The organism is Exilibacterium tricleocarpae, assembly GCF_007004655.1.
Lineage (GTDB): Bacteria > Pseudomonadota > Gammaproteobacteria > Pseudomonadales > Cellvibrionaceae > Exilibacterium > Exilibacterium tricleocarpae.
Map to the genome: position 1 here is coordinate 230,687 of NZ_ML660093.1, position 57,671 is coordinate 288,357.

Below are 57,671 nucleotides of genomic sequence, written 5' to 3' on the forward strand. Positions count from 1 at the left end.
CGGCCTGTAGCCGCCGCAGTAGTTGCGGCACTACGACAATACCGCCGTAGTCCACCGAAGCCAGGGTAAACACGCGATCGGTTTTTTGGTGATCGAAGGTCACCGACTGGGTGACGGTTTCACTGACCAGATCGAGAATCCGGCGAATCGGGCGCTCCAGCTCCAGAGCCCTGGGGGTGGGTTTGACACCGCTGCCGGTGCGGATAAAAAGCTCGTCGTTCAGCGTCAGTCGCAGTCGCGCCACGGCCGCGCTCATGGCCGGCTGGCTCATACCGATCTTGTCCGCAGCGGCGGACATCTTGCGCTCGGTCATAATCGCATCAAAGATGGTCAGCAGGTTGAGGTCGACACTGCGTAAGTTCATTGGAGTATCTTTTTGACTTCTATGTGGTTGATTTACATGTTTTTTTTAAGGTTTGGTCGCCTGATGGCAGCGTTTGGTTTACCAGAGTAGCGCAAAAACGCCGGTTGGGGCGAATAAATCCTCCGTTTTGATCGCGCTGTTATTCCTTGCAATCCCGTTGTCACCTCTTACCATGTCGGGCACTCGCAATCAGGAATAAGGTAAACCATTGAACGCTGTACCCCCGGAATCCACTGTATCCTCCAAACCTGCTCTGCCTCTGGGCGAGTTTGTCGCATTGATGGCCTTGTTGACGTCGCTGGTGGCTCTGTCGATAGATGCGATGTTACCGGCGTTACCCGAGATCGGTCGCGATTTACTGGCCGGCGATGTCAATAACAATCAACTGGTGGTGTCGGTCTTGTTCTTCGGTCTCGCGTTGGGGTTGTTTCTCTACGGCCCGCTGTCGGACAGTATCGGCCGTAAACCGGCGGTTTTTATCGGCATGGGCATCTTTATTGCCGGCTGCCTGCTGGCGATTTTCGCCACCGACTTTCGCACCATGCTGCTCGGCCGGCTGTTGCAGGGCATCGGGCTGGGGGCGCCGCGGGTAGTGGCGATTGCGCTGATCCGCGATCTTTACGAGGGCGCCGCCATGGCGCGGGTGATGTCCTTTATCACGACCCTTTTTATCGCTGTGCCGATGGTTGCGCCGGCCCTGGGGCAGGGTATTTTACTGGTGTCCGACTGGCGCATGATTTTTTGGGTGATTCTGTTGTTAGGTGTGGTCAGCTTGTGTTGGTTTGCCATTCGCCAACCGGAAACCCTGCCGCCGTCACGCCGCGCGCCGTTTTCGCCCCGGTGCCTGGGCGCTGCCGCGCGGGAGGTGTTTGCCAACCGGATTGCGCTGGGTTACACCCTGGCTGCCGGCGCTATTTTCAGCGCTTTCCTGGCTTATCTGAGTACCGTACAGCAGATTTTTCAACAGCAATACGCCCTGGCCAACTGGTTTCCCTTGATTTTTGCCGGCCTGGCGTTTGCGGTCGGCAGCGCCTCTTACCTCAACGGCCGGCTGGTGATGCGGCTCGGCATGCAGTGGATAGTGCGGCGGTCGCTGTTGTTGCTGGCCGGCGTGTCGCTGCTGTTTCTCGCCCCTGCCCATTACTTTGCCGGGCATCCGCCGCTGTGGCTGCTGCTGGCTTACCTGGCGGTCGCGCTATTTTGTGCGGGGTTGTTGTTCGGCAATATCAATGCACTGGCGATGGAACCGCTCGGGCATATCGCCGGTATGGGAGCGGCGGTGGTCGGTTCGCTGTCTACCCTGATGTCATTACCTGTGGGTATTGCTATCGCGCGTGTCTATGCCGGTAGTGTTATGCCGATAGTGGCCGGTTTCGCCGTCGGGGCCATTGTGACGCTGTTACTTGTGAACTGGGCGGAGCGCGGGCGGCCGACGCCGTAAGTGTTTGCCGCCAGTTGGTTGGGGGGGGCGCCTGTTAAGAGAGGGTCAAGTCTTGACTAATAGTTAATGAAAATGGAAAGGAGAGGGACGCCTGCAACTTAGCAACTGAATAAAACTGTAAGCCCGATGACATACGACTAAGTTGCTAAGTTGCTAAGTTGCAGGCGTCCCTCAAAGCATGAATGTCAAGGTGCATCCGCCTGCGACTCCGGTTTAGCCTTGTCAAAAGCCGGCAACCCATTACAAGCCGCGCAAATGGCTTCAATTTTCGGATAGGCCGTCATATCAGTATCAAAACGCCGGGCGTTGTAAACCTGGGGAACCAGATAGACATCGGCCAGTGTCACCTGTTCGCCGAAGCAATAGGGCGCGGCGCGCACCTGGCTTTCCAGTGCGGTAAAACCGGTTTCGATCCAGTGCCGGTACCAGGTGTTTTTCTGCTGCTCGTCCACCTGCAACTCACCGGTGAGATACTTCAACACCCGCAGATTGTTGAGCGGGTGAATATCACAGGCGATGATACTGGCCCAACTGCGCACAGTGGCCGCTGCGTAACTGTCAGCAGGCAACAGCGGCGGCTGCGGATACTGCGCTTCGAGATACTCCAAAATAGCGGTGGACTGGCTGATATAATCACCGCGCTCTGTTTTCAGCGCCGGTACAAATCCCTGGGGCTGGATGGCTTTGTAGCTGTCGCTGTGATGCTCCCCCGCCAGCAGGTCGACGGGAACAAGACGGTGGGCAATCCCTTTCAGGTTGAGAGCGATACGCACCCGGTAGGCCGCGGAGGATCGGTAATAGGTATAGAGTTCCATGGTTTATCTCCGTTTGATCTTACACGCGTGCCGGCAGCACAGTAGCCACTACTTCACCGAAGCCGATACGCGCGGCGCCGTCGCGCTGGCAGTAGCCGCGCATAACAATGCTATCGCCGTCTTCGAGGAAGGTGCGCTGCTCGCCATTGGGCAGTGTTATTGGCCGCTTGCCACCGCCGGTCAGTTCCAGAATGGAGCCGGCCTCCTCCGGTTGCGGACCGGATTGGGTGCCCGAACCCAGCAGGTCACCGGGATTCATGGCACAACCGGTAACGCTGTGGTGGGTGAGCATCTGGGCGGCGGTCCAGTAGGAGTGGCGGAAGCTGGAGCTGGACAGCCGCGCCGGTGCCTCTCCGGCGGCGCGCATCTGCGCGGTTTCAATCAGGCATTCCAGTTGTATATCGATATTGCCATGTGCCGTGTTGAAGTCGGATGTCAGGTAAGGCAGGGGCTGCGGGTCCTCGGCCGGACGCTCAAAGGCGCTTCGATAGGGAGCCAGTGCCTCCAGGGTGATGATCCAGGGTGAAATCGTGGAGGCAAAGTTCTTGGCCAGGAAGGGACCCAGTGGCTGGTATTCCCAGGCCTGGATATCGCGAGCGGACCAGTCGTTCAACAGACACAGGCCGAACACGTGAGCCTCCGCCGCGTCTATGTCGATGCGCTCTCCAAGCGCTGTGCCCCGGCCGACAAAGATACCCATCTCCAGTTCATAGTCCAGGCGTTTACAGGGACCGAAGCTCGGCTCGTTGGCATCGGGGGCTTTGGTCTGGCCCACCGGGCGCGGAAAGGTCTGCCCGGAAACACCGATAGTCGAGGCGCGTCCGTGATAGCCGATCGGCACCCATTTGTAGTTGGGCAGCAGGGGACTGTCCGGCCGGAACAACGAGCCGATCGCCGTTGCGTGATGAATGGAAGTATAAAAGTCGGTGTAGTCGCCGATGCGGCAGGGCAGGTCGTATTCCACCGCCGCCTGTGGCACCAGGCAATTCGCCAGACTCGACTGCGCGGCGGCGCCGCTGCGCAGGGCCCGCGACAGCGCCAGGCGCAGGGCGGCGTTGGTATCGGGACCCAGCGCCATCAACGCGTTAAGCGAACTTTGCGCTGCGGCTTTAGCCGCCGCCAGCGCTTCGCCTTCGAAGACACCGGCGCCAGCAGCGGCGGCCATATCCAACACCTGGTCGCCGATGGCAACGCCACCGCGCATGACTTCGTCGCTACCGCTGCGACGGAATACGGCGAAGGGCAGATTCTGGATCGGGAAATCGCTGTTGTTATTGGCAGAGGTCACCCAACTGGTGAGTCGTGGGGCGTGGGTTTCGTTGAGCTGTGTCATGATGTAGAACCTGCGTTTGGAGTCTGGGGTTGGAGCCTTAATGCATTTACTGAGTAGAATTTTTACACTTTGTAGATTCTCACGTTATCCTCACTGGTCTTGATCAAAAGTAGCGGCCCGTGTCGGGTGGCACTCTCCTGACTCGCGGTGCCCGTCACAGCACCCCTGTTGTCGGAAGTTTTTCAAAGTGCCACCAGAGGCAGATCTGCTGCCCTGATATCTTTAATCAAAATCGTGTGATAACCCATGCTATTGCGATCTACTGAACAGCGTTTGCTAACGCTGCCCGTTAAAAAATTTTTTCAGTGTACCCCAGCAGTCCAGATAGTCTTTCTGCCTGGCCGGCGTTTCCAGCGCGAACCGGGTGGGTGCGATCACATAGCGGGATTCGAACATAAACGCCAGGGTGTTGGTATAACGCTGCGGCGCCAGTGTCGCATTGCTGGCTTTTTCGAACACCCCGGCCTCTGGGCCGTGGGGTGTCATGCAGTTGTGCAGGCTCATACCACCGGGCTCGAAACCTTTTTCCTTGGCATCGTAAACTCCTCTGATCAGGCCCATAAACTCGCTCATGATATTGCGATGGTACCAGGGCGGACGAAATGTATCCTCGGCCACCATCCAGCGCGGCGGAAAGATAACAAAGTCGACATTGGCGACGCCGGCAGTATCGCTCGGCGCCGTCAGCACGGTAAAGATCGACGGGTCCGGGTGGTCGTAGCTGACGGTGTTGATCACATTGAACCGCGCCAGGTCGTACTTGTAAGGCGCCGCGTTGCCCACCCAGGCCACCACGTCGAGCGGCGAGTGATCGAGCGGCGCCTGATGCAGGCCGCCGCAGAATTTTGCCACCAGCGTATACTCGCCTTCAACGTCCTCGAAGCGGGCCACCGGGTACTGGAAGTCGCGGTCGTTGGCATAGCCGTTGGCCCCCACCGGCCCCCGTTCCGGCAATTGCAGGGGCGCGCCGTAGTTTTCGCAGAGATAGCCGCGCACCGGGCCACCGGGCAGTTCGATTTTGAATTTGATACCGCGGGGGATCACCATAATCTCGCCGGGTTTGACATGCAGAACACCCAGTTCGGTATAGGCGAGCAATTCACCCGCCTGCGGCACAAACAACAGTTCGCCGTCGGCGCAATAAAAAAACCGCTGCCCCATGCCGCGGTTGGCGGTGTATACATGGATGCCGATACCGGTCTGCGTGCGGGCGTCGCCGTTGGCGGCCACGGTGGTGAGCCCCTGCAAAAAGTCGGTGGGAGTCTCGGGTATCGGCAGGGCATCCCAGCGCATGACGTTGGGCGGGCAGGGCGCCTCGGTGATGGGCGCGGTGCGCAGCAGCCCGGCGTCGAGCGGACGAAAATCCCCCATCGCAATGGAGGGGCGGATACGGTAGGTCCAGGTGCGGCGGTTGGTCGCCCGCGGTGCCGTAAACGCGGTGTTGCTGAACTGTTCGGCATAGAGTTTGTAGGGGCATTGCTGCGGGGCAAACCGGCCCACCGGCAGGGCGCCGGGCAGCGCCTCGGTTTCGTGTTCATTGCCGAAGCCGGTCAGGTAATGAAGTTCGCTGGGATCGATCATAGTCAGTTCCCTGTTGCGCATCTGGCGCAGTGATTATGAGGTCGGGTCGAGGGCGCCGGCAATAGCCAGTGCTTCGCGCAGGGTGTCCAGGTCGCCGATATGGTTGGCCAGCAGCAGCACCAGGCGCGCATTGGCCCGCTCGCTCTGATCGCGGTCGAGGTCGCGGTGCATATCGGTGAGTGCGGCATAGAACGCATCGGCATCGCTAAAATTTGGGGCGGTATTGAGTCGCTGTGGGGTCATGAGGCAGTCTCCAGATCGAAGCCCAACGCTCTTCGCATGGCCCTGGTAACTATCCCTTGCGATAGTTGCCGCCAGCGGCCGGCGATAATCTGATCGGGGCGGAACAGGTAGGTAGTGCCGACCTGGAGGTGGTAGCGTTCAGCCACCAGAGCGTCGCTGTCGATCACGGCGTTGCCGAGGTCGGCCAGCGCAGTAGGCATCCGGGCGTCACTGACCAGTAGCACATCGAGATCATCGACGGCCTGCAACGCCTGCAGGTCACCGCGCAGGGCCATTCCGTCGGTTGCCCCGAGATAAACCATGGCGACAAAGCGATTGCCGAGTTGGTCGAGTAGCCAGTCGGGCTTGCCATTGCGCGTGACAGGTGCATCCAGAGGTGCGGCGCCGGCGCTGAGATCAACGCCGGCGGAACAACCGGCGTCGGCGTTGGACGCACTGGAATGGAAGTTACCGGAATGAGAGGAACTGGAATGAGAGGAACTGGAATCAGAGCTAAAAGCGTCGCAGCCGGTTTCAATACTGTTCAGGGGCGAGTCCGTATAGTGACAGGGCGTCGACAGGCGGCCGCTGTTGACCAGCGCGCGGGCAAATTCGCAATCCTTGGCCAGGCGCAGTGTCTCGTCGCGAAAGATACGGCTGATCCGATTTTTCGGGGTGATAAAGTCAGTGGCGCGGGTGGAGTGGAGAATATTCTCCGCCGCGCCGCGCTGGCGCTCGTCATTGTAAGTCTGCAGCAGCGCCACCGGCGCGCTGCCGCGCAGAATACGCGCCAGTTTCCAGGCCAGGTTCTCCACCGCTTGGATACCGCCGTTGGCGCCGCGGGCGCCGAACGGCGAAACCTGGTGGGCGGCGTCGCCGATAAACACCACGCGCCGGTGGATGAAGTTATCCATTTTGCGACACTGGAAGGTGTAGACACTGGCCCACTCAAGGTCGAATTCCACCGCCTCCCCCAGCATGGCCTGCAGGCGCGGGCGAATATTCGCCTCTTTGATTTCCTCAGCCGGATCGGCATCCCAACCGAGTTGCAGGTCGATACGCCAGACATCGTCGGCCTGGCGGTGCAGCAGCGCCGACTGGTTGCGGTGAAACGGCGGGTCGAACCAGAACCAGCGCTCGGTGGGAAAGCGGGCTTTCATCACCACATCGGCGATCAGGAAGCGGTCCTGAAACACCTGGCCCTTGCTCTCCAGACCGAGGGCGGTGCGGATTTTGCTGTTGGCGCCATCCGCCACCAGCAGGTAGTCGCAGGTCAGGGGGTAGCTGCCCTCGGGTGTGTCGACCTGGATGCGGGTGCCACCGGGATCAGTGTCCACCGCGCTGACTTTGTTTTTCCAGCGCAGGTCGATAGTCTCAAAAGCCGCCACCCGTTCCACCAGGTACTGTTCAAAGTAGTACTGCTGCAGGTTGATAAACGCCGGCAGCTTGTGGCCGGACTCCGGTAGCAGGTTAAAGGCGTAGATCAAATCATCCTGAAAAAACACCTTGCCCGATTGCCAGGTAATACCTTTGTCGACCATACGCTCGGCGCAGCCGTAGCGATCCATGATTTCCAGCGTGCGCTTGGCAAAACAGATGGCGCGGGAGCCGACGCTGACGGTGTCGTTGTCGTCCAGGATTACGCTGGGAACACCCTGCAGGGCCAGATCCAGAGCGGCCGCCAGTCCGCAGGGGCCGGCCCCGACAATGATGACCGGGTGATGGGGTGCGGTGGCCGTATCCTGGTCTGGGCTGCGCCGGTAGTCGTAGACCGGATTGGTGTAAGTCTGTGGCATAGCTGCTGGGTTCACTCAGGGGTGTCGTAGCTGCTGATGATAGTTTCATTTGAGACCAATTTACCGGCTAAATTTAGAGATATCAAGGATAAACTGGATATATAAGCCGTATTTTTTGCTACCCGGCTAGAAAAAGGCGTGAAAAAAGTTTTTAATGCAACTATTTCAATGTTAGATTGTAAGCTTCTGATCACAATGTGCCAGTCGTGCTCCCGGCGCCGGCCCCGCACTGGCCGGCCGGCGCTGAAACCCTGCTGCCCCGATTCAACCAGGTACTGACATCATGGCTAAAAAACCGTTTGCATCCTCCGCCGATCTCGGCGAAAAACAGGAAACGCTGGAAATACTCGGCGACGGTATCTACGCACTGACCGCCGAAGGCGATCCCAACGTGGGCGCGATTGAAGGTGAGGATTTCATCGTGGCTTTTGAAGCCCGCGCCACCCCCCGGGCCGCCAATGACTGGTTGGCGATGCTGCGCGAGCACACCGACAAACCGGTGAAATACCTGGTGCTGTCCCACTATCACGCGGTGCGGGTGCTGGGGGCGTCGGCATTCGAAGCAGAATCGATTATTACCCACGAAAAAACCCGGTTGTTGATCGAGGAGCGGGGCCTGCAGGACTGGGCCAGCGAGTATGGGCGCATGCCGCGACTGTTTCGCGAGCCGGATGGAATCCCCGGCCTGACCCACCCGGATATCGTCTTCAGCGATCGCCTGGAAATCCCGCTCGGCGGCAATCGCGGCGACCTGGTGCTGGCCTACTGCGGGCGCGGCCACACCGCCGGCGATATTATCGCCTGGTTGCCACAGCAGCAGGTGTTGTTTGCCGGCGACCTGGTGGAGGCGGCCGCGGCGCTCTACACCGGCGATGCCTTTCATTTCGACTGGTCCACGACGACGCTGGATCGGGTCAAGGCCTATAATGCGCAGGTGCTGGTCGGCGGTCGCGGCGCTGTGGTGCGCGGCGGTGAGGCGGTCAATGCTGCGATCGAACAGACCCGGGGCTTTCTCAAGGGCATGATTGAAAAGGTCGGCGCAGTGCACAAGCGGGGCGGCACATTAAAAGAAGCATTTGAGGCGACCCACGCGCACCTGGCACCCAAGTTCGGACAGTGGCCGATTTTCGAGCATTGTTTGCCGTTTGATGTGCAGCGACTGTGGGATGAGTTTGACGGTATCGACTGGCCGCGTATCTGGACCGACGAGCGCGATCAGGCGGTGTGGGATCAGTTGCAGGACTGAGAAAGCTGCAGCGCAACCGGGTCTGTTGTAGCAGTAGATAGCGGAAACGGATTGTAGTGCTTTTGCAGATAAAGATTTTCACCTCAAAACGGGTTTTGGTGTCCTTAGCTGGCCCGGATCTGGACCTCAGTGCCACCTAAGTGAAAATGTTTTCCGGTCAAAGCACTGGCAACGGCTATAACAACCGGGCAGCCCCGATAGAGATTGAGCGCTTTTACTATGACAGAAGATCGCCCCAAGTCGCTGTTACTCAATCACTTTATTCCTTATCGCATGGTAAACCTGGCCAAGCGTATCAGTGACTCCTGTGCCGGGATTTACCGGGACGATTTTGATATCACCATACCGGAATGGCGGATTCTGGCGCGCCTGGCCGAGCACGATGCCCAGAACTCGCGCTGTCTCGGCGAGGTGACTTTTATGGATAAGTCGAAGGTGTCGCGGGCGGTCAAGTTGCTCGATAACAAAGGTTATCTGGTCAAGCGCAAGGACAGAGATGATAACCGGGTGACCTATTTATCGCTGTCGACAGCGGGGCGCCGGCTTTACCAGGCAATAGTGCCCAAAGCCCTGGAGTGGGAAAGCCGCCTTATCGGTGCTCTCGATATCAGTGAATACCGGGACTTGATGAGGATTCTGGAGAAACTGGAGCGGCAGTTGGGGGTGATGGACGGTGTGGAGCCGCAATCAGTTCCGGATAGAGATTCCGCTGCGGGTAGTTGAGCATTAGTGGCAGTCGCGTCGTCGCTCGCAATACGGAGCCGATGTCGCCTGCGGGCGGGTGCACAGCAAATGCGGTCTACACGTAGGTTACCGGTGACGGCCGGGTGGGTTAGTGAGTAGCGCCAGGTGGTTTACCGGTTCAGGTATTTTGGATGTGCGGCCTGGTGGTGTGGCGTCTTCTTCAGATTAACCGGCAATACCGATAAAGTCGTAGACGGGCCGCGCTTGGGGGCGCTGCTGCGGGGCCGATGGAGGGGGATTCGGTTGCGCCGCGTCCGAACGGTGCCGCTGCTTGTCGACCGGTTGGCGGCGGTTTGACACTGTCACTGGTCTGGGGTTGTGTGATGTTCCCCGCTGCACCATGGTGTGGCTCCTTACTGTCATCCTGTCACTATGCACCAGAGTGGCCCGACCTCTGGTCTGACCTATAGGCTATAACCTGTCGACTGGCTGATTTCTAAACAAGTATATAGGCGCTCGGCACAGGTGTAATCGAATCTTTAGCGCTATCGATATAACCGGATTTAGCAGTGGATCAATGCCCGTCGCCGGCGGTCACGGGGCTATTGCATGGTAAAAATACAAAAATAGGGTTATAAAACGCTTGGTGTCCGCTGCGGATCGCCTCGAGGAGGGTTGAGGATAAATGTTGCGATGTTAGCCGTGCGGTATCTCAAAGCGGTGGTATTGCTGTTGTTACTGGGCCAGTTGCTCGGTCTGTCGGGGCGTTATGCCCTGGCCCAGTACCTGGAGCTCGATGAGCGCCTGCTCCAGCGTATCGAAGCAGATTACGGCATCGAGGCCCGCGGTCGGGTAGCGGACTGGCAGACGCTGATGGTCGATACCAATGCCCGCCCGCAGTTGGCCGATGAGCAAAAAATGACGAGTGCCAACGATTTTTTCAATCGGGTGGCCTGGGTCAGCGATCTCGAGCACTGGGGGCTGGAGGATTACTGGGCAACACCGGTCGAGACCCTGGCCACCAACGGCGGTGATTGCGAAGATTTTTCCATCGGCAAGTATTTCACCCTCAAAGACACCGGCGTCGATAACGGCAAGCTGCGCATCACTTATGTCAAGGCGCTGAATTACGACCAGGCGCATATGGTGCTCGCCTATTATCCCACCCCCGGCGGCGAGCCGCTGATTCTCGATAACATCAACAAGACCATACTGCCGGCCTCGCAGCGCACGGATCTGCTGCCGATCTACAGCTTCAATGGTGAAAGCCTGTGGCTGGCCCGCTCACGCGGCAACCAGTTGCGCAGCGACAGTATGACCAGCCTGCCGCAATGGCGTGAAGTAAATCGGCGCTTGCTGCGGGAACTCAGCCGCTGAGCGGATTGGCAGTTTGAATTGGGTTATCGAAGCTTAGTAAGGGTGCCGGCATCTAAATGACGCCGATAAAAAAGGCTGCCGAAAGGCAGCCTTTGCGGTCCGGAATTAGCGGTACTAGCGTTTGTCCAACGGCACGAAATCACGCTGGTCGTAGCCGGTGTACAACTGGCGCGGGCGGCCGATCTTGTAGGTTTCGCTGATCATTTCGCTCCAGTGGGCGATCCAGCCGACGGTGCGGCCGGTGGCGAAAATCACGGTGAACATATCGGTGGGAATACCGATCGCTTTCATAATGATACCGGAGTAGAAATCCACGTTGGGGTAGAGCTTCTTCTCGACGAAGTAGGGGTCTTCCAACGCGATCTCCTCCAGGCGCTTGGCGATGGCCAGCAGCGGATCGTTTTCCAGGCCCAACTCGCGCAGCACCTCGTCGCAGGACTCTTTCATAACCTTGGCGCGGGGGTCAAAGTTTTTGTAGACCCGATGCCCGAAGCCCATCAGCCGGAAGGGGTCGCTCTTGTCTTTGGCCTTGGCCACGTACTTGTCGATATTGGAAACATCGCCGATTTCGTCGAGCATTTTCAGCACCGCCTCGTTGGCGCCGCCGTGCGCCGGTCCCCAGAGTGCGGTGATACCCGAGGCGATACAGGCAAACGGGTTGGCGCCGGAGGAGCCGGCCAGGCGCACCGTCGAGGTGGAGGCATTTTGCTCGTGATCGGCGTGCAACAGGAAAATTTTGTCCATCGCCCGCGCCAGCACCGGATTGACCTCCGGATCGTCACAGGGTGTGCCGAACATCATATGCAGGAAATTCTCGGCGTAGCCGAGTTTATTGTTCGGATACATAAACGGCTGGCCGATATGGTGTTTGTAGCACATGGCCGCCAGGGTCGGCATCTTCGCGATCAGGCGGTGAGCGGAGATGCGGCGATGTTCTGGGTTGGTGATATCGATAGAGTCGTGGTAGAACGAAGACAGCGCGCCGACGGCGCCGCACATCATGGCCATGGGGTGGGCGTTGTAGTGAAAGCCGCGGAAAAAGCGCGCCATGGATTCCTGCACCATGGTGTGGTTGGTAATCATATCGACGAAGCTTTTCTTCTCCTCGGCATTGGGCAGCTCGCCGTTGAGCAGCAGGTAGCAGGTTTCCAGATAATCGGAGTGCTCCGCCAACTGGTCGATGGGATAGCCGCGGTGCAGCAGCACGCCGTTGGCGCCATCGATAAAGGTAATCTTGGATTCACACGCGGCGGTGGAGACAAAGCCCGGATCGTAAGTGAAGTAGCCTTTGCTGGTCAGCGCGCGCACGTCGATGACATCGGGTCCGGTTGAGCCGGAGTATACCGGCAGCTCAATCGACTCGGCTAAACCATCGACCTGTAGATGCGCTTTCTTATCAGTCATTTAGGGACTCCTGTGTTCACGGGCAATGTTCGCAAAAAGCAGTTATAAATCATACTGTTATGACAGTGTTTTCGAGCGGGAACCGACCTTTTCCACGGCGGTGCGCAGCCCTGCTACCGGCACCGGGGCGGGGGACAACTATAAGCGTACAGGTGGGATTGTCAAATAGTATCGGCTCGCGCTCCAGGCTAATTATAGTTAAGAAATAGCCACTCGCCGGTGTCTGCGCAACCGCGGTGCAATGGCGTGGAGAATCGTTAAGTGGTGATCCCGGGGGCGTGTGGCACCTGATTAATCCTGCCGTTTGAAGGCCCCGGATTTGCGCCCGCCACCGGCACCCGAACCACCGTCTCTGTGATACCATGGGCATCCGTTAAGTGTCCGTTTTCATTTGTATTTTTACTATCGTGTCACTATAATCTCGCGCGATCTTGCGGGGGGGTAGTTGGCGCATATAGCTGCGACTGCCTATGCTAGACAGATGGCCCGGGCCTGCAACGCAGCAGAGCGGTCCCGCTGTCTCGAACCTGTTCTGCCGATCGGGCACATGCCCGTAGCGGCCGGATAAAAAGGTGTAATTAAACCGTGAACAACAAAAGACCTGTTAATCTGGACATATCCACCATTCATCTCCCCATCACCGCTTTTGTCTCCATTTTGCACCGCATCTCCGGCGTGATTCTGTTTGCCGCCGTGGCACTGCTGCTGTGGTTGCTGGATGCGAGTCTGGCCTCGGCGGAAAGCTTCGCCGCGCTGCAGGCGTTGCTGGGCGAGCCCTGGGCCCAGGCGGTGTTGTGGGCGACGCTGGCGGCACTGGCCTATCACGCTGTGGCGGGCGTGCGTCACCTGATTATGGATATAGGTATCGGCGAGAGCCTCGAGGGCGGACGCACCGGTGCCAAGCTGGTGATCTTCTTCGCGGTGATACTGATAGCCTTGGCGGGGGTATGGGTATGGTAACGGCAGTAACGAGTTTTGGGCGCAGCGGCCTCTACGATTGGCTGATTCAGCGGGTCAGTGCGGTGGTGATGACCGCTTATACGGTATTTCTGGTGGTGTTCATTCTGCGCCAGCCGGAACTGACCTATGCCGACTGGCAGCAGTTGTACAGCCAACTGTGGATGCGGGTGTTCAGCCTGTTGACGCTGGTGTCACTGATAGCGCACGCCTGGATCGGTTTGTGGGCGGTGCTGACGGACTACCTGACGGCGCGCATGATGGGGGCGAAAGCCACGGGGCTGCGCATTGTGGCGCAGATGGTATTGGGCGTGATAGCGGTGACCTACGGTGTGTGGGGCATTGAAATCCTGTGGGGCCTGTAAGGGGAACGAGTCATGGCGACGATGCGAACGATATCATTTGACGGGATAGTGATCGGCGGCGGCGGCGCGGGTATGCGCGCGGCCCTGCAACTGGCCCAATCGGGTTACAAGACGGCGGTGATCACCAAGGTGTTCCCGACCCGTTCACATACGGTGTCGGCACAGGGGGGCATCACCTGCGCTATCGCCAGTGCCGACCCCAACGACGACTGGCGCTGGCACATGTACGACACCGTCAAGGGTTCGGACTATATCGGCGACCAGGACGCCATCGAATACATGTGTTCGGTGGGGCCGGAGGCGGTGTTTGAACTGGAACATATGGGACTGCCGTTTTCGCGCACCGATAACGGCCGTATCTACCAGCGGCCGTTTGGCGGCCAGTCGAAAGACTTCGGCCGCGGTGGTCAGGCGGCGCGCACCTGTGCGGCTGCGGACCGCACCGGCCACGCGCTGCTGCACGCGCTCTACCAGGGCAACCTGAAAAACGATACCGTGTTTTTGAATGAATGGTTTGCGGTGGATTTGGTCAAGAACCAGGACGGCGCGGTGGTCGGTGTGATCGCCATCAACCTGGAAGACGGCGAGACCGTCTTCGTAAAATCCAAGGCGACGGTATTTGCCACCGGCGGTGCCGGTCGTATTTACGCCTCCACCACCAACGCCCATATCAACACCGGCGACGGCATCGGCATGTCGCTGCGGGCGGGCTTCCCGGTACAGGACATAGAAATGTGGCAGTTCCATCCCACCGGCATCGCCGGCGCCGGGGTGTTGGTGACCGAGGGTTGCCGGGGTGAGGGCGGCTACCTTATCAACAAAGACGGTGAGCGCTTTATGGAGCGCTATGCACCCAATGCCAAAGACCTGGCGGGGCGCGATGTGGTGGCCCGCTCGATGGTGCTGGAAATTCTGGAGGGGCGCGGCTGCGGTCCGGAAGCCGATCACGTCTACCTGAAGCTGGATCATCTGGGCGAAGAAACACTGAATGCGAAACTGCCGGGCATCCTCGAGTTGTCGCGCACCTTTGCCCACGCCGACCCGGTGAAAGAGCCGATTCCGGTGGTGCCCACCTGCCACTATATGATGGGAGGTATCGCCACCAATGTAGACGGCCAGGCACTGACCCTGGACGGCCACGGCAACGACCAGGTAATCGACGGCTTCTACGCCTGCGGCGAGGTGGCCTGTGTATCCGTCCACGGCGCCAACCGCCTGGGCGGCAACTCGCTGCTCGACCTGGTGGTATTCGGGCGTGCCTCGGGGCTGTTTATCGAAAAGGCGCTGCGCGAGGGCATCGAACACCGCGACGCCACCGAGTCCGATATCGAAGCGGCGCTGGCGCGCCTGCAGCGGGTCAACGACGCCAGCGGCGGCGAGTCGGCCTCAGCGCTGCGCAAAGAGTTGCAGACGATCATGCAAAACCATTTCGGTGTTTTCCGCAAGGGCGAGTTTATGAAGACGGGCATCGAAAAGCTGGCCGAGCTGCGACCGCGGGTGGAGAATGTCACCCTGGCCGACAAGACCAACGCCTTTAATACCGCGCGTATCGAGGCGCTGGAATTGCAAAACCTGTTTGAGGTAGCCGAGGCCACGGCGGTGGCCGCCGAGGCGCGCACGGAGTCGCGCGGCGCGCACGCGCGGGAAGATTTTCAGGAGCGCGACGACGACAACTGGCTGTGTCATTCGATGTACTTCCCGGAGGACAAACGGGTGGGTAAGCGCGGTGTCAATTTTGCACCGAAGACCATGGACGCGTTTGAGCCCAAAATCAGAACTTATTAAGAGATCAGAACTTATTAAGCGGGAGGCGTATAGCCATGTTGAAAGTTGAAGTGTACCGCTACAACCCGGAGACGGACCAGGCGCCCCACATGCAGAGCTACGAGGTCGACACCGGTGGCAAAGACCTGATGGTGTTGGATGTGCTCGAGCTGCTGAAGGAGCAGGACCCGAGTCTCACCTACCGGCGTTCCTGCCGCGAGGGCGTGTGCGGTTCGGACGGTATGAACATCAACGGCAAGAACGGACTGGCCTGTATCAAGCCGCTGTCGGAGTGCACGCGCAACAATACGCTGATTTTGCGGCCGCTGCCGGGGTTGCCGGTAATCCGTGATCTGGTGATCGATATGGGCCAGTTCTACGACCAGTACAAGAAGGTAACGCCGTATCTGCAAAACGATACCCCGGCCCCGGCGATCGAGCGCCTGCAGTCGCCCGAGGAACGCGCCAGGCTGGACGGTTTGTACGAGTGTATCCTTTGTGCCTGTTGTTCGACGAGTTGTCCGTCGTTCTGGTGGAACCCGGACAAATTTATCGGCCCGGCGGGCCTGTTGCAGGCCTATCGCTTTTTGGCTGACAGCCGCGATACGGCGACCGAAGAGCGATTGGCAAAGCTGGACGATCCGTTCAGTGTGTTCCGCTGCCACGGTATTCAGAATTGTGTATCGGTATGCCCGAAAGGGTTGAATCCGACCCGGGCGATCGGCCATATCCGCACGATGTTGCTGCAAAGTGCGACCTAAAAAGCTTACAGCTCAATGCCGTGAAAGCTCGCTGCTCGCGGCTGCCGGCGCTGTAGATTGCCGGTCGTAAGCTGCCTCACCCTGTATTGGGCGGGTTAGCGTCGCGTTGTTACCAGTTTCGTGCGGTGAGCGATCACCTGTAAGCTAACCAAGAGGTTGACATGCAAGACAGCATTATGGAGCTACTGTGGAGCACCTCCCATATATCGGGCGGCAACGCTTCCTATGTCGAAGAACTCTACGACAGATACCTCCACGATCCGAACGGTGTGCCCGAGGAGTGGCGCAACTACTTTGACAAACTGCCCCGTGTCGAGGGTGTGCTGACACAGGATACGCCCCACTCGATCGTGCGCGAGCACTTCGAGTTGCTCGGTAAGAACCGCGCCCGGCCGCTGGCGGCGCCGGGCTCCGGCGGTGCGCATATCGAACACGAGCGCAAGCAGGTCAAGGTCGTGCAACTGATCAGTTCCTACCGTTTTCGCGGTCACCAGAAAGCGCAACTCGATCCGTTGGGATTGATGCAACGCCAGCGGGTGCCGGACCTGGAGTTGGGTTTTCACGGCCTGACCCCGGCCGATCTCGATACCGTGTTTCAAACCGGCAACCTGTTTATCGGCACCGATGAGGCGCCGCTGCGCGATATTATCGATGCGCTGGAGCAGACGTATTGCGGCTCCTTCGGGCCGGAAATCATGCATATCACCACCTTTGCCGAGAAACAGTGGTTGCAGCAGCGGATCGAGAGCGTGCGCTCCAACCCCGTTTATAGCGACGAGGTGCGCAAAGGGGTGCTGGAGCGGGTGACCGCCGCCGAGGGTATGGAGCGCCATCTCGACAGCAAATACCCCGGCACCAAACGCTTTGGCCTGGAGGGGGCAGAGAGCCTGATTCCCCTGCTCGACGGCGCCATCAAGCGCGCCGGCCAGTACGGCGCCAAGGAAATTGTGCTGGGTATGGCTCACCGCGGCCGCCTCAATGCACTGGTCAATATTTTTGGCAAGAACCCGGCCGAGCTGTTCGACGAATTCCAGGGCAAGCGCCTGATCGACACCTCGGGCGATGTGAAGTACCACCAGGGTTTCTCCTCCAATGTGATGACGCCCGGCGGGGAGGTGCATCTGTCGATGGCATTCAACCCGTCTCACCTGGAGATTGTATCGCCGGTGGTGGAGGGCTCGGTACGGGCCCGCCAGGACCGCCGCGATGACCCGCTCGGCAAGCTGGTGGTGCCGATCGTGGTGCACGGCGATGCCGCCTTTGCCGGCCAGGGGGTGGTGATGGAGACCTTTCAGATGTCCCGCACCCGCGCTTACGGCACCGGCGGCACCTTGCATGTTGTTCTCAATAACCAGGTGGGCTTTACCACCAGTCGCCGCGATGATGCCCGCTCCACCGAGTACTGCACCGACGTGGCGAAGATGATCGAAGCACCGATTTTCCACGTTAACGGCGACGACCCGGAAGCGGTGGCGTTTGTCACCAAACTGGCTATCGACTACCGCTACGAATTCAAAAAGGACGTGGTGATCGACCTGGTATGTTACCGCCGCCGCGGCCACAACGAGACCGACGAGCCCTCGGCGACACAGCCGCTGATGTACCGGGCCATTCGCAAGCACAAGACCACCCGCACGCTGCATGCCGAGAAGCTGGTGGCCGCCGGGGTGCTGAGCCAGGCGGAAGCCGACCAGATGGCCAGCGACTACCGGGCGGCGCTGGATCGCGGCGACCATGTGGCCCACGGCCTGGTCAGCGAGCCCGACAGTTCCCTGTTTGTGGACTGGTCGCCCTATATTGGCCACGATTGGCAGGCGCCGTCCGATACCAGCTACAAGTTGAAAGCGCTGCAGAAACTGGCCCACCAGATGTGTGAAGTGCCCGACGGTATCCAGGTGCAGCGCCAAGTGGCCAAAATCTATGACGACCGCCGCAAGATGGCCGGCGGTGCACTGCCGATCAACTGGGGCATGGCGGAGATGCTGGCCTATGCCACCCTGTTGAAAGAAGGTGTGCGTATTCGCCTGACGGGCCAGGATGTGGGGCGCGGCACCTTTTCCCACCGCCACGCAGTGGTTCACAACCAAAAGGACGGTACCTGCTACCAGCCGCTGCGCAATCTCTTCGAGGGCCAGCCGGAGTTCGATATCTACGACTCGCTGCTGTCGGAGGAGGCCGTGCTCGCCTTTGAATACGGCTACGCGACCACGACCCCCAACGCCCTGATTATCTGGGAGGCCCAGTTCGGCGACTTCGCCAACGGCGCCCAGGTGGTGATCGATCAGTTTATTACCAGCGGCGAGCACAAGTGGGGCCGTCTCTGCGGCCTGACCATGCTGCTGCCTCACGGCTACGAAGGGCAGGGACCCGAGCACTCCTCGGCGCGCCTGGAACGCTTTATGCAACTATGCGCCGAGCACAATATCCAGGTGTGTATTCCCACCACCCCGGCCCAGGTGTTCCATATGCTGCGCCGCCAGGCGATCCGGCCCACGCGCCGGCCGCTGGTGGTGATGAGTCCGAAGTGGATTCTGCGCCACAAGCTGGCCACCTCGACCCTGGAGGAACTGGCCGACGGACGTTTTTTCAATGTGATTGGCGATACCTCGGTGGCTGCCGATAACGTGGAGAGAGTGGTGTTGTGCAGCGGCAAGGTCTACTACCATTTATTGGAGGCCCGCATCGAGCGACAGCAGACCAACGTGGCCCTGGTGCGGCTGGAACAACTCTACCCCTTTCCCGAGCAGGAGCTGAAGGATGCCCTGGCGCCGTTTAAAAATGCCGGCGATATCGTCTGGTGCCAGGAGGAACCCATGAACCAGGGAGCCTGGTACAGCAGCCAGCACCACATGCGCCGGGTGCTGGACGAGATAGGGCCGGAGCTGCCGCTCGGCTTTGTCGGGCGCGAAGCCTCGGCGGCGCCGGCGGCGGGGTATATGTCGGTGCATCTGGAGGAACAGGAACGATTTATCGACGCGGCACTGACGCCCGGACGCGTGTCGCCGTGAACAGTGACATAACCATTGCAAACCCGGGCCGGCGGCCCGATTTTATAGCCCAAAGACGCTATGGCTAAGGACAAAAACGAATGACTATCGAAATTAAAGCCCCGACTTTTCCTGAATCTGTACAAGACGGAACCGTCGCCACCTGGCACAAACAGCCCGGTGAGGCGGTAGCTCGCGACGAGCTGATTGTCGATATCGAAACAGATAAGGTTGTTCTGGAAGTCAGTGCACCGGCCGACGGCGCGCTGGCGCAGATTGTCAAAGGGGAAGGCGATACCATTCTCAGCAATGAGGTCATTGCCATTTTTCAGGAAGGGGCAGGCCAGGAGGGGGCAGGCGCCGTCCCTGCCGCTGAGGCCGCCGCACCGCAAGCGGCCCCGGAGCCGGCCAGCGCCCCGGAGGATGCCCTGGTCAGCCCCGCCGCCCGCAAGCTGGCGGATGAGAACAATATCGATCTGGCGACGGTTGCCGGCAGCGGCAAAGACGGGCGCATCACCAAGGAAGATGTGCTCAATCGCATCAAACAACCCGCCGCGCCTGCCCCGGCGGCAGCTCCCGCTGCGGCTCCGGCGGCCGCCCCCAGCCCCGCTCCGGCAGCCGTAGCGCTGGTGGATATGCCTGCCGGTGAGCGGGTGGAAAAGCGGGTGCCGATGACGCGCATGCGCAAGCGTATTGCCGAGCGGTTGATGGAAACCACCCACAGCACCGCCATGTTAACGACATTTAACGAGGTTAATATGGCGCCGGTGATGGCGTTGCGCAGCAAATACAAAGAGATGTTCGAAAAGTCCCACAGCGGTACCCGCCTGGGTTTTATGGGCTTTTTCGTCAAGGCCTCGGTCGAGGCGCTGCGCCGCTTTCCGGCGGTGAATGCCTCCATCGACGGCGACGATGTCGTGTATCACGGCTACCAGGATATCAGTGTGGCAGTGTCCACCGAAAAAGGACTGGTGGTGCCGGTGATGCGCAACTGTGAGAACATGAGTCTGGCAACCGTGGAAAATACCATCCGCGACTTTGGCCTGCGCGCCCGCGAAGGCAAACTCACCATTGAAGAAATGACCGGTGGCACCTTCTCCATCACCAATGGCGGCGTGTTTGGCTCACTGATGTCGACGCCGATCCTGAACCCGCCCCAGACCGCGATCCTGGGCATGCACAAAATCCAGGAGCGCCCGATGGCGGTGAACGGTGAAGTCAAAGTGCTGCCGATGATGTACCTGGCCCTGTCCTACGACCACCGTCTGGTCGACGGTAAGGACGCGGTGCAGTTCCTGGTCGCGATCAAGGATATGATCGAAGACCCGGCCCGTATTTTGTTAGAGCTTTAGAGTAGGTAGAAAGCTTTAGAGTAGGTAGAAAGCTTTAGAGTTTGTAGAAAGCTTTAGAGTTTGTAGAAAGCTTTACGATCTGTAGAGAGCTGTAAACCTGTACAGAGCTGTGCAATCGCAGCGCCGCGAACAGGCGAGTTTCGGCTCTGGCGTACCGTTTTTTAAAAATCTTGGGAATTTTAGTATGTCTGATAAATATGATGTTATCGTCATTGGTTCCGGCCCCGCCGGTTACGTGGCCGCGATTCGGGCCGCACAACTGGGGCTGAAGACCGCCTGTATCGAGAAATACAAGAACAAGGAAGGCAAGAACGCCAACGGCGGCACTTGTTTGAATGTCGGGTGTATTCCGTCCAAAGCCCTGCTCGACAGCTCGCAGAAATACCACGAGGCCAGAGATACCCTGGGCAAGCACGGTATCAGTACCGGCGACCTCGGCCTCGATGTGGGGGCGATGATCAAGCGCAAAGACGCTATCGTCAAGCAGATGTCCGGCGGCATTACCGGTCTTTTCCAATCCAACAAAGTCACCTCGCTTTACGGCAGCGGCAAACTGCTGGCCGGCCGCCAGGTGGAATTTACCGATCACGAGGGCAAGATCGAGGTGCTCGATGCCGATAACGTCATTCTGGCGTCGGGCTCGGTACCGGTGGATATCCCGGTCGCCCCGGTGGACAACGACATTATTGTGGATTCCACCGGCGCTCTCGAATTTGATGCGGTCCCCGAGCGCCTGGGGGTGATCGGCGCCGGCGTTATCGGTCTGGAACTCGGCAGCGTCTGGGCGCGCCTGGGCTCGAAGGTGGTGATGCTGGAAGCGCTGGAGACATTCCTGGCGATTATGGATCAGCAGATTGCCAAGGAAACCCAAAAGATCATGACCAAGCAGGGGCTGGATATTCGCCTGGGCTGCCGGGTCACCGGCTCCGAGGTCAAGGGTAAAGAAGTGGTGGTTACCTACAAAGACGGCGATGGCAACGAGCAGTCCGAGACCTTTGACAAGCTGATTGTCTGTGTCGGCCGGCGCCCCTACACCGAGGGCCTGCTGGCCGGCGACAGCGGCGTCAATCTCGATGAGCGCGGGTGTATTTATGTCAACGACCTGTGCTCCACCAGCGCGCCGGGCGTGTGGGCGATCGGCGATGTGGTGCGCGGTCCGATGTTGGCTCACAAGGGCTCGGAAGAGGGCGTCATGGTGGCCGAGCGCATCGCCGGCCAGAAGCCGCTGATCAACTACGATATTATTCCCAACGTGATTTACACCCATCCGGAGGTGGCGTCGGTGGGGAAGACCGAAGAGCAGCTCAAGGCGGACGGTGAAAAATATAACGTGGGCACCTTTCCGTTTCTGGCGATCGGCCGGGCGGTTGCCGCCGACGAGGCCGATGGCATGGTGAAGATGATCGCCGATGCCGAGAGCGACCGGGTGCTGGGTTGCCATATCGTCGGCCCGAGTGCGGCGGATTTGGTGCAGCAGGTAGCGATTGCCATGGAGTTTGGTTCCAGTGCGGAAGATATCGGTATGACTGTATTTGGCCATCCGACCTTTTCCGAAGCGGTGAAGGAAGCTGCGTTGGCAGTGAATGGTCACGCCATTCATATGCCGAACCGCAAGCGCAGAAAGTAAGGGAGAGTAGTTCAAGGCGTAGCGCGCCTGCCGGTGGTGACCGGCGCTTAACGAAAAGCGTGTTACAAAATGCAATGCGGCAGTTAACTAGTGCTTCGACAAATAGAGGTTTTCACCAAAAACGGGTTTCGGTGTCCTTAGCTGACACGGTCTCGATCCGGGCATAGCCCTTCGGGACACGCCGTACATACATCCCTGTAGGCTCTACGCCAGCATCCCTGCTGGCGAAGGTCCCGAAGGGCTATGCCCGGACCGAGACCTCAGTGCCACCGAAGTGAAAATGTTTTCTGGTCAAAGTGCTAGCTGTCGGTCGTAAGTTAACGGAAAATTATCATGAACTTGCATGAGTACCAGGCAAAGCAATTGTTTGCCGATTACGGTCTGCCGGTATCGAAAGGTGTGGCGGCGGAAACACCTGCGGAGGCGGTCAGTGCCGCCGACATTATCGGCGGCGATAAGTGGGTGGTCAAAGCCCAGGTCCACGCCGGTGGTCGCGGCAAGGCCGGCGGCGTCAAGCTGGTCAGCTCGAAAGCCGAGATCGAAGCCTTCTCGAAACAGTGGCTCGGCAACAACCTGGTCACCTACCAGACCGATGCCGACGGCCAGCCGGTCAGCCGTATTCTCGTGGAGTCGTGTACCGACATAGCGCAGGAGTTATACCTGGGTGCGGTGGTGGATCGTTCAACCCGCCGTATCGTGTTTATGGCGTCGACCGAGGGCGGTGTTGAAATCGAGAAGGTTGCCGAGGAGACGCCGGAGAAAATACTGAAGGCGACCATCGATCCTTTGGTCGGCGCACAGCCCTACCAGGCCCGCGACCTGGCGTTTCAGCTCGGCTTGCAGGGCAAGCAGGTCAAACAGTTTACCCAGATTTTTATCGGCCTGGCGAAAATGTTTACCGAACTGGATTTCGCGCTGTTGGAGATCAATCCGCTGGTGATCACCGAGCAGGGCGACCTGCACTGTCTGGACGGCAAGATCAATATCGACAGCAACGCGCTCTACCGCCAGCCGAAAGTCAAAGAGATGCACGATCCCTCCCAGGAAGACGAGCGCGAAGCCAATGCCGCTCGCTGGGAACTCAATTATGTAGCGCTCGACGGCAATATCGGTTGCATGGTCAACGGCGCCGGCCTGGCCATGGGCACCATGGATATTGTCAAACTGCACGGCGGCCAGCCTGCCAACTTCCTCGATGTAGGGGGCGGTGCGACCAAGGAGCGGGTGATCGAGGCGTTCAAGATCATTTTGTCCGATGAAAATGTCGAAGCGGTATTGATCAATATTTTCGGCGGTATAGTGCGTTGTGATTTGATTGCCGAGGGTGTTATCGGCGCGGTGGAAGAGGTCGGCGTCAAGGTGCCGGTGGTCGTGCGACTGGAGGGCAACAACGCCGATCTGGGTGCGAAAGTTTTGGCCGACAGCGGCTTGAATATTATTGCTGCCACCAGCTTGACTGACGCTGCGCAGCAGGTCGTCAAGGCAGCGGGAGGCAAGTAAATGAGCGTATTAATCGACAAGAACACCAAAGTGCTGTGCCAGGGCTTTACCGGTTCCCAGGGGACTTTCCACTCTGAACAGGCCATTGAATACGGCACCAAGATGGTTGGCGGTGTAACGCCGGGCAAAGGCGGGCAGGAGCATCTGGGCCTGCCGGTTTTCAACACCATGCGCGAAGCCGTCGCGCAGACCGGGGCCGATGCGTCAGTGATCTATGTGCCGGCGCCTTTTTGTAAAGACTCCATTTTGGAGGCGGCCCACAGCGGTGTAAAACTGGTGGTTTGTATTACTGAGGGCATCCCGACGCTGGATATGCTCGATGCCAAGGTCAAGTGCGACGAGTTGGGCGTGCGTTTGGTAGGCCCCAATTGCCCGGGTGTGATTACGCCGGGCGAGTGCAAGATCGGCATTATGCCCGGTCATATCCACCAGCCCGGTAAAGTGGGTATTGTCTCGCGCTCCGGCACCCTGACCTACGAAGCGGTCAAGCAGACCACGGACTTCGGCTTCGGCCAGTCGACCTGTGTCGGTATCGGCGGCGACCCGATTCCGGGATCGAACTTTATCGATATTCTGGGCCTGTTCCAGGACGACGCGCAGACCGAGGCCATAGTGATGATCGGCGAGATCGGCGGCACCGCTGAAGAAGAGGCGGCAGCTTATATCAAGGACAACGTCAGCAAGCCTGTTGTGTCTTATATCGCGGGTGTTACGGCCCCGCCGGGTAAGCGTATGGGCCACGCCGGTGCGATTATCTCGGGCGGCAAGGGCACGGCCGATGAAAAATTTGCCGCGCTGGAAGACGCCGGGGTGAAAACCGTGCGCAGTCTGGCGGATATCGGCAATGGGCTGAAGGAAGTTACCGGCTGGTAGTCGCCAGCCGCTTTTCTGGTTAAAGCAGCCAGCTTGTAGGTCGGACTGTTCTTTAGCACCTTTAGCGGTGGCAGGGTGTGGGGACAGGTTTTACCTGTCCCCTTCGAGGGGGACCACTCCCTTGTGCCAATAGCACCGCTTGCAGGATACTGTGGGGTAGTTCTAACGCAGGGGAGTGGCACCATTCTAGGGGGACGCAACTAAAGTTACGTCCCCGCACCGTGCCACCGGAGATGGTGCCTTTAGAAAGGGGAGTGGCACCATCCTAAGGGGACGCAACTAAAGTTACGTCCCCGCACCGTGCCACCGGAGATGGTGCCTTTAGAAAGGGGAGTGGCACCATCCTAAGGGGACGCAACTAAAGTTACGTCCCCGCACCGTGCCACTGGGAGTGGTGCCACAAAAAAGGGGAATGGTACTATAAGCCCCAAAAATCACCTCAACTGCTGAATATACTCAGGAATCCGCGCCGAATCATTAAACACTCCCCAGGACTGCGCGCCGGCATTCATAATGCGCTTTTCCCATTCATCTAATCGATTGCGATAAATCGCCGGGTTGGCACTGTCGGCGTTGAGCTTAATAACGTTCATTGCCGCAATATGCACATTGTCGAACTCGTCTTTGGCGAACTGCCGCGTTACATTCGGCTGCAGCTCTTCTTTCATATCGCTAAATACGAATATGACCCGATTGCCGGACTTGGTTGAATTCAGGTGGTCGGTGCAAAGCATCATAGCGCCGCTGATATCGGTATAACGGGAGCGGGTTTTGGCCTCGGCAAATTCGTCGAGCTTTGCGCCCATCGCCACCTTTTGCTGATTGGCTTTCGACGGCGTGTAATCGAGCCGCAAATTGGCAATCAAATCGCCCTCATTGTAACTGTTGCTGTCGATACGGATAAAAAACAAACTGTCGCCGGGCAACATTTTGGAGACAATGCGAGCTTTGGTGATTTTGACAATTTCCGCTTTTTGATCGGCATACGTACCCGATACATCGGCCAGGGCACAGACCGCTGTCTCATAGGCGGCATTGTCGCTGCAGCCGTGCAGTAATGCAGCCACGAACACCGCAAGTATCGGCTTTGCTGCGCTGAAACGCCGGCTTCGAAGTGAGCGGATAGCGTTCATGTGATTGCCTTTCTGGTGACCAGATTAGACAACTGCAAGGGTACGATAATGTAAGCATCGTACAGATGCATAAAGATCTTGATAATGTAACCGAGGACAAAAGAGAGCATGCGGCAGATGTGACCGAACAGCGTCACGACTAAGGCCATAAGCTTGCTGGCGGCGTGCTGGCTGGTTTCAATAAAGTTTTCCAACGCCATCATGGTCATCGCCAGTATCAACGGCAGGGCAAAACCGAGGCCGGCCTGCCCGTATTTGGCCCACACGGAACCGGCGGCGCCGGTAACGGCGATCTCGGCGCCCGCCATTTGCTGCTCGATTACCGCATCCTTCTCCGCCATGATCTCCCGCAGGAAGCCGAGCGATGCCTCCACGCCGGCCAGCAGCAGCAAAAATAGTAAGGAAAGATAGGTAATCCAGCGTCGGCGGCTGCTCGGCAGCATGCCGATTTGGGGAATGATATGGGTAAAGCGGACCGACTCCCAGAAAAAGATGCCGGTAACGAATTCAAGCAGAATGATAATCAATGCGGAAAAACTGGAAACCGGCATACCCAGAACCCGGCTGCCGGCCGGCACCATTTCCGACATGGGCAGAGCAATCAGGTTAAAGTTGACGAAAGCGCCGGCCACAGCGGCAGCCATGACGATGGAAGTGGCGATAAACATGCGGTTGGCTCTTGACGACAGCATGTCGATCGACTCTTCATTGCCCTTGTTGATCTTTTGGAAGTCCGTCATATATTTGTCCATACGCTCGGACGTTTCCAGGACGCCACCGATTTTACCGCCGATATCTTTCAGCAGTTTGTCGACAAGCTTCCAGGTCGTAGCCATCCCGGAGAGAATTTTGTGTCGCTGGGCAGTGGTGTTGCGCAATTCCGCCAGCGCGCGTTTCTCGCCGTCGACGGCCGATTTGTGAATTTCCGTCAGCATCTTCTCGATCACCCGGTCGCCCGAGGTGCCGGGCAACTGGGCGATACTGGCCACCGCATCGTTCCAGCCCGGCGCCTCCGGCACGGCCTGGCCGCATTCGCTATAGTCGGCTTCCAACTTGCTGATGTGGTCATCAAGACGGCGCTGCAGACCCGGGTATTCCGCCAGGTTTTTACTGAAGCTGATATCGACCCGTTGAAATTCATCAAGCAGTTTATGCTTGTGTGCCGTGACACCCGACTCGAGCAATACCTTGCGATCTCGTTCCTTTATTTTATTGGCCAGTCCGTAGGCCCAGTTGGCAACCTCCTGCAAACCGCCGGAGCTGCCGTCGGTGAGACTCTCCAGCGCCTTGTGAATCGGGGTGCGGGCCAAAAACAGAAACAACATGCTGCCGACGATCAGGGCGGTCATCGATAGCGCGGGCATGTTGGGCCAGATGTAGAGAGTTTCCATTACCATACTCCAGTGTTTGTTATTTTAGGCGTGGGACTGGCGGGGCTTGTTTGTGCGGCCCGCTTGTTCGAGCGGCACTACAGACTACAAATCAGAAACAGTTCGACAGTGGCCTTTTTGAGAAGACCAAAATCGGTAAGTGCAGAGCTCGAGATACTGGTTGCCGGTCAGGTAAAAATGGAGAGCCCCTGGTTTGCCCCGCTATAAATTCATTGGTTCCTTAACATTGAAATCTTATGGGTTAACCGCCAGGACTCAAATCTACTGTTTTATAAGTGACATTACTGTGACGGGTCGCAGATTCTGGGCATGGTTCGGTGCCGCGGTAGAGGCACTGCGATGATGTTTTTTTAGTAGCGCAAGGATAGTGCTGTTAAAAATATACACCGCCAAAAATGGCGGCGTATTTTAGTCTGCAACATAAGGTGCCAGTTTACGCTGGCGAGTTCACAGAGTTTTCGAGAAGTAATGCCCGCTTTAGATAACAGTAACGCTCTTTGCCAGGTTTCTCGGTTGGTCTGGATTCAAACCGCGTTGCACCGACAGATAGTAGGCGAGAAGCTGGCAGGGAATAATGCTGGCGATGATCCCGGCTGTCTCAGCCAACGGTGGTATTACCAGGGTGTGATCGAAGAAGCTTTCGGGCTGGTGAGCAATACCGATGGTAAAACCGCCGCGGGCTTTGACCTCCGCGACAACGCCGCTCAGGTAGTCGCGGTTGCCGGCATCCATAAAAAAAATCACCGGGGTGCCCGGTTCGATCAACGCGATAACGCCGTGTTTTAGTTCCCCGGCGACAAAACTTTCAGCGTGAATATAGCTGGCTTCCTTGATATTGAGGGCGCCGATTTTTGCCGGCGCGGTGTACTTGCTTTCCCCGAGCAGAAAAATATGTTCGCCGGAAATTTTTTCGGCCAGTGCGGCTATGGTGCCGAGGGTGCCCGCGCTTAGGTAGGCGTGCAGGCTTTGTGCAAGTTGACCAATGGCAAGTTTTGCCGCCGGCGTCCTGCCGGCCAGCGCCTCACTCAACAGGTAGCCGAAACTCAGTTGTGCCGTACCGCTTTTAGTGGACAGCACGCAGGCTTCCGGACCGCAGTGGCTGTTGAAGGCAAAGTCCGATACCTGGGTGAGGGTGGCGCCGGGCATGTTGACTACGCTGGCGATATTGACTCCCAGGTTTTTGGCCTGCTGAATAAAGCGCAGTGTATCGGCCGTCTCCCCGCTTTGGCTGATCGCCAGCAAGACTTCGCCGGGTTGCATCAGCGGCAGGTAGCAGGTGTAGTCGTAAGCCGGTATGGCCTGGGCGCGAATCCCTGTGGCCCGGCGAATCATATGGGCGATATGTTCGGCGACGAAATAAGCCGCGCCGGCGCCGGTGAGGTAAAGCGCCTTGGTGTGATGGATTTTGTCCACCAGCGTCGACAGTTGGCTGTCGCACAGTTGGGCCGCCTGTTCTATCGTATGCCATTGCTCGAGGATTTCTTTAAGCATAAAGTGCTCGCAGCCTTTGCGGTCCAGGGTGATCTGTGGAAACCGGTGGTGATGCCATTGCAGCGGCTGCGGTTTCCGTGTGTCGACACACTGTGCGGTGATACTGTTCCGGCGGCAGACCACCACCTGGCGGTCGTGAACGACAGCGCTCTCGGTCGTGTGCTCGGCAAACGACAGGGCATCGGAGGCCAGAAAAAATGCCGTGTCCACACCGGGCACTGATGCCTCGCAGTGGTTGTCGGCGCCGCTTTCGGTAGCCGTTGCAGCGGCGATTTTTCGGCCCGCAACCAGCGGTGAACCCTGGCGAATGGCGATGATTTGCCGGTGTCGATTGTCGAGCAGGACCAGGGTGTTACGCCCCTGCAGTTGTAAAAATGTCATCCGCAACGCCTGCACGACAGCCTCTGCGTCGGGGTCTTCATTCAACAGGGCCAGTTGATTTTCCAATAAGCGCAGTGCCACCTCCGTATCCGTCTCTGAAGAGAAATCGGTACCGGATGCCAAAAGTTGTTGTTTCAAGGCCAGAAAGTTTTCCACGATACCGTTGTGCACCAGCGCCAACTGGCCGTCGGCGGAGAGATGTGGGTGGCAGTTGGCGATAGTGACCGCACCGTGGGTGGCCCAGCGGGTATGGCCGACGGCGATACCATCGTCGCCTTTGGGTCGCGGTGCAGTTGCAGTCTGCAAGGGTTGCAGTGTTTTGTGGTACTCGACCGCGGTGTCGCCGCCGATGCCCAGGCCCCAGGAGTCATAGCCCCGGTACTCAAGGCGTCGCAGGCCTGCGATTACCGTTGCGGCGGCGCCGGCACCGCTGTAACAAAAGATTCCGCACATTTGTCATTCCTTGGTTGACGTTTATACTAGGGAGCGGACCATAGCTGATGGGGTTGGGAGGTGGCAATATTGTTTGTCATCAAAAAATTGACAAATGTCTGAACAAATGTCGGAACAAGAAACACTGCGTCAAATCGGCCTGCACGACCGCGAAATCGATATTTACCTGGCCCTGTTGCGGTTGGGGCCGGCCTCGATCCGCGATATCGGCGAGAAGGCGGGGGTGAATCGCGGCACCACGCACGAGCTGCTGAAACGGCTGCTCAAACGCGGACTGGTCAGCCTGAGGCCGAAGGGAAAACGGCGGCATTTTTGTGCCGAGAGCCCGGAAAAGCTGCTGGAGCTGGCCCGCGAACAGCAGGCCAGGCTGGCGCGGGCCGCCGACCGGCTCGAATCTGAGGTGATACCGGACCTGCACCTGCTGAAGCCGGACGGCAGCGATACCCAGGTCAAGTACTATGAGGGCGACGAGGGGATCGAGTATGTTCTCCGGGACATTCTCAATACCGCCGCCGGCAGCGCCGAGCGCAGCTACAGCGTGTATTCCTCGAAAGTGATTCGCAAATACCTGTACCGGCCCTTCCCCACGTTTACCCAGCAGCGGGTCAAGCGCCAGATCAGGGTTCGCGCCATCGCCATCGGTGAAGGTGGCGACGAGGCGCCGCTGGCGGAGCGAAAGTGGATTGCAACCGGCGCCGATCCCGATCAGCCCAGCTATGTGGCTATTTATCCACCCAAATGCGCCATGATTTCCCTGCAGGAGGGAGACTATCCGAGTGCGGTGGTGATTGAGTCCCAGGCGATCGCCCGGGCGCTGCAAATCGCTTTCGATATGTTGTGGAAACTTTTATGACCAACCGGTTGACTAACCCATAGGTAGGGTTTTAGGCCGCAAAGCGGTCCTACCTACGGGAGTGCGTTATGATGTGCGCCCCGGACTGGCTAGCGGCTCCACGCAAATTGCTCAAACGGCGCGTCCACCGGCGTGTCGGCAATGTGGTTGGTGTAGTTGCTCATGACCTTTTGGCTGATACCGAGGATAATTTCAAGTACCTGCCTTTTCGTGTAACCTGCGGCGGTGAAAGCGTCGATATCCTCGCGCTCTACACGTCCCCGCTGGCGTACCATTTTCAGGGTGAAGGTGCGCAGGGCTTCGAGTTTTTCCGGCAGTGCGGTGCCGCTGCGCAAGGCTTCTGTTATTGCGGGGTCGACACCGGCCTTATTGGCGATCGCCGTGTGGGCGGGCACACAGTAGTGGCACTCGTGCTCCACATTGATGGACTGCCAGACTACGGTCAATTCAGCGTCGTTGAACGATGAGTCCTGAAACAGACTGTGTGCCTGTTGATAGGCTGCCAACAGGCCGGGTGCTTCGGCCATAACTGCGTGCAGGTTGGGGAGCATACCGAATGCCTTACGCGAATTATCGAGCAGCGGTTTGCTGTCCTGCGGCGCTGAGTCGGCCGTATGTAGGGGAAACTGACTCATATTTGCATTCCTCGTGATTAACAGGGGATGGGGGTGAATGGTGGTTGGTAGTCCACCATTTGAACGATCGTTCAGGATTCTATGTGTATTTGATCGATCGTTCAACTATGATTTACATATAACTTTAGAACGGGAGTGATGGGTTATGGGTAGACAACTGCGCTACGAGCGAGGGGTGACCTTGGATAAAGCCATGCGGGTATTTTGGCGCAACGGATACAGCGGCACGTCCATGCGTGATCTGGAAGCAGTGCTGGATATGCGCCCGGGCAGTATTTATGCAACTTTCGGCAGCAAGGAGGGGCTGTTTCTGGAAGCACTGGATAAATATGCGCAACTCAACGGGGATCAACTGGCCCGCGCCATCGCGACAAAGGGCACGTTTATGGGCGGCTTGAGACAGTTTTTGACCGGGCTGTTGTTGAGACATGAGTCGAGACATGAGTCGAGGGATGAGTTGAGAGATGAGTTGAGGGGGGAACCGGGGGATAAGCTCGGGGATGAGAGCGAACCACCGGGCCGGGCCTGTATGCTGGCGAAAACATTGGCCGATCTTGAGCCCCGCAACGCCAAGCTCAAGGGGCGTGCGGTCGAGTTGATGGGCGTGTTTGAACACACATTCTGCGACCTCCTGACCCAGGCCAGGGCCCGCGGTGAAATCTCTGCCGCGGCGGATATTCCGGCCACGGCGCGATTCATCCAGATTCAGGTCATCGGTATCCGGTCTTTTGCCGAGGCCGAGGCCGATGTGGAAATCCTGCTCGGGCATATCGAAGATGTAATGGCGGCCATCGAACGCAAAGCCAACCCCTGCTAGTGCTTCGACCAATAAAGATTTTCACCCAAAACGGGTTTTGGTGTCCTAGCCGACACGGTCTCGATCCGGGCACAACCCTTCGGGACACGGACTAGGCGTCCCCCCGATGCATACCCGCAAGCGGGCCCGGCCCGAAATCATAGATTTCGGGCGTTGCGCGGGGCGAAGCAGTGCTTCGCTGATTCCCGCTCCACCCCTGTAGGCTCTACGCCAGCATCCCTGCTGGCGAAGGTCCCGAAGGGTTGTGCCCGGATCGAGACCTAAGTGCCATCGAGGTGAAAATGTTTTCTGGTTGAAGCACTAGGTCTCACCATCGGGGGTTGATCGCGACTGCCGCTTTACACCGCGGCGGCCTTAGGGCCGCCGAAGAACGACAACAAACGCGGTAAAAACGCATTCAGCGCCGCGCTCATCAAAGCAAAATCGGCATCAAACTGCGCCGCCGCATCGCCATCGCCGGCATCGGCGCCTTCGCTGACCAGCTTATCGGCAAATTTCAGGCGTTTGATGCTCAGGTCCTCCGCCAGCATGCAGCTCAACTGCTCGTCCCACTCTACGGCGATTTTGACCACCTGCTTGCCCGCTTCCAGGTGTAAGAGTATCTCCTCGCTGGTCAGGTCCTGGCGCTTGCAGCGAATAATACCGCCCTCGTCACCGGGTTCGCGCAGTTCGCACTCATCGCCCAGTTGCAGGTCCGCCGGCACTGCGTTGCCGCGCAGCCAGTCGCTCATCATCAGCGCCGGTGTATCGGCGACCTGGGGTGGTACGACCGGGAGGGATGTAATGGACTGGCGCAGAAAGCTGGTTAGCTCCTCGGCTTTTTTGGGACTGGCGGCGTCGACCAGCAGCCAGCCGGCGGCGGGAGCGATATACGCGTAGGTCCTGGACGACCGGGTAAACGCCCGGGGCAGGCAGTCCTGAATGATCTCCTCCTTGAGATTGTCCCGCTCCTTGCGGTAAACGCGCCGGCCCTCCTCAATTTCGATAGCCCGGGCGCGTTCGCCGACCTTCTCCCGCACCACGGTTGCCGGCAGTACCTTCTCCTCTTTGCGGGCGCAGATCATCAGGCAGCCGTTGCCGGCGTGCACCAGCGGGGTGAAGTCCGGCCCCATGGGCGCCACCCAACCGTACTGGCTCGGATCGAGCTTGCCGCAGGGTTTGAAAGGGTGTTCGTTCAAATGCTGTTCGAGGTCGTCGGCGGTGAGTGTGAATGGGGCGGTAAAACGATACAGCTGGAGATTTTTAAACCACATAGAGTCTTTTTTAAACCGTTTCGGCCAGGGCGTTCGGGCCGCGCATTATGGCCGAAGCCTGGGGTGGGGACAAGGGTGGGAGCAGGGGCTGGAGCAAGGGCGCCGCAGGCTGGTGTCCTGACGGCGCCGGTCAGTCTTTGATGTCGGCGTTCCACCAAAAGTCCCGCCGTGGGTAGGGGGAGGTGAGGGTGCCGAGAAAGGCGATCAACGCTGCCGTTTCCTGCGGCGTGAGTTTTAATGGCAGGATATCGAAGTGCGGCCGATTCGGGTGTTGCTCCCGATCGTAAAAGGGCGGTGTCGGCAGATTGTAGTGTGCCAGTACCGCCGGCAGGTCGCTGAACTGACCGGCCTGCATATAGGGCGCCGTGGCGGCGATATTGCGCAGCGTCGGCGTTTTGAATGCGCCGACCAGCTCCGGCCCTGAACGCTTGAGAAAATTCATTTCCTCGCACTGTGTCGGTTCGGCGTCGCTCCATGCCGACAGGCAGGTGAATTCGTCCTCGACCAGGGCGGCGATGCCGCTAAAACGCCCGAGATCGACCCGGCTTGGGTCCGGTTCCGGTGCGCCGATATTGTGAAACTCAAAGTTGGTAAACAGCGGCCCGTTGTGACAACTGGAACAATTGGCCTTGCCCATAAAAATCCGCAGCCCGCTGACTTCCTCTGCAGTTAGCATGGCTCTGTACGCGCCGCTGTTTTTTCTTTGCAGATGATCGATAAAGTGATCAAACCTCGATGGTGGTATCCGCAACCGGCGCTGGTAGGCCATTAGGGATTTTCCGACATTGGAGAAAACTGTGTTGGTGAGGTGTCGCCTGCCGGCAGGTAGTTTCTGCCAGCGTTTTTTGGCCCTGGCGTTGCCGAGCGGGGTGGCGTTTTTGGGTAGCCTGCGCAGTTGGCGGATATTTTCAAGACGGCCAAAAACAGCTTGGTATTCGGCACCGTGATATTTAATAACCCGGCGCACAAAGCTGGTGCGGCTGGTGTTCATCTCGACAGGGTCCTCGATCGGCGCCAGAGCCTGGGCCCACAGGCTGTCCTTGCGACCGTCCCAGTACTGCCAGGGGCTCCAGGCCGAACCGAGCAGCGTGGGCGTGCTGCGCCTGCCGGTACCGAAAGCGACGCCCCTGGCACGCCCGTCGGTAAAGTATTTGTCCGGTTGGTGGCAGCTGGCGCAGGAAAATCTGCCTCTTCTGCTCAGGCGTTTATCGAAAAATATCTTTTTGCCCAGCTTTGCCGCCGCCAGATCGTCGGCATGGTCGTTGCTCTGCGAGAGCGGTGGCGGCGACAGTGAGGACAGTGAAAAGTGTTTGAGAAAAGCAATATCGCTGTCGGTAAATGCGTAGACATCCGTGGGCGGCTGGTCGGTTTGAGCGAAAGCGGTCGCCGCGGCGAAGAACAATACTGCGCTTAGAAGGGCGGTTCTTGTTGGCAGCGGTAGCGGGCTTTTGAATGCGGGCATTGTCTTTAGATAAGGTCTCGATAAAAGTTCAGCGGTAATTGTTTCTGTAGAGCCGATTTGTATAAGACTACTGTTTCGACCAATAAAGATTTTCACCCAAAACGGGTTCTGGTGTCCTTAGCTGACACGGTCTCGATTCGGGGGGGGCGCCTAGCCTATGGCCCTCCGGGACACACCGTACATACATCCCTGTAGGCTCTACGCCAGCATCCCTGCTGGCGAAGGTCCCGAAGGGCCATAGGCTAGGCGCCCCCTCCGGATCGAGACCTCAGTGCAACCGACGTGAAAATATTTTCTGGTCAAAGCGCTAGATTTTCAAAAAGTCGTCGCAATAAAACCAGTCTCTATAACGTGGGCTTCGGTAAAGTCAGTGCTATAAAACCAGGTTAAATACTACGGAGTCGGTCGAGTTGGCAGCCGCATCGGGTTGCTCTGTCTCTGCATCGCCGCCGGTTGCAATATTGAACTGCATGACCCACCACCCCTTCATTTGAAACTTGAGACCGTCCACCTGGTAGACCCCGGGCGCCAGCTCGCCGACCACCCGCGGCTGGGTCGGCAGCCCGTGGACATGCCCGGGCATATGACCCACTATCTCGATACGCGCGCCTGTGACCGGGTTGCCGGTCAGGTCGCTCAGGAACAAGGCCCAGCGGTGAATCTTATTAAATGGCACCAGGTGTGCCGTGTTCTCGTCGGCTTTGTCCCCGGCTTTGACCTCGATGTGGGCCAGATAGTTTTGCTCGCGCGAGAGCTGAAAGGAGCGGATATCCAGGTTGTCCGGCGCGTTTTGCCCGGCCAGTGCCGGCACCAGCATTGACATGCTGGCGTCTACCTGGCTGCGGTCGATATTGTCCGTCGGCGTCCCCATTTTATTCAGCATATTGGGGTGCACGCTGCGGAACTTGGTATTGTGGGCGATAAACGCCGAGGTCGAGTCGTCCATCGACAACGGTTTTCGATTCAGGATTGTGCCTTCCCACCTGACCAGGGCACCCTGTTCAAAGAGGTCCAGGGCTGTGTAGTAGAGCGCTCTGCTCTGTTGGCGCAGCTCACTGCCCCCGGTCTGGGTCTGTTGCAGTTGGCCGACCAGATTATCGGTGGTTTCGTTGAGTTGCCGGTGCACCGTTTGGTCGGGTGTCTTTCGCGAACGGGCGCGCAGTTGGTTGATGCGCTTGCGGAGTCGATTGGCGTTGATAATATTGCGGTCGGCCTGTTCCCCCAGTTGATTGGACTGCTCCAGGTGCCGGCGCGCTTCGGCAAACAGGCTCGCCGCTGCGGGTGGGGTGGCGGCATTGACGAAACCTGCCAGCAGGCAAGCCGGCGCGGCGAGCGCCGCAAGCGCGAGAAACGCCGACAGCCGATGTATTTTTTGTGTTGCAGCCATAGTACGCAGTCTGGTCGCAGCCGTGGACGGCTGTGTTTAATTCGGGCAGATAGCCAGGTCGTCAATGCCGCACTCGACCAGGTCGCCGGTCCCGGCCCCGTCGGAACACTGTATGCGCAGCACCACATCGGCGCCGGCAGCAACCGGGGCGCTGGTGTTGGCCCAGGCGGCGTTTGAGGTACTGTCGCCGTTGCTGACCAGGGTGTTGAAGGTGACGCCGCCGTCGGTGGAGAGCGCCAGGTCGAAAAAGTCCTGCGCGTCGTCGCCGGCGGTGCGCTGGCCGTGGAAGTAGGCGATATTCAGTGTGGAATCCCGAGCGACGCTGTAGGTGGGTGAAAGGGCAGTGCAGTTGCCGCCGTCCACGTCATCGGCGCCGGCCGATGAATTGGTGGCGGTAAAATACGCCCGGCTGCCGGAATTGGCGCCGCCGACCTGGGTGGTGACGCCACCGTTGGCCTGTTGGGTGGGCGTGTCCGCAACATAGCTGCCCGTGCTGCAGGTCGAGGTGGCGGCGTTACGCCAGCCGGCAGCACCCGATTCGAAACTTTCCGTAACCGTGCAAGTGGGTGCGGGCGTGGTGGCGCACACTGAGACCTGGTCGAGGCCGGCCTCGACAATATCGCCGTTACTGACGCCGTCGGTGGCTCGCACCCGCAATTGCACGACCCCGGGATTGGCGAGCGTGGTGCTGGCGGTCGCCCAGGCGGCGCTACTGGTGACATCGCCGACGGATACCAGGGTATCGACGACCACACCGTTGTTTAACACCTCGATGGTGAAGCCGTCGGCGCCGTCATCGCCGGCGTCGCGCTGGCCGTGAAAGTAGGCTGTGGATATTCGCACGCCCTGTTCACCGCTGGCATCCACCGCCGGCGACAGGGTTTCACAGGTACCGCCATCGACATCGTTGGAACCGAGGCTGGAATTCGGTGCCGTAAACCAGGCGCCGCTACCGGCGGCGGCGCCGGCCACCTGCAGCGTGATGCTGCCGCTCGAGGTCTGTGTCGGTGTGCCGCGCACGAAAGTGCCGGTGCTGCAACTGCTGTTGCCGTCGCTCCAGCCGTCGGCACTGCTCTCGAAGCTGGCCTCGTACAGGCAGTCGCCGGGCGGCGGTCCGTTGATGGCATCCCAGTCGGGCGTCACCACAAACAGGCCGTTACCGATATCGCTGAGGATGATATTGCCGCTTTCGAAATAGACGTAGCTGCTCCAGGCCCCGGAGAACTGGGCGGAATCCGAGCCGGGAATGGTATCGAAAAACGCCACCTCGGTGAGATTGCCATTGGCGATATCATCACTGGCCAGAATACGCAGGCCGGCCCGGTAGTTGGCTTCGAAAATGTAGTTGTCTTTGGTGTAGAGGTTGTGGTCGATAGCGCGGCTGGGGCCGACATAACGTCCGATTTCAACGGGGTTGTCCAGATCGAACAAGTTCCAGATATAAGACGTGGTGTTGATGCCGTTACGCAGTTCGTCCTGCTCGTCGTTCATAATCAACAGTTCGTGATTGTCGTTCAGGAACCAGCCCTGGTGGGTATAGCGCGAACCGCTGTAACCGGTGCGGGAAATCTGCACCGGATTGGACTTGTTGGTGACATCGACGATGGTGATGGTGTCCTCATTGTAGCCGATACAGATTTCCCGGCCGCGATAGGTGGCGTCCGGACCCGCGTAGACGACACACTGGGTATCGTGGGTATAGCCGTCGGAGGAAAAACATCCGGCAAACGACGGCGCCGCCGGATTGGAAATATCGACCATATACAAGCCGCCGCTACAGCGATTGCTGCCGACGATATAGGCGTACCCGGTGTCTTCGTTGATCGCTATATTGTGGGCGGGACCGAAGCCGCCGAGGTGGGCGGTTTCGCTGAGCGTGCCGCCGGGTGTGGTGATCGTGCGCAGGGTATTGAGATCGAAAACCTGTAAGCCGTGGGTGGCATTGCCGCTACCGTCGGCGACGATAAACGCGTGGTCGTTGTAGACTTTTATATCGCGCCAGGGATCACTGCCAAAATCGTGGGCGGGAAGATAGCCCATAAAAACCGGATTGCGGGCATCGGTGACATCGACGAAAGATGTGCCCGCCACGCGGCCGACCAGGGCGAACTCCCTGCCGGTTACCGGGTCGGTCCAGCCCCAGATATCGTTGAGGTTGCCGGAGCCGCCTCCCATATCGGCTTTGGCGAGAAACGACTGGAAGTCAATTTTACTGCACGGGTAACCGTTGGCACTGCCACTGGTGCAGGTTGCCGCCGCGGCCGCGCTGAGGTCACCCTGGGCGAGCCCCTGCAGCATCAGCGACGGCTGTCCCTCGTCGGTGTCGTCAAACTTGAAGAGGTCCGGAAACATGGCGCTGTGGCTAAAAGCCGCCGACGCAAACACAACTGATAAGACTGAAAAACACCCGCAACCTAAGCGCTTCATTGTACTGTCCCTTATTATTAAGTATTGGACTAAAAACTGGAGGTAGACTGCATAACTCTCGCGTCTGCCAACAGCGTTTCTTATATCTACAACGTATCTAATATCTGTAGCGTATCAACGTGCCCTGAAATTCGCTTTTGCCTTTGGGGCTTGGTAGGTCTGGTTTATCCGGGTAGAGCTGGCCGTGGATAAACTATAGTATGTTTTTTTCTGTTGGCAGAATATATCTTTCTATAAGCAAAATATATTTTCTACTGTCAATCCAAAGCCGTTGGTCGATATGGCGTGCAGTTCAGCCAACCAGCATTCCGACAATTTTCCGCAATCCTTCCCGCGATCTTTTTGCAACCAAAGTTCGGCCGGTACTTGGCGACACCGATATTGAGGATAGAGGTTTTGGTGACATTGTATTCAGCGATAAAGGTTTTAGTGACATGTGTAGAAGAGATCGGTCGAGTTTAGTGTGTTGTTTTGGCCGTAGTCAAATATTTGTTTGAAACTTGCGGGCAGATTGAGATGCTTGCCTCAGAATGGCGGGTGCCTGGCGTTTGTTTTGTGCTTGCTAACGGTGTTATGGCGCGGTAGTTTTTTTAGGTTTTGGCTTTGCGCTTGAATCACTGATTTTTTATTTTTTAGATTTGGGTCAACCTATATTTAATATAAGTAAACCTGTGGCTTTCGGGTTAGGGAAATAGCGAATCACGCTAGCGGCTCGCATGAGGTATTTAAAAGTTAATCCGTTCTAGTATGTGGGTTACCGGCCGTGTCGAAAATTTTATATAAATAGACACGGCTATTTGCATGCTAAGTGTTGTTCGCCGAGGTTTCATTCACGATAAATCAGAGGTGGTTATGAACAAGAGTAATTACCGACCAGGTTGCAGCGATAGAAGTAATTTTAGTAAGAAAATTTTTTTCAGAACCATGGGTGTTTCACTACTGGGCTTGGCCATGTCTTTGGCCGCCACCGCACAGGTGAGTTCCGGCAAGCACGACCGCGATATCGATAAACGTTTATTGACGGCACCGCTGATCTCGGCACCGACGCCCGGTAGCGAACAGCAACAGTCGCTGGCAACGATGCGCCGGGATCAACCGGGCATTATGGCGAGGTTTAACGAATACGGCGTCACCAGTTCCCTGACCAACCCTACCGGTCCGGTAGCATCGGCCGTGCCGAGTGCCTCCGGTCCAGAGGCGACGGCGAGAAGTTTTCTCGCCGGCAATCTGCCGCTGCTCGGTTTGGAAACCGCTGATATTGAGGGGATGGCGTTAACCGATGTCGTTAAATCCATCAGTGGCGTTACGCACTATTATTTCGGTCAGACGTTGAAGGGTATTCCTGTCTATAACGGGCAACTGCAGGTGCACGTCACCGAGGCGGGCGCGATCAGCCATGTCAACAATGCCTTTATTCCCAAGTTGGCGGCGGCGGTCGGCGCCATGACGCCGAGAATCGGACCGGACAAAGCCATTGCCGCCGCCGCCCGCGAGTTGAATATCAATCTCTCGCAACAGCCGGAGCTGGTGCGGCAGTTGACCGATGCCCAGGCCACCTCGGTATTGCGGCAGGCACAGTTGGCGCCGCAGCCGATCAAAGCCAAACTGGTGCTGGTGCCCATGTGGCCGGGTCATGTGGCGCTGGCGTGGAACTTTCAGTTTCAAATGGATCATGCGTGGCCGGATATTACCGTCAATGCCGAAACAGGTGAGTTGATCACCAGTTTCGATATGATGCGGGACACGGCGTTTCGAGTGTACGCCGAACCGGTAGAGAGCCCCATTCATACAACGCCGCTGCCGCCCGCCGATGCGCGTACGCTGGTGATGGACCCGGAAGATGCCATCGCCTCCCCGCAGGGTTGGTTTGACGGCACCTCCACGCTGATGGACGGCAATAATGTCCACGCCTGCGCCGATCGCAACGGCAACAATAGCTGCGACTCGCCACAGCCAAACTGCGGGGCGGGCCAGGTCTGTGATTTTCCCCTCGACCTGAGCGGCAATCCCGCCAACTCCCTAAGCGCGGCCATTGCCAACCTGTTTTACTGGAACAACCATATCCACGACGTGCAGTATCAATATGGTTTCGACGAGGTCGGCGGCAATTTTCAGGAAAACAATTTCGGTCGCGGCGGCGCCGGTTCGGATTCGGTCAATGCCGAGGCGCAGGACAACGCCAATGGCGGCTCCAACTGCAATGCCAACTTCGCGACACCGACCGACGGCGGCAATCCGCGTATGCAAATGTTTTTGTGCAACCGCGGCAATCCCTCCCGTGACGGCGATTTCGATAACGGCGTTATCGTGCACGAATACGGCCACGGTATCTCCATTCGACAGGTGGGCGGTCCGGGCAACAGCAGTTGTCTGAACAACCGCCAGCAGGGTGGTGAGGGCTGGAGCGACTGGTTTGGTCTCGTCTACACGGCGAAAGCCAGTGACCAGGCCACCGACCCCCGTGGCCTTGGCGCGTATCTTTTTGCACTGGCGCCCGACGGTACCATTCGGCCGCAGCAGTACAGTACCGATCCCGCGATCAATAATTATACCTACGAGTCGGTTCGCGGCAGTGTTGTGCCCCACGGGGTGGGCTCGGTCTGGGCGCAGGCGCTGTGGGAGGTGTACTGGGCTTTGGTGGATAAACACGGCTTTGAAGGGGACTTGCTCAATTTCGATATCAACGATGCTAACGAGGCCGGCAACAAGCGCGCGTTGTTCTACGTGAACGAAGGCCTGAAAAACACCGCCTGCTCGCCGACGTTCGTAGCGGCCCGCGACGGTATTATCGCCGCGGTCAACAACAGCTTCGGGGGCGAGGATGTGTGTACGGTCTGGCAAGCGTTTGCCGCCTTTGGCCTCGGTGTCAATGCGGTGTCCGGCGGTTCCAACAGCACCAGTCCCACCAACGGCTTTAACCTGCCGGCCCAGTGCGATGGCACCCCGCCGCCGGTGCTGACCTGTGCAGATGGTTCCGACCCGTTGTATGTGGCGGATTTTGAGGCCGATGCCGGTGGTTGGGTCGGCGGCAGCAGCAGTTGCACCACCGGTGCCTTTGTGCGCGGCACGCCGACGCTGCAAGCCGACGGCGGTGTGACCACCCAGGTCGGTGGCGCGGCCAGCGGCAACGGTGCCTGGTTCACCGCTACCAACACCGCCGCGGGCAGCAACGATGTCGATGGCGGCACTTGTGAAACACTCTCGCCGGCGGTGGATTTGAGTGCGTTGCAGGCGGCGGATATTTCCCTGTCTTACTTCCACGGCCAGCGCGACGGGGGTGACGACGCCAGCGATGGGTTCAGTATCGAGGTTTTGAACAATGGCGTCCTGGCGGCGACCATGGTCAATATCGGTGATGTGACCACCAATGCGGCCTGGACGGCGGCTTCCTCCGTGATCAACAACCCGGGCACTGTGCAGTTGCGTGTGCGGGCCACTGACGGTGCCGCCGGCGGGGACTTGATCGAGGGCGGTGTCGACAAGGTGTTGTTCTGTGCATCGGGTCCGGTGACCGGGGGTTGTAGCGTCGAAGAAGGCTTTGAAAGCGGTGCCGGCGGCTGGAGCAATTCCAGCGCGTCCAGTTGTACCACCGGTGCCTTCGTAACCGGCACCCCGACAGCGCAAAGCAACGGCGGCGTGACCACCCAGGTGGGCGGTGCCAACAGCGGCAGTGGCGCGCTATTTACGGCCACCAACTCCAGCGCCGGTGTCAACGATGTGGACGGCGGCAACTGTATTGTCGGTTCGCCGACCTACGGTGTCAGTGAGGCATCGACGCTGTCGGTAGCCTATTTTCACGGCCAGCGCGACAGTGGTGATGACGCCGGCGATTTCTTCCGCTTGCAGGTTTCCACCGATGGCGGCAGCACCTTCACCACACTGGCCGATAATGGTGATGTTCTGTCAAACGCCGCCTGGCAGACGGTAACGGCGCCGGTGGCGGCTGGCGCCAATGTGGTTTTACAGGTGCAGTGTGCCGACGGCGTGGCGGATGGCGATTTGGTGGAATGCGGGATTGACGATGTGAGTATCTGTCCGACGAATTAGGTAGCTGCGGCTGTTTACTTGTTGAGCGGGCTCTTTGGCCCGCTTTTTTTTGAGGGTGCGCCAGGCATGGCGCGTTGCGCCCTGGGGATGCTGTTGCGGTTTCTTGCGGTGGCGGCCGCCTAACAGAGGGATAGCCCTCTGTCGGGTCCGGCAAGAGAGGGCTTATTCGTTTACGGAGGCGGCTTTTTCAATGCAATAATTAGTCGCAGTCGGGAACTTATTGGTGAGGTAATCCATTTTATTAATAAATTGATTCCAGTGATCACCCTGGATCGCTATTTACGAAAATAAAGTGAGAGCTTGATATGTGTCCAAGTCCTCTGGCTCCGAGTGCTTTGCAGGCCGGTCGAAGCCTTCTAAAGCGGTTTACCCAGAAACTACCAAGTCAAGTAAGAAGGCCCACACCCCGGCCTTCGCCTGCGCCTCCGCCGCCGTTGCCCCCCAGGCCTGTTAATCTGCAGACGTCTCCGCCGTCGCTGCCCCCCAGGCCTGTTAGTCTGCAGACGTCCCCGCCGCCGTTGCCCCCCAGGCCTGTTAATCTGCAGACGTCTCCGCCGTCGTTGCCCCCCAGGCCTGTTAATCTGCAGACGTCCCCGCCGCCGTTGCCCCCCAGGCCTGTCAATCTACAAACGCCTCCGCTGTTTTCCCCTACGCCTGTGCGGCCGTCTTTTTCGGGGCCGTATTCTGGGTTTGTGGAAATGCTGGCCGAGCGCGCACAAACTATGAGCCAGCGTCTGGAGCAGAGTTCGCATGCCAGTTTTGGCAACCCCAATGGCTCTGTTAGTCCGCAGACGCCTCCGCCGCCGTTGCCCCCGAGACCTACCGGTGCGGGAACTGCTGTCCATGCCCAAGGACCTGCGGTTCCTCCTAAGCCTGCTGCGTACATGACGCAAAACCCGAGACCTGCCGGTGCGCAAACTGCTGTCCATGCCCAAGGGCCTGCGGTTCCTCCTAAGCCTGCTGCGTACATGACGCAAGACCCGAGACCTGCCGGTGCGCAAAGGCCTCCGCCGGTGCCCCCTAAGATTTTAGAGACCTCCGGGTTGCTCGGGAATGCTACGCTGGCAGTATCTCCGCCGTCGTCCTCAATGCCTGAGAGTGCGCAAACACCTCCTCAGTTGTCCCCCATACCTGCAAGTGTGCAGCCGTCTCTTTCGGCTACTTCCGGGGAGTGGGGGAAAAGACTGGTCGAGCAACTAGAGGCTGTGGCCGAGGGCCTGCAAGATAGTTCGTTTGCCGGTTTTGGCAACCCCAGTGGCTCTTCCAGTGTGATGGATCATATTACACCCAAGGAATATGAGATGCTGACACTGCCATCCAGTTATGCATCAACACAGTATTCGCCATCATCGCATGCCCAGCCGGATAACAGAACGGCAGCTCCTCAGTCGCGTTGGGAGAGAGTTGGCTCGAATCAGGTTCATAATGCCGCAGAGCAAACCTCACCCACACCTGGGGCTTCGACAAAGAAAGAGACCATTGATGTCACATTCCAGTCGGGGTTCCGGCCGAGTTCGACGCAGTGGCACGTTATGGAGATAGTCAACAAAAATTCGTCCGAGGCCAGTTATACGAAAGAGGATATTCGTCAGCTCCAATCGCGTAGAGAAGAAATCCTGGCAGGCGCCCAGCAAGTTGTAGACGCTGCGTCCAAAAAGAAGGCAGCAATCATTGCGAGTGGGGTTCCAGAGACGCAAGTAAAATTACAAATAGCCGGTGATGATGCGCTAGTTATTAAAACGGCTGTGGAAACGATGCGTACCCTGCAGATGGCTGATAGTCGTCGAAAAAGAACCCACTTCAGCGATAGACTAGCATATGCCAATATGACTTACGCCGAAGCTGAAAAGAAATTCGGTCTGATAGCAGACTTCGTCGAGAATAACAAGGCGTCTTTTGACAATTCAACGGTTGGTGGTTTTGAAGACGCAAAACGCAACGTATCGCCCAAAAGAGGGTCCCCGTCACGTATAGATAAGGAAGAAACTTACTACCGTTAGTAGTTTTTTAATAACTGACAGCACCTAAGCGGCTATTCTCACCAAGGTTTAACAGCATTGCGGCGGAAATATGATGTCTAACCAGCACGAAAAAAAAGACTTCAAACAGCACGTGAGCGCCATAGCTCGCCTCGCTGAAAGTGAGGTCACAGAAGATGACGACAGGTTTATTTTGGTCGTTGACGGCCAAACCTGTACATTCAGCAAGCCGGAAGGTGCGCAAACGCACTTCAGTCTAAGTGTCGACATTATCGATATTCCGCAAAGTGAATCGAAACGACGCCAGCTTCTTAAGGCGTCACTTTCCTATAATTTCAAATACTACAATGGCTGGGCATCCATGTTGTCACTCTGTCGTGCCGGCAAGGCCATTCAGGCGACCACTCGCTTTGACACCAACTATGCTGTCGATAAGTTATTTGCAGGGCTTCGACATTTTTGTCGAGCCGTTCCCGATTTGCGCTCAGAGCTGACCCGGGGCTGGTTTACCGGTACGACCGATGAGGAGTCGGTGAGGGATTTTATGCTGCAAGCCCGCCTGCGAGGTGCGTTATGAGTCAGTCGGACTTCGAGACTTTAGTGGCTGGTGTCTGTGAACGAATTGGCCTGACTCAACCCGAGGGTGTGTTGCGTGGCGAGGGGATTGTTTTTGACGGCGTGTATTTTTCAATAGCCTATAACGAGAAAGTCTGCCCGCACTCGGTTTTTGTGTACTTTGATTACGGTGTGCCGCCGCGTGCATTTGAGAACCTCGTTTTCGCTCATCTGCTGAAAGAGAATGAACATCGCATCAGACGGCAGTTGCCCATTTTCTCCATCGCACCACAAGGCGATCGAGTTGTTGGCATGCATCGCTTTTCAGTAAAGGGAATAACCGCAGCACAATTAGTCGAGCAAATGACTTATATGGCGGCTGCGGTGAATAGCTGGAAGGAGATCGACTGGTCCGCCGTGGCTGGCAGAGACCGGGTTGTAACTCGATAGCTGCCTCCGGCCGGAATTTTGGCGTTTTTTACGTGGCTTCAAAAAAAGCAGGAGGTTAAGAAAAACTGAAAGTAGGAGAATGGTTCAAACGATCAGTTAGAGAGAATATTGTACTATTTCGATTTAGACATTAATTGCAGAACAGGAGAGTTTTATGAAATTTCTGGTCTTTTTAGTGGCTCTGATGCCATCACTAGTCTTTGCCGGTGGGTTCGATAGAAGCTGCTGGAATATACGACTCAAAAATAGTTGTACCTATCAACATTATTGTAACTTAGGGGCTACCTGTAAACGCAAAAACGGCACTGCGAACGCAGAGGCATGGATAAACCTTACTAACCACATAGGAAATAGTGACGGCTATTTAGCACGCAACAGTAGTGGTTTCTCTTCGACTTGCCAGGAGGTTCAGCTAAGTGGTACTAGGCTGGATGCGATATGTATTAGGCGTTCAGGGCAACTTGCTGAGCAATACTCAGCCGCTGGCTTGGCTGATTGTATAGCCAATCGTGATGGCAATCTTGTTTGGAGTTGTTAAAAACAGATTATCTAAGAGGCCTCGCTCTACGGAGTGCGGCCTCATCTTATGTAGTGAATACTACCCATTAAAAATACACCCGCGCCTCCAGGCTTCGATAATCCGCTTCCAATTGCTGCCGGCGGTACTCCAGATCGTAGATATCCCCGCGCAGGTGACCGATACGCCGCTCCAGCTTTTTAATATCGTGCAGTAGCGCGTGGCGCTGGTCTTTATCGGTATCATCGTGGATCAGTGCCTTTTCCTTGTCCGCTACCCTGTCGCGCAGCCGCTCGATTTTATGCCGGCGCTGGCTGATAGTGTCGCCGATATCGGCAATATCGCGATCGATTCTGTAGAGATCCCGCCCCTGTTCGTATCCGGCCAGAAATTCACCTTCCAGGTAATTCGGGCAAACCCCTTTGTACGAGTGACCCGCTTTACCGTGGTAAAAACCCGAGGCGCCCTGACAGTAGTTTTCCAGCCCCTCTTCGCGGCCCTGCTGATAGGCAAACAGGTCCGGGGTCACGCCGTACTCGGCGCAGGCCTGGCGGTGTTCCCCGAGCCGGTCTGCGGTGGCACCGCGGGTGCCGTCTTCCATGCCGATCATGCGCCAGTCGGCGCTCAGGCACTCGGAACGGTTCATGGTGGCGCAGCCGCCGAGCAGGGCGGCCGCCAGAAGGATGGAAATGATAGACCCGTTTTTCGATATCACGACGCAGTTCCCTTCTTATCGATTTTCTCAGCGCAGCATAAACGCGGCGAGATGAATCGAACCTGAATGGGTTCTGCCGAATGGCACTGTGTTTAGTCCGTACCAGGCCGGCTCAAGGAAGTGTCGTTTAGTGGCGCCAGCTAAACACCGGTAATGCGAATCTCGCCGTCCACCAACCCGGTCAACACCTCCGCCCTGATCAGTTGCACAGCCTGTTCAATATCCGGGGAGAAGTAGCGATCCCGATCGTAGAAAGGCACCTTGCTGCGCAGCTCCGCGCGGGCGCTCTCCAGCGCCGGTGAACTGCACAGACCGTCGAGAAAATCCAACCCCTGGCAGGCGGCCAGCCACTCGACCGCGAGTATGCCCACCGTGTTGTCGTACATATCGCCCAGCCGCCGGGCCGCAAAGGTGGCCATGGATACATGGTCCTCCTGGTTGGCGGAGGTGGGCAGGCTGTCGATACTGGCGGGGTGGGCCAGGCTTTTGTTTTCGCTCGCCAGCGCGGCGGCGGTGACTTGGGCAATCATAAAGCCGGAGTTGACGCCGCCGTTATTGACCAGAAACGGCGGCAGGCCGCTCAGCTGGGTATCGATCAACAGCGCCACCCGCCGCTCCGCCAGGGCGCCGATTTCCGCCAGCGCCAGCGCCAGGTTATCCGCCGCCATGGCGATGGGCTCGGCGTGAAAGTTACCGCCGGAGATGATCGGATCGGCATCCGGCGGCGCGTCTGCATCGGTAAATACCAGCGGGTTGTCTGAGACACCGTTGGCCTCCACCAAAATGCTATCGGCGGCGTTGCGCAGTTGCTGCAGGCACGCGCCCATCACCTGGGGCTGGCAGCGCAGGGAGTAGGGGTCCTGTACCTTGTCGCAATCGCGATGGCTCGCCTCGATATCCGAGTGGCTCAACAGTTGGCGATAGGCCAGCGCCATATCCATTTGCGCCCGATGTCCCCGGGCGGCGTGGATACGCGGATCGAAGGGCTTGCGCGAACCCCGTGCGGCCTCGACGCAGAGGGCGCCGGTTACCGTGGCGGCGGTCAGCGCATTTTCCGTTTTGAACAAACCCTCCAGCGCCAGTGCGGTGGATGCCTGGGTGCCGTTGAGCAGGGCCAGCCCCTCCTTCGGCGCCAGGGTGATGGGCGCCAGTCCCGCCAGTTGCAGCGCTACTTTGGCGGTGATGCGCTCGCCTTCGTAAAGCGCCTCGCCCTCTCCCAGCAGCACCGCGCTCATATGCGCCAGTGGCGCCAGATCGCCGCTGGCACCCACCGAACCCTTGAGCGGAATACAGGGATAGATTTCTTTGTTGACCAGTGTGATCAACGCCTCGATAACCGTGCGCCGAATACCGGAAAACCCACGCGCCAGGGAATTGATTTTCAAAATCATCAACAGTCGCACAGTGCTCGCTTGCATCAACGGGCCGATGCCGGCGGCGTGGGACATAACGATGCTGTGTTGCAGGGTTTCCAACTCCGCCGGGTCGATACGGGTGTGCGCCAGCAGGCCGAAGCCGGTGTTGACCCCGTAGACAATACGCTGCTGCTGAATAACCTCCTGCACGGCCGCTGCCGAGGCATCGATAGCCGGGTAGCAGTCCGGGTTCAGCTCCACGGCGGTAGCGCGTTGGTAAATATTTTTTAAATCATCGAGTGTCAACTGGCCCGGAGTAATGATGAGCTTTGCCATTGATCACCCCTTCGTTGTCGAGTTTGTGTTGAGCATGGGCAGGTCCAGGTCATTGTCTCGGGCGCAGTCTTCGGCCAGTTCATAGCCGGCGTCCGCGTGACGCATAACGCCGGTGCCGGGATCGTTGCGCAGCACCCGGCCAATGCGCGCCGCTGCTGCCGCGGTGCCGTCGCAGACGATCACCACACCGGCATGCTGGCTGAATCCCATACCGACGCCGCCGCCGTGATGAAGGCTTACCCAGGTGGCGCCGCCGGCGGTATTGAGCAGCGCGTTGAGCAACGGCCAGTCGCTGACCGCGTCGGAGCCGTCGCGCATGGCCTCGGTCTCGCGGTTGGGCGAGGCCACGGAACCGGAGTCGAGATGATCGCGGCCGATCACAATCGGCGCGCGCAGTTCACCGCTGGCGACCATCTCGTTGAAGGCCAGACCCAGGCGCACCCGGTCTTTCAATCCGACCCAACAGATGCGCGCCGGCAGCCCCTGAAACTGAATACGCGCCCGCGCCATATCCAGCCAGTTGTGCAGGGCGGGATTGTCGGGCATCAGCTCTTTCACTTTGGCATCGGTGCGATAGATATCCTCCGCATCGCCGGACAACGCCACCCAGCGAAACGGGCCTATGCCCTCGCAAAACAGCGGCCGGATATACGCCGGTACAAAACCGGGAAAGTCGAAGGCGTTCTCAACGCCCTCTTCATAAGCCATCTGGCGAATATTGTTACCGTAATCGAGCGTGGCGGCGCCGGCGCTTTGCAGGTCCAGCATCGCCTGCACCTGGACCGCCATGGACTGCTTGGCGGCTTTGACAACCGCCGCCGCATCGGTGCTGCGCTGCCGGCGGGCCTGTTCCAGGCTCCAGCCGCGCGGCAGATAACCGTTCAGCGGGTCGTGGGCGCTGGTCTGGTCCGTCACCACATCCGGGGTAATGCCCTGATCCACCAGCGCTGGAAAAACATCCGCCGCATTGCCCAGCAGGCCGATGCTGACGGCACGCTGTTCGGCACCGGCCTGTTGTACCAGCGCCAATGCCTGTTCCAGTGACGTGGCTTTTTGATCCAGGTAGCCGGTCTGCAAACGCAAATCGATACGGGTTTCATCCACCTCCACCGCGATCATGCTAAAGCCCGCCATGGTGGCGGCGAGCGGTTGTGCGCCGCCCATACCGCCGAGCCCACCGGTTAGGATCCAGCGGCCGGCAGCCTGTCCGCCGAAATGTTTTTTCGCCACCGCCGCAAAGGTTTCGTAAGTGCCCTGGACAATGCCCTGGGAGCCGATATAAATCCAGGAGCCCGCCGTCATCTGGCCGTACATCATCAGCCCCTTGCGATCCAACTCGTTAAAGTGCTCCCAGGTGGCCCAGTGGGGCACCAGGTTAGAGTTGGCGATCAGCACCCGCGGGGCGTCGGCGTGGGTGGTGAACACGCCCACCGGTTTGCCGCTTTGGACCAGCAGGGTTTCCTCGTCGCCCAGGCGCGTGAGGGTTTCGACAATCTTGTCGTAACAGGCCCAGTCCCGGGCGGCGCGGCCGATACCGCCGTAAACCACCAACTGCTCGGGGTGTTCGGCCACCGCCGGGTCCAGGTTGTTCATCAGCATGCGCAGCGGTGCCTCGGTCAACCAGCTTTTTGCCGTGAGGTTGGTGCCGGTGGGTGCTTGGATACGCCGGTGTTTATCGGTTCGGGCGCTCATGGCTCGCTCTCCGTGTTAAAAGTTCAAGTGATCCCCCAGGCGGTAGCGGCCGCCCGGGTGATAGAGATAGGCAAAACTCACCACGCCGCGCTGACTCCAGGTGCGGCGACTGACTTTGAGGCAGGGCGCCTGTGCGTCCATATCCAGGTGGCGGGCAATAGCGGCCGGGGCGCAGACGGCCTCCACCACATGGTCCGCCTCGGTCAGGGGGGCCACCTGGCTCAGGTAGGCATTGGGCGTCAACTGGGTGAAGTCCTGCTCCAGGTATTCGGGGGCAAAGGCGGGATTGATATAGCGCTGTTCGTATTGCAGCGGCCGGCGGTTTTCGCTGTGGACGATGGTGCTTTGATACAGGGTGGCGGCGCTGTCGAGACCCAGCCACGCCGCCTGCTGCGGATCGGCCGGGTCGGCGCTCAGTGCCAGCACTTGGCAACTATAGTGGTGGCCGCGGCTTTGAATTTCCTCGGCGATATTGCGGATTTCCACCAGCGAACTTATCGGGCGGCGGTCGGCGACAAAGCTGCCCAACCCCTGGGTGCGCACCAGTACGCCTGCATCGGCCAACTCGTGCAGCGCGCGCCGGGCGGTCATGCGGCTCACCTGAAACTGGCTTACCAGTTGATTCTCCGAGGGCACGCGGTCACCGGGGGCCAAATCCCCCTGTGCTATTTGGTGGACGATATGGTCTTTGATCAAAGCGAAGCGCGGTGTGGCCATAGGGGGATACGTACCTTTGTCAGGCTTTTTAAGGTGGGTGCAGGTACAAAGTTTAGTTGTATATACAAGAGCAGACAACTAAACTTTAGGCCGATTTTGGTATTCGGTCCGAATCGATATGGGGGATTTCGGGTCGAAGAGGCTCATATTGCGATAAGCAGTGGGGAACGTCGGAAAAAGGCGCTATCGTGGGGGAGATTATGAGGGCAAAGGGTGATGGGGCCTATAATCAGGAGGATTTGCACAATCGACCCTTGCGCTAACCTCGCTGATCTTGGCTAGAGGGACTGAGAGTAGTTCAGCCTTTGAAGGGAACCGTGCCACCGCCAACCGGCACCACTCGCGGCGGCACGGTGCGGGGACGTAACTTCAGTTGCGTCCCCCTCGAGAGGAACCACTCCCCCGTGCCAGTAGTCCCCTCCAGCAGAAGGCACCGCCGTCACAGACACTGCGGAAAAAACAACGAGGAGCCCCATGCAAGCTGACTGGCTGATAAAAAACATACACCTGGCGACCTTTGACCCCACAGTCGCAGCCCCTTACGGCGCCATCAGAGACGCGCTGGTGGCGGTGGCGGCGGAGCGCATTCTCTGGGCGGGCCCCGCCGCACAAGCGCCGTCTCTCGACGGTGCCGTGGTCATCAACGGCAAGGGTGGTTGGCTGACGCCGGGCCTGATCGATTGCCACACTCACCTGGTCTACGGCGGTGACCGCGCCGAGGAGTTCGAGTGGCGTTTGCAGGGTCGCTCCTACGCCGATATTGCGGCCCAGGGCGGGGGCATTTTAAGCACGGTGGCGGCCACCCGGGCGGCGAGTGCGACACAGTTGCTCGACAGTGCCGCCCGGCGGTTGCGGGCGCTGTGTGCGGAAGGTGTGACCACTGTAGAGATCAAATCCGGCTACGGCCTGGCCCTGGACACCGAGCGCCGTATGCTGGTGGTGGCCAGGGCGCTGGGACAACAACTGCCGATCACCGTCCGCACCACATTTCTGGGCGCCCATGCGTTGCCGCCGCAGTATCAGGGCGACGCTGACGGTTATATCGATACACTCGTTGAAACTGTGTTGCCGGCGCTGGCTGCCGAGGGGCTGGTTGATGCCGTGGATGTTTTCTGTGAGGGCATCGGGTTTTCCGTTGCCCAGTGCCGGCGGCTATTCGAGCGGGCGCGCGAGTTGGGGTTGCCGGTCAAGGGCCATGTAGAGCAGCTCAGTTACCAGGGCGGCGCGCGTTTAGTGGCTGAGTTCGGCGGTCTGTCGGTAGATCACGTGGAATATTTACCGGAGACGGATCTGGAGTCGCTGGCGCAAAGCGGCGCGGTGGCGGTACTTTTGCCCGGTGCTTTCTACTACTTGCAGGAGCAGCAAAAACCACCGATTGCCGCGCTGCGAAGGTGGGGAATTCCCATGGCAGTAGCCACTGACCTGAACCCCGGCAGCTCGCCCATGGCTTCGCTGCTGCTGGCGTTGAATCAAGCCTGTATCCTGTTTGGCCTGACGCCGGAGGAAGCGCTGCTCGGCGCCACTCGCCATGCCGCCGCCGCGCTGGGGCTGGCGGATCGAAAAGGTTGTATTAGCGCCGGCTTTGACGCGGATATGTTGCTATGGGATTGCGGGCGCCCTGCGGAGATTTGCTACGGCATCAATATGCAGCGCCCGCGACATATATGGGTGGGAGGTCGGGATGTTTGAGCCGCCGACAATGACGCTATGGCAGGGTAGGGCCGACACCGGAGAGTCGGCGCCGGTGTGGCGCTGGCACCAGCGCGTGGAAGCCTGGGATCGGCAACAGCCGGCAACCCCGGGTATGGCGCTGGTGGGGTTTGCCTGTGACGAGGGCGTGCGCCGCAACGGCGGCCGGGTCGGTGCCCGGCAAGGGCCGGCGGCGATTCGCCGGGCGCTGGCGAACCTGGCCTGGCACGGCGAAACCCGCTGCTTTGACGCCGGCGATATTATCTGCAGCGATCGCGGGTTGGAATCTGCCCAGGACGAACTGGCTGCGCACTTGAGCGGGTTACTGCACCGGCGCCTGGTGCCGGTGGTGTTGGGCGGCGGCCATGAGATAGCCTGGGGCAGTTTTCAGGGGTTGGCCGGGGCGGTGGCCGCCGGTGCCGAGGTGGCGCCGACTATTGGCGTTATCAATTTCGACGCGCACTTCGATTTACGCAACCCCGCCCCCGGGGCCAGTTCCGGCACGCCGTTTCGACAGATTGCGCATTGGTGTGAACGGCAGGGCTGTGACTTTCATTACCTGGTGCTGGGTATTAACCCCAGTGCCAACACCCAGGCGTTGTTTCAATTTGCCGAGGCCAACCAGGTGCGCTGGCGTACCGATATCGATTGCCGTGCCGGTGCGGATGTTGCGGTTTATCGGGAGTTGGAGCAGTTTGTTGCACCGCTGGATTATCTTTATGTGACGGTGTGTCTGGATGTATTTTCTGCTTGTTACGCCCCCGGCGTGAGCGCCCCGGCAGCCGTGGGTATCGAGCCGGCCTGGGTGATCGCTGCTGTTCGGGCGCTCAAAAATCTCTGCCGCGAACATGCGGTGGGTTGGTTGATGGCGGATATTGCTGAACTCAACCCCTGCTTTGACAGCGATGACAGAACGGCAAAGCTGGCGGCCAGGCTGGTGCATGAGATAGTGTGTGATGTGTCGGTGTGAATATTTGCCGCCCGGCATCCCCCCGTCAAGGCTGATTTTGCGTCTATAGATAACAGGAGGTCTGTGCCTCGGGGCTGTCTGTGCTGCCAAAGCCGGCAGCAAGAAGAAGCAAAACAACTTAACCGTGAGCGTTCCCTTTTTGTGTTGTCACTATCGCCGCCGTACCGGCGCGGTCTTCGATCAGCCCGCGTGCCTGCCCGTCACAGCTTTTAAAAAAGAGAAACCGATGACCAAAAAAACTCCCACCCCGCAAGATTTGCAGATACCGGTGCGCAACCTGCACTTTCACCGGGACGGCGAACCGCCGCCGCGTTGGTGGATGGGGGGCGACCCCGTGGCCACGGCTTTTTTCAATGCATTGTCGTGCACATTTCCCGCCGGCGAAAAGTTTTTTATCGAAAGCGTGCGCAATTTTCGCAACGATGTGAGCCCGGCGCTGCAGGAGCAGATTGCCGCGTTTATCGCGCAGGAATCGGTGCACAGCCGCGAGCATATGGCTTTCAACAAGCGCGCGATCGACGCCGGTTACCAGATCGAGGCGATGGAAAACCGTACCAAAAGAAATCTCGATTTTGCCCGCACGCGTTCCCGCCACCGGCAGTTGGCGGCCACCTGTGCCCTTGAGCATTTTACTGCGATTCTCGCTCATCAGTTGCTGAAGGGCGACAGCCGTGACCTCGAAGGCGCGCCTGAAGACAGCGTGCGTTTGTGGAGCTGGCACGCCATGGAGGAGATCGAACACAAGGCGGTGGCTTTCGATACCTTCGTCGCTGTCACCCGGCAGATGACGGGTTTGCGCCGTTATCTGATGCGCACCATGGTCATGGTGTTATCGACCAGTATGCTGACAACCACCATGTTTTTAAATATGCGCAGCTTCTATCGCCAGGACGGTTTGAAGGGGTGGCGCCTCTGGTGGCGAACCTTCCGCTACCTGTTTGGCAAGCCCGGTATCCTGCGGCGCATCCTGCCGGACTACCTGCGCTATTTCAAACCCGGGTTTCACCCGTGGCAACATGACGATCGCGAGTTGTTGGAGAAAACCGTGACGCGGTACAATCTGTCGGTGCCGGTATGAGGAGTGGAATGTTGAAGTATATAAGTATTGCGGTGGTGTTGTGCGTCGCGCTGGTTTCGGTTGCTAATGCGGAGCCCCAGGGCCTGCTCGGGCTTTGGAGAACCCAGGAGGAAAATGGGGTGGTGGAGATGTTTCGCTGTGGTGAGGCGGTCTGTGGGCGGGTTATTGACGCTGCATCGCTGAGGGAGAATCCGGATCAGCGGGATGTGCATAATGGTGATGAGGCTCTGCGGGAGAGGCGGGTGAAGGGGTTGGTTATTCTTCAGGACTTTACCGGCGGGCCGCGTAAATGGACGGGGGGGCCGCTTTATGATCCGAAGACCGGGGATGGGGCGAAGAGTGGGTCTTTGACGCTTAAGGATGGTAATACGTTGAAGGTTAAAGGGTGTTTGGTGGCGTTTTTGTGTCGGACGCAGGTTTGGAGGCGGATTGAGTAGAGTCCTTGAGGAATCCTGAATGTAAACGCGCCGCTTGTCTCCAGGCGGCGCCGACACAACTGTTAATGAATGGTGTAAGATATCGCAGGTGAAGTAGCGACCGGCCCGGTGACGATGCAATCCGAGCCGCCAGGAGGATCTGAAGGAATGGTCGCACCATTGAAGGTGATTACGCCAGTGGCTTGGTCGAAATCGCCCGTCAGGTCACCCCTGCAGTTGCCGGTAATTGCGGTTACGGTCACATCCTTGAGTGTCACTGAAGTTGGAGATACGCCGCCCGCTGGCTCCAGATCGTATGGCAGGCCAGTGAATGAAATAGCGAAGCAGAAGAAACTCCCTGGCATAAGTGACAGGCTGGTGACCGAAGCGAGGCCGAAGGTGATGTCTCCGATGCCAAATATGGTGCACGAAACCGGAATGCCCTTAAACAACTGGAGAGGAATTAGTGAACCTGTTCCAGGATCAATGGGGCTCGACAGCGTGACCGAACCGTTTGGCGAAAACGTCCAGGCGGAGGCGCTGCTTGCGAAACCGGCCGTGGCGACGACTGCGGATAAAACTGATAATGCTAGTAATCTCTTCATCATGATTTCCCTCTTTTCGTTAAGTTGGCAGCTCATGGCTTACCGTCTATAGAAGGTGCTAACCGACGACCTTCCATTAACGTAGACGTGGCTGTGACGATAGAGGGGGGGGGGGTGGGAGCCAATAGGCTCTCGATAGGCACTCTATATTCTTTTGAGCCGCATCACGCCGCCTGTCTCCAGGCGGCGCCGACACAAACGTTAAGGAATGGTGTAAGATATCGCAGGTGAAGTAGCGACCGGCCCGGTGACGACGCAGTCCGCGCCGCCAGGAGGATCTGAAGGAATGGTCGCACCATTGAAGGTGATTATGCCAGTGGCCTGGTCGAAATCGCCCGTCAGGTCACCCCTGCAGTTGCCGGTAATTGCGGTTACGGTCACATCCTTGAGTGTCACTGAAGTTAGAGATACACCGCCCGCTGGCTCCAGATCGTATGGCAGGCCAGCGAATGAAATAGCGAAGCAGAAGAAACTCCCTGGCACAAGTGACAGGCTGGTGACCGAAGCGAGGCCACTGGCTATGTTTCCGCTGCCAGATATGTTGCACGAGACTGGAATACCCTTAAACAACTGGAGAGGAATTGGTGAACCTGTTCCAGGATCAATAGGACTCGACAGTGTGACCGGGCCTGCCGGCGAAAATGTCCACATGGCGGAGGCGCTGCTTGCGAAACCGGCTGTGGCGACGGCTGCGGATAAAACTGATAACGCTAGTAATCTCTTCATCATGATTTCCCTCTTTTCGTTAAGTTCGGCAGCACATGGCTTACCGTCTATAGAAGGTGCTTACCGACGACCTTCCATTAACGTAGACGTGGCTGTGACGATAGAGGGGGGGGTGTGGGAGCCAATAGGCTCTCAATAGGCTCTCAATAGGCGCTCTATATTCTTTTGAGCCGCGTCCTAACTGGGCAGTAGCGGCGATTACTGAACTCGGAGTTCAATTTGCACATCGTTGCGGGATACAACCTTTGCAATACCGTCAAGTTCGAGCGCGCGCACGAAACTGCCCACATCCCCGGTGCGGAAGACGCCAAGAATTTCGCGCTCGGGAATTCGATTGCCGGTAAAGACTATTTTTTGTGAGGAATAACGATTTATCTCAGCGACCGCATCGGCCAGCGGATCGCTGAGAAAAACCAGATGCCCGTTCAGCCAACTGGTTTGTACCTGAACATCGACCTGTTCGACGATCCAGTTGCTGTCCTCAGGTGCCGAAAGCTGCCCGCCGGGTTCCTGCATATCGACACGGTGGTAGTTCGGTCGCAGCAGACCGGTATCTTCTTCTACGCGCACGGACCCTTCCACCAGGGTAACCGTCACATCCTCACCTTCCATACTGACCTGAAACGCAGTGCCAAGTGCGCGTACGGTCTTGTCGCCGGCATAGACGATAAACGGGCGCGAGGGGTCCTTGGCAACATTAAAGAAGGCGCGGCCGCGCACCAACTGGAGTTTGCGCAGCTCCCGCATGGTACCTACCCGCAATTCGGAATCCGTATCCAGAGTGACCGAAGAGCCGTCGGGCAGAGTAAAGGTGGAATGCTGGCCGAGGCTGGTGCGGTAGGTAGTAGCTTCGGGACGACTGGTAAAGGCCGGTCTGTCGAAATCGACACCGCCGGTCAGTCCCGAGTCGATTACCGCCCAGCTGGTGGTGAGGGCCAGCAGGACGCTGGCGGCGATCAGCGCGACCCGCTGCAGGTGGCTCGGGCGGTCGAAGGCACACCGGTCCTGTTCCCGCGCCGCCAGGATTTGCGGGTCCTGTGCGACGGCGCCGAACAGCGCCCAGTCACGCTCCATCTGGCGGTAGGCTGCGCGGTTTTCCGGTGCCTGACACAGCCATTGGGCGAACAGGCGCTTATCAGCCTCGGTCATGTCTCCGGCGCGGTGTTCGTTGAACCAGTGGGCAGCGGCTGCTCGCCGCACTTCGCGATCCGAAGGAGAGCCAGCACTCACGATTCTTCCCCTCTTGCCTGCCTGATCTGCACGAGGGCTCGATGAATGAGTTCCTTCACGGATTCTTTGGAAATACCCATGCGTTTTGCGATAGCCTGGTAGGTCATATTTTCGAAACGGTGAAACTGGAAGGCTGCCCGGGCCCGTGGCGGTAAATTCAGAATTGCCTGGACCACGCGCCGGTATTCCTCAATACCGATGGCAGTGCGTTCCGGCGAAATGAAGTCCGGAATCTCCATCTCATGCGTCAGTGATTCCTGGAAAGCGTGAGATCGCGTCTTCTGGCGCCGGTAGTGGCTGATCAATACATTGCGTGCCACAGTGAAAGTGTAGCTTTGTGGGTTATCGATAGCCGTGTCCTGCCGCTTTGCCTGCAAGTGTACGAACACTTCCTGTACTAGGTCGTCCACATCGGCGTCATTGACCCGGCGCGCAAAGTAGCGACGCAGACCGACGCTGTAT

The 57,671-nt window shown here is 58.4% G+C and carries 47 protein-coding genes (2 of these 47 running past the window's edge); 24 read left to right on the forward strand and 23 right to left on the reverse strand.

Annotated features, from left to right (window positions below; all coding sequences use genetic code 11):
* On the reverse strand, positions 1 to 364 hold the 5' portion of the coding sequence (locus tag FKG94_RS12565) for a LysR substrate-binding domain-containing protein (RefSeq protein ID WP_142904681.1). It extends 560 nt beyond the left edge of the window; the window shows 364 of its 924 coding nt (coding positions 1–364); the start codon lies at positions 362 to 364; the stop codon falls past the left edge of the window.
* A gap of 208 nt (positions 365 to 572) precedes the next feature.
* On the opposite strand from FKG94_RS12565, the gene FKG94_RS12570 reads away from it, so the two are divergent.
* Complete coding sequence (locus FKG94_RS12570; RefSeq protein WP_246125117.1) at positions 573 to 1,805, forward strand: multidrug effflux MFS transporter; 1,233 nt, start codon at positions 573 to 575, stop codon at positions 1,803 to 1,805.
* Positions 1,806 to 1,990: 185 nt separating this feature from the next.
* Here FKG94_RS12570 and maiA read toward each other — a convergent pair whose 3' ends face one another.
* From maiA to FKG94_RS12595, 5 genes are all read right to left on the reverse strand, one after another.
* Positions 1,991 to 2,620 (reverse strand): maleylacetoacetate isomerase, encoded by a 630-nt coding sequence (gene maiA / locus FKG94_RS12575; protein ID WP_142904682.1) that lies wholly within the window; start codon positions 2,618 to 2,620, stop codon positions 1,991 to 1,993.
* A gap of 19 nt (positions 2,621 to 2,639) precedes the next feature.
* Positions 2,640 to 3,953 (reverse strand): fumarylacetoacetase, encoded by a 1,314-nt coding sequence (gene fahA / locus FKG94_RS12580; RefSeq protein ID WP_142904683.1) that lies wholly within the window; start codon positions 3,951 to 3,953, stop codon positions 2,640 to 2,642.
* A 276-nt stretch (positions 3,954 to 4,229) separates the two neighbouring features.
* A complete protein-coding gene (gene hmgA, locus FKG94_RS12585) occupies positions 4,230 to 5,534 on the reverse strand; it encodes a homogentisate 1,2-dioxygenase (protein WP_142904684.1) in 1,305 nt (434 codons plus the stop codon).
* Positions 5,535 to 5,567: 33 nt separating this feature from the next.
* A complete protein-coding gene (locus FKG94_RS12590) occupies positions 5,568 to 5,777 on the reverse strand; it encodes a DUF2783 domain-containing protein (protein ID WP_142904685.1) in 210 nt (69 codons plus the stop codon).
* Entirely contained in the window at positions 5,774 to 7,552 is a 1,779-nt protein-coding gene (locus tag FKG94_RS12595; protein WP_142904686.1) for an FAD-dependent oxidoreductase, read from the reverse strand. Before FKG94_RS12595 ends, FKG94_RS12590 begins: the two co-directional genes overlap by 4 nt.
* Before the next feature lie 283 nt (positions 7,553 to 7,835).
* Between FKG94_RS12595 and FKG94_RS12600 the strand changes: the two genes are divergently transcribed.
* The 3 genes from FKG94_RS12600 to FKG94_RS12610 all read left to right on the forward strand — a co-directional run bounded on the left by FKG94_RS12600 (position 7,836) and on the right by FKG94_RS12610 (position 10,859).
* Complete coding sequence (locus FKG94_RS12600; protein WP_142904687.1) at positions 7,836 to 8,798, forward strand: MBL fold metallo-hydrolase; 963 nt, start codon at positions 7,836 to 7,838, stop codon at positions 8,796 to 8,798.
* 219 nt (positions 8,799 to 9,017) lie between these two features.
* Positions 9,018 to 9,521, forward strand: coding sequence for a MarR family winged helix-turn-helix transcriptional regulator (locus tag FKG94_RS12605; RefSeq protein WP_142904688.1), 504 nt, complete (start codon positions 9,018 to 9,020; stop codon positions 9,519 to 9,521).
* A gap of 654 nt (positions 9,522 to 10,175) precedes the next feature.
* Entirely contained in the window at positions 10,176 to 10,859 is a 684-nt protein-coding gene (locus tag FKG94_RS12610) for a transglutaminase-like cysteine peptidase (protein WP_142904689.1), read from the forward strand.
* A gap of 114 nt (positions 10,860 to 10,973) precedes the next feature.
* On the opposite strand, the gene gltA is transcribed toward FKG94_RS12610, so the two are convergent.
* Positions 10,974 to 12,263 carry a citrate synthase gene (gene gltA, locus FKG94_RS12615; RefSeq protein WP_142904690.1) on the reverse strand — a complete coding sequence of 430 codons (1,290 nt, stop codon included), beginning with the start codon at positions 12,261 to 12,263 and terminating at the stop codon, positions 10,974 to 10,976.
* Positions 12,264 to 12,848: 585 nt separating this feature from the next.
* Between gltA and sdhC the strand changes: the two genes are divergently transcribed.
* The 9 genes from sdhC (at position 12,849) to sucD (ending at position 24,449) form a co-directional block, all read left to right on the forward strand.
* Entirely contained in the window at positions 12,849 to 13,223 is a 375-nt protein-coding gene (sdhC, locus tag FKG94_RS12620; protein WP_142904691.1) for a succinate dehydrogenase, cytochrome b556 subunit, read from the forward strand.
* Positions 13,217 to 13,585 carry a succinate dehydrogenase, hydrophobic membrane anchor protein gene (sdhD, locus tag FKG94_RS12625; RefSeq protein WP_142904692.1) on the forward strand — a complete coding sequence of 123 codons (369 nt, stop codon included), beginning with the start codon at positions 13,217 to 13,219 and terminating at the stop codon, positions 13,583 to 13,585. The genes sdhC and sdhD overlap by 7 nt, the downstream gene beginning before the upstream one ends.
* Positions 13,586 to 13,597: 12 nt before the next feature.
* Positions 13,598 to 15,370 carry a succinate dehydrogenase flavoprotein subunit gene (gene sdhA, locus FKG94_RS12630; protein ID WP_142904693.1) on the forward strand — a complete coding sequence of 591 codons (1,773 nt, stop codon included), beginning with the start codon at positions 13,598 to 13,600 and terminating at the stop codon, positions 15,368 to 15,370.
* A gap of 35 nt (positions 15,371 to 15,405) precedes the next feature.
* Complete coding sequence (locus tag FKG94_RS12635; RefSeq protein WP_142904694.1) at positions 15,406 to 16,110, forward strand: succinate dehydrogenase iron-sulfur subunit; 705 nt, start codon at positions 15,406 to 15,408, stop codon at positions 16,108 to 16,110.
* A 161-nt stretch (positions 16,111 to 16,271) separates the two neighbouring features.
* A complete protein-coding gene (locus tag FKG94_RS12640; RefSeq protein ID WP_142904695.1) occupies positions 16,272 to 19,118 on the forward strand; it encodes a 2-oxoglutarate dehydrogenase E1 component in 2,847 nt (948 codons plus the stop codon).
* Positions 19,119 to 19,198: 80 nt separating this feature from the next.
* A complete protein-coding gene (gene odhB / locus FKG94_RS12645; protein ID WP_142904696.1) occupies positions 19,199 to 20,449 on the forward strand; it encodes a 2-oxoglutarate dehydrogenase complex dihydrolipoyllysine-residue succinyltransferase in 1,251 nt (416 codons plus the stop codon).
* Between the two features lie 184 nt (positions 20,450 to 20,633).
* Positions 20,634 to 22,076 (forward strand): dihydrolipoyl dehydrogenase, encoded by a 1,443-nt coding sequence (gene lpdA / locus FKG94_RS12650; protein ID WP_142904697.1) that lies wholly within the window; start codon positions 20,634 to 20,636, stop codon positions 22,074 to 22,076.
* Between the two features lie 333 nt (positions 22,077 to 22,409).
* On the forward strand, positions 22,410 to 23,576 hold the full coding sequence (sucC, locus tag FKG94_RS12655; protein ID WP_142904698.1) for an ADP-forming succinate--CoA ligase subunit beta: 1,167 nt from the start codon (positions 22,410 to 22,412) through the stop codon (positions 23,574 to 23,576).
* Positions 23,577 to 24,449 (forward strand): succinate--CoA ligase subunit alpha, encoded by an 873-nt coding sequence (sucD, locus tag FKG94_RS12660; protein WP_142904699.1) that lies wholly within the window; start codon positions 23,577 to 23,579, stop codon positions 24,447 to 24,449.
* Between the two features lie 434 nt (positions 24,450 to 24,883).
* On the opposite strand, the gene FKG94_RS12665 is transcribed toward sucD, so the two are convergent.
* The 3 genes from FKG94_RS12665 to glmS form a co-directional block, all read right to left on the reverse strand.
* Positions 24,884 to 25,582 carry a hypothetical protein gene (locus FKG94_RS12665; protein WP_142904700.1) on the reverse strand — a complete coding sequence of 233 codons (699 nt, stop codon included), beginning with the start codon at positions 25,580 to 25,582 and terminating at the stop codon, positions 24,884 to 24,886.
* A complete protein-coding gene (locus tag FKG94_RS12670) occupies positions 25,579 to 26,973 on the reverse strand; it encodes a hypothetical protein (protein ID WP_142904701.1) in 1,395 nt (464 codons plus the stop codon). Before FKG94_RS12670 ends, FKG94_RS12665 begins: the two co-directional genes overlap by 4 nt.
* A gap of 477 nt (positions 26,974 to 27,450) precedes the next feature.
* Complete coding sequence (gene glmS, locus FKG94_RS12675) at positions 27,451 to 29,298, reverse strand: glutamine--fructose-6-phosphate transaminase (isomerizing) (RefSeq protein WP_142904702.1); 1,848 nt, start codon at positions 29,296 to 29,298, stop codon at positions 27,451 to 27,453.
* A gap of 106 nt (positions 29,299 to 29,404) precedes the next feature.
* Here glmS and FKG94_RS12680 point away from each other — a divergent pair, with 106 nt between their 5' ends.
* Positions 29,405 to 30,151, forward strand: a complete 747-nt coding sequence (locus tag FKG94_RS12680) for a TrmB family transcriptional regulator (protein ID WP_142904703.1) — start codon at positions 29,405 to 29,407, stop codon at positions 30,149 to 30,151.
* An 89-nt stretch (positions 30,152 to 30,240) separates the two neighbouring features.
* On the opposite strand, the gene FKG94_RS12685 is transcribed toward FKG94_RS12680, so the two are convergent.
* Positions 30,241 to 30,786 carry a carboxymuconolactone decarboxylase family protein gene (locus FKG94_RS12685; protein ID WP_142904704.1) on the reverse strand — a complete coding sequence of 182 codons (546 nt, stop codon included), beginning with the start codon at positions 30,784 to 30,786 and terminating at the stop codon, positions 30,241 to 30,243.
* A 145-nt stretch (positions 30,787 to 30,931) separates the two neighbouring features.
* Here FKG94_RS12685 and FKG94_RS12690 point away from each other — a divergent pair, with 145 nt between their 5' ends.
* Entirely contained in the window at positions 30,932 to 31,603 is a 672-nt protein-coding gene (locus tag FKG94_RS12690; RefSeq protein ID WP_142904705.1) for a TetR/AcrR family transcriptional regulator, read from the forward strand.
* Positions 31,604 to 31,941: 338 nt separating this feature from the next.
* Here FKG94_RS12690 and rdgC read toward each other — a convergent pair whose 3' ends face one another.
* The 4 genes from rdgC to FKG94_RS12710 form a co-directional block, all read right to left on the reverse strand.
* Complete coding sequence (gene rdgC, locus FKG94_RS12695; protein WP_142904706.1) at positions 31,942 to 32,856, reverse strand: recombination-associated protein RdgC; 915 nt, start codon at positions 32,854 to 32,856, stop codon at positions 31,942 to 31,944.
* 130 nt (positions 32,857 to 32,986) lie between these two features.
* A complete protein-coding gene (locus FKG94_RS12700) occupies positions 32,987 to 34,258 on the reverse strand; it encodes a cytochrome-c peroxidase (RefSeq protein ID WP_179957625.1) in 1,272 nt (423 codons plus the stop codon).
* Between the two features lie 433 nt (positions 34,259 to 34,691).
* Positions 34,692 to 35,705 (reverse strand): FixH family protein, encoded by a 1,014-nt coding sequence (locus FKG94_RS12705; protein WP_142904708.1) that lies wholly within the window; start codon positions 35,703 to 35,705, stop codon positions 34,692 to 34,694.
* A gap of 36 nt (positions 35,706 to 35,741) precedes the next feature.
* Entirely contained in the window at positions 35,742 to 38,132 is a 2,391-nt protein-coding gene (locus FKG94_RS12710; protein WP_142904709.1) for a choice-of-anchor B family protein, read from the reverse strand.
* Between the two features lie 852 nt (positions 38,133 to 38,984).
* On the opposite strand from FKG94_RS12710, the gene FKG94_RS12715 reads away from it, so the two are divergent.
* From FKG94_RS12715 to FKG94_RS29565, 5 genes are all read left to right on the forward strand, one after another.
* The gene (locus FKG94_RS12715) at positions 38,985 to 42,179 is read left to right on the forward strand and encodes a M36 family metallopeptidase (RefSeq protein ID WP_179957626.1); all 3,195 of its coding nucleotides are present in this window, start codon (positions 38,985 to 38,987) and stop codon (positions 42,177 to 42,179) included.
* Between the two features lie 1,205 nt (positions 42,180 to 43,384).
* Positions 43,385 to 44,179: a hypothetical protein gene (locus FKG94_RS12720; RefSeq protein WP_142904711.1), complete on the forward strand. Its 795-nt coding sequence runs from the start codon at positions 43,385 to 43,387 to the stop codon at positions 44,177 to 44,179.
* 70 nt (positions 44,180 to 44,249) lie between these two features.
* Complete coding sequence (locus FKG94_RS12725) at positions 44,250 to 44,735, forward strand: hypothetical protein (protein ID WP_142904712.1); 486 nt, start codon at positions 44,250 to 44,252, stop codon at positions 44,733 to 44,735.
* Positions 44,732 to 45,163, forward strand: coding sequence for a type III secretion system chaperone family protein (locus FKG94_RS12730; RefSeq protein WP_142904713.1), 432 nt, complete (start codon positions 44,732 to 44,734; stop codon positions 45,161 to 45,163). Before FKG94_RS12725 ends, FKG94_RS12730 begins: the two co-directional genes overlap by 4 nt.
* Positions 45,164 to 45,347: 184 nt before the next feature.
* Positions 45,348 to 45,701, forward strand: a complete 354-nt coding sequence (locus FKG94_RS29565; protein ID WP_425460046.1) for a CVNH domain-containing protein — start codon at positions 45,348 to 45,350, stop codon at positions 45,699 to 45,701.
* Positions 45,702 to 45,768: 67 nt separating this feature from the next.
* On the opposite strand, the gene FKG94_RS12740 is transcribed toward FKG94_RS29565, so the two are convergent.
* The 4 genes from FKG94_RS12740 to hutC all read right to left on the reverse strand — a co-directional run bounded on the left by FKG94_RS12740 (position 45,769) and on the right by hutC (position 50,495).
* Positions 45,769 to 46,395, reverse strand: a complete 627-nt coding sequence (locus tag FKG94_RS12740) for a DUF2799 domain-containing protein (RefSeq protein ID WP_142904715.1) — start codon at positions 46,393 to 46,395, stop codon at positions 45,769 to 45,771.
* 140 nt (positions 46,396 to 46,535) lie between these two features.
* On the reverse strand, positions 46,536 to 48,086 hold the full coding sequence (gene hutH / locus FKG94_RS12745; protein WP_142904716.1) for a histidine ammonia-lyase: 1,551 nt from the start codon (positions 48,084 to 48,086) through the stop codon (positions 46,536 to 46,538).
* Positions 48,087 to 48,089: 3 nt separating this feature from the next.
* Positions 48,090 to 49,778 (reverse strand): urocanate hydratase, encoded by a 1,689-nt coding sequence (gene hutU / locus FKG94_RS12750; RefSeq protein WP_142904717.1) that lies wholly within the window; start codon positions 49,776 to 49,778, stop codon positions 48,090 to 48,092.
* Between the two features lie 15 nt (positions 49,779 to 49,793).
* Entirely contained in the window at positions 49,794 to 50,495 is a 702-nt protein-coding gene (hutC, locus tag FKG94_RS12755; RefSeq protein ID WP_142904718.1) for a histidine utilization transcriptional repressor HutC, read from the reverse strand.
* A 474-nt stretch (positions 50,496 to 50,969) separates the two neighbouring features.
* Here hutC and hutI point away from each other — a divergent pair, with 474 nt between their 5' ends.
* From hutI to FKG94_RS12775, 4 genes are all read left to right on the forward strand, one after another.
* Positions 50,970 to 52,184: an imidazolonepropionase gene (gene hutI, locus FKG94_RS12760; RefSeq protein WP_142904719.1), complete on the forward strand. Its 1,215-nt coding sequence runs from the start codon at positions 50,970 to 50,972 to the stop codon at positions 52,182 to 52,184.
* The gene (gene hutG / locus FKG94_RS12765; RefSeq protein WP_142904720.1) at positions 52,177 to 53,154 is read left to right on the forward strand and encodes a formimidoylglutamase; all 978 of its coding nucleotides are present in this window, start codon (positions 52,177 to 52,179) and stop codon (positions 53,152 to 53,154) included. The genes hutI and hutG overlap by 8 nt, the downstream gene beginning before the upstream one ends.
* Positions 53,155 to 53,380: 226 nt before the next feature.
* Positions 53,381 to 54,232: a metal-dependent hydrolase gene (locus FKG94_RS12770; RefSeq protein ID WP_142904721.1), complete on the forward strand. Its 852-nt coding sequence runs from the start codon at positions 53,381 to 53,383 to the stop codon at positions 54,230 to 54,232.
* A gap of 8 nt (positions 54,233 to 54,240) precedes the next feature.
* Positions 54,241 to 54,669, forward strand: coding sequence for a DUF2147 domain-containing protein (locus FKG94_RS12775; protein WP_179957627.1), 429 nt, complete (start codon positions 54,241 to 54,243; stop codon positions 54,667 to 54,669).
* A gap of 62 nt (positions 54,670 to 54,731) precedes the next feature.
* Here the strand turns inward: FKG94_RS12775 and FKG94_RS12780 are convergent, their stop codons facing one another.
* From FKG94_RS12780 to FKG94_RS12795, 4 genes are all read right to left on the reverse strand, one after another.
* Positions 54,732 to 55,256 (reverse strand): hypothetical protein, encoded by a 525-nt coding sequence (locus tag FKG94_RS12780; RefSeq protein WP_142904723.1) that lies wholly within the window; start codon positions 55,254 to 55,256, stop codon positions 54,732 to 54,734.
* A gap of 198 nt (positions 55,257 to 55,454) precedes the next feature.
* Positions 55,455 to 55,982 (reverse strand): hypothetical protein, encoded by a 528-nt coding sequence (locus tag FKG94_RS12785; RefSeq protein WP_142904724.1) that lies wholly within the window; start codon positions 55,980 to 55,982, stop codon positions 55,455 to 55,457.
* Between the two features lie 195 nt (positions 55,983 to 56,177).
* Positions 56,178 to 57,209: a FecR family protein gene (locus tag FKG94_RS12790; RefSeq protein WP_142904725.1), complete on the reverse strand. Its 1,032-nt coding sequence runs from the start codon at positions 57,207 to 57,209 to the stop codon at positions 56,178 to 56,180.
* Positions 57,206 to 57,671 carry the 3' portion of an RNA polymerase sigma factor gene (locus FKG94_RS12795; RefSeq protein ID WP_142904726.1) on the reverse strand. 44 nt of this gene lie beyond the right edge of the window, so the window shows 466 of its 510 coding nt (coding positions 45–510); its start codon lies off the right edge, out of view; its stop codon occupies positions 57,206 to 57,208. Before FKG94_RS12795 ends, FKG94_RS12790 begins: the two co-directional genes overlap by 4 nt.

Coding starts and splice junctions, on each gene's coding strand:
- maiA (WP_142904682.1), bottom strand. CDS start 2,620: ATGGAACTCTATACCTATTACCGATCCTCCGCGGCCTACCGGGTGCGT.
- fahA (WP_142904683.1), bottom strand. CDS start 3,953: ATGACACAGCTCAACGAAACCCACGCCCCACGACTCACCAGTTGGGTG.
- hmgA (WP_142904684.1), bottom strand. CDS start 5,534: ATGATCGATCCCAGCGAACTTCATTACCTGACCGGCTTCGGCAATGAA.
- FKG94_RS12590 (WP_142904685.1), bottom strand. CDS start 5,777: ATGACCCCACAGCGACTCAATACCGCCCCAAATTTTAGCGATGCCGAT.
- FKG94_RS12595 (WP_142904686.1), bottom strand. CDS start 7,552: ATGCCACAGACTTACACCAATCCGGTCTACGACTACCGGCGCAGCCCA.
- FKG94_RS12600 (WP_142904687.1), top strand. CDS start 7,836: ATGGCTAAAAAACCGTTTGCATCCTCCGCCGATCTCGGCGAAAAACAG.
- FKG94_RS12605 (WP_142904688.1), top strand. CDS start 9,018: ATGACAGAAGATCGCCCCAAGTCGCTGTTACTCAATCACTTTATTCCT.
- FKG94_RS12610 (WP_142904689.1), top strand. CDS start 10,176: ATGTTAGCCGTGCGGTATCTCAAAGCGGTGGTATTGCTGTTGTTACTG.
- gltA (WP_142904690.1), bottom strand. CDS start 12,263: ATGACTGATAAGAAAGCGCATCTACAGGTCGATGGTTTAGCCGAGTCG.
- sdhD (WP_142904692.1), top strand. CDS start 13,217: ATGGTAACGGCAGTAACGAGTTTTGGGCGCAGCGGCCTCTACGATTGG.
- sdhA (WP_142904693.1), top strand. CDS start 13,598: ATGGCGACGATGCGAACGATATCATTTGACGGGATAGTGATCGGCGGC.
- FKG94_RS12635 (WP_142904694.1), top strand. CDS start 15,406: ATGTTGAAAGTTGAAGTGTACCGCTACAACCCGGAGACGGACCAGGCG.
- FKG94_RS12640 (WP_142904695.1), top strand. CDS start 16,272: ATGCAAGACAGCATTATGGAGCTACTGTGGAGCACCTCCCATATATCG.
- odhB (WP_142904696.1), top strand. CDS start 19,199: ATGACTATCGAAATTAAAGCCCCGACTTTTCCTGAATCTGTACAAGAC.
- lpdA (WP_142904697.1), top strand. CDS start 20,634: ATGTCTGATAAATATGATGTTATCGTCATTGGTTCCGGCCCCGCCGGT.
- sucC (WP_142904698.1), top strand. CDS start 22,410: ATGAACTTGCATGAGTACCAGGCAAAGCAATTGTTTGCCGATTACGGT.
- sucD (WP_142904699.1), top strand. CDS start 23,577: ATGAGCGTATTAATCGACAAGAACACCAAAGTGCTGTGCCAGGGCTTT.
- FKG94_RS12665 (WP_142904700.1), bottom strand. CDS start 25,582: ATGAACGCTATCCGCTCACTTCGAAGCCGGCGTTTCAGCGCAGCAAAG.
- FKG94_RS12670 (WP_142904701.1), bottom strand. CDS start 26,973: ATGGAAACTCTCTACATCTGGCCCAACATGCCCGCGCTATCGATGACC.
- glmS (WP_142904702.1), bottom strand. CDS start 29,298: ATGTGCGGAATCTTTTGTTACAGCGGTGCCGGCGCCGCCGCAACGGTA.
- FKG94_RS12680 (WP_142904703.1), top strand. CDS start 29,405: ATGTCGGAACAAGAAACACTGCGTCAAATCGGCCTGCACGACCGCGAA.
- FKG94_RS12685 (WP_142904704.1), bottom strand. CDS start 30,786: ATGAGTCAGTTTCCCCTACATACGGCCGACTCAGCGCCGCAGGACAGC.
- FKG94_RS12690 (WP_142904705.1), top strand. CDS start 30,932: ATGGGTAGACAACTGCGCTACGAGCGAGGGGTGACCTTGGATAAAGCC.
- rdgC (WP_142904706.1), bottom strand. CDS start 32,856: ATGTGGTTTAAAAATCTCCAGCTGTATCGTTTTACCGCCCCATTCACA.
- FKG94_RS12705 (WP_142904708.1), bottom strand. CDS start 35,705: ATGGCTGCAACACAAAAAATACATCGGCTGTCGGCGTTTCTCGCGCTT.
- FKG94_RS12710 (WP_142904709.1), bottom strand. CDS start 38,132: ATGAAGCGCTTAGGTTGCGGGTGTTTTTCAGTCTTATCAGTTGTGTTT.
- FKG94_RS12715 (WP_179957626.1), top strand. CDS start 38,985: ATGAACAAGAGTAATTACCGACCAGGTTGCAGCGATAGAAGTAATTTT.
- FKG94_RS12725 (WP_142904712.1), top strand. CDS start 44,250: ATGATGTCTAACCAGCACGAAAAAAAAGACTTCAAACAGCACGTGAGC.
- FKG94_RS12730 (WP_142904713.1), top strand. CDS start 44,732: ATGAGTCAGTCGGACTTCGAGACTTTAGTGGCTGGTGTCTGTGAACGA.
- FKG94_RS29565 (WP_425460046.1), top strand. CDS start 45,348: ATGCCATCACTAGTCTTTGCCGGTGGGTTCGATAGAAGCTGCTGGAAT.
- hutH (WP_142904716.1), bottom strand. CDS start 48,086: ATGGCAAAGCTCATCATTACTCCGGGCCAGTTGACACTCGATGATTTA.
- hutU (WP_142904717.1), bottom strand. CDS start 49,778: ATGAGCGCCCGAACCGATAAACACCGGCGTATCCAAGCACCCACCGGC.
- hutC (WP_142904718.1), bottom strand. CDS start 50,495: ATGGCCACACCGCGCTTCGCTTTGATCAAAGACCATATCGTCCACCAA.
- hutI (WP_142904719.1), top strand. CDS start 50,970: ATGCAAGCTGACTGGCTGATAAAAAACATACACCTGGCGACCTTTGAC.
- hutG (WP_142904720.1), top strand. CDS start 52,177: ATGTTTGAGCCGCCGACAATGACGCTATGGCAGGGTAGGGCCGACACC.
- FKG94_RS12770 (WP_142904721.1), top strand. CDS start 53,381: ATGACCAAAAAAACTCCCACCCCGCAAGATTTGCAGATACCGGTGCGC.
- FKG94_RS12775 (WP_179957627.1), top strand. CDS start 54,241: ATGTTGAAGTATATAAGTATTGCGGTGGTGTTGTGCGTCGCGCTGGTT.
- FKG94_RS12780 (WP_142904723.1), bottom strand. CDS start 55,256: ATGATGAAGAGATTACTAGCATTATCAGTTTTATCCGCAGTCGTCGCC.
- FKG94_RS12785 (WP_142904724.1), bottom strand. CDS start 55,982: ATGATGAAGAGATTACTAGCGTTATCAGTTTTATCCGCAGCCGTCGCC.